This is a genomic window from Paenibacillus sp. sgz302164 (assembly GCF_056120505.1).
The window spans coordinates 128,123-185,793 of the sequence record NZ_JBVYOL010000011.1; the positions used below are offsets into that span (position 1 = coordinate 128,123).

Annotated in this window: 41 protein-coding genes and 1 tRNA gene (1 of these 42 cut by a window edge); 30 read left to right on the plus strand and 12 right to left on the minus strand. The window is 53.0% G+C overall.

Features of this window, described 5'->3' with window-relative positions:
- The 4 genes from AC0LWT_RS19450 to arfA form a co-directional block, all read right to left on the minus strand.
- The coding region (locus tag AC0LWT_RS19450; RefSeq protein WP_474683031.1) for a glutamate--tRNA ligase family protein at positions 1 to 102 on the minus strand (102 nt) is incomplete at its 3' end.
- An 86-nt stretch (positions 103 to 188) separates the two neighbouring features.
- Positions 189 to 265: transfer RNA gene (locus tag AC0LWT_RS19455), tRNA-Asp, on the minus strand.
- Between the two features lie 338 nt (positions 266 to 603).
- Positions 604 to 705 (minus strand): YjcZ family sporulation protein, encoded by a 102-nt coding sequence (locus AC0LWT_RS19460; RefSeq protein ID WP_474682916.1) that lies wholly within the window; start codon positions 703 to 705, stop codon positions 604 to 606.
- A gap of 736 nt (positions 706 to 1,441) precedes the next feature.
- Positions 1,442 to 2,947 carry an arabinosylfuranosidase ArfA gene (arfA, locus tag AC0LWT_RS19465; RefSeq protein ID WP_474682917.1) on the minus strand — a complete coding sequence of 502 codons (1,506 nt, stop codon included), beginning with the start codon at positions 2,945 to 2,947 and terminating at the stop codon, positions 1,442 to 1,444.
- A gap of 160 nt (positions 2,948 to 3,107) precedes the next feature.
- Between arfA and AC0LWT_RS19470 the strand changes: the two genes are divergently transcribed.
- From AC0LWT_RS19470 to AC0LWT_RS19510, 9 genes are all read left to right on the plus strand, one after another.
- Positions 3,108 to 4,010, plus strand: a complete 903-nt coding sequence (locus AC0LWT_RS19470; protein ID WP_474682918.1) for an ArsR/SmtB family transcription factor — start codon at positions 3,108 to 3,110, stop codon at positions 4,008 to 4,010.
- 30 nt (positions 4,011 to 4,040) lie between these two features.
- Entirely contained in the window at positions 4,041 to 7,079 is a 3,039-nt protein-coding gene (gene lacZ, locus AC0LWT_RS19475) for a beta-galactosidase, LacZ type (RefSeq protein WP_474682919.1), read from the plus strand.
- A gap of 294 nt (positions 7,080 to 7,373) precedes the next feature.
- Positions 7,374 to 7,814, plus strand: a complete 441-nt coding sequence (locus tag AC0LWT_RS19480; RefSeq protein WP_474682920.1) for an SRPBCC family protein — start codon at positions 7,374 to 7,376, stop codon at positions 7,812 to 7,814.
- Between the two features lie 822 nt (positions 7,815 to 8,636).
- Positions 8,637 to 8,936, plus strand: coding sequence for an ArsR/SmtB family transcription factor (locus AC0LWT_RS19485; protein WP_474682921.1), 300 nt, complete (start codon positions 8,637 to 8,639; stop codon positions 8,934 to 8,936).
- 89 nt (positions 8,937 to 9,025) lie between these two features.
- Positions 9,026 to 9,850, plus strand: coding sequence for an SDR family oxidoreductase (locus AC0LWT_RS19490; RefSeq protein ID WP_474682922.1), 825 nt, complete (start codon positions 9,026 to 9,028; stop codon positions 9,848 to 9,850).
- Positions 9,851 to 10,616: 766 nt separating this feature from the next.
- Positions 10,617 to 10,796, plus strand: coding sequence for a hypothetical protein (locus AC0LWT_RS19495; RefSeq protein ID WP_474682923.1), 180 nt, complete (start codon positions 10,617 to 10,619; stop codon positions 10,794 to 10,796).
- A gap of 29 nt (positions 10,797 to 10,825) precedes the next feature.
- Complete coding sequence (locus tag AC0LWT_RS19500; protein WP_474682924.1) at positions 10,826 to 13,957, plus strand: sensor histidine kinase; 3,132 nt, start codon at positions 10,826 to 10,828, stop codon at positions 13,955 to 13,957.
- Between the two features lie 42 nt (positions 13,958 to 13,999).
- Positions 14,000 to 15,139, plus strand: coding sequence for a response regulator (locus AC0LWT_RS19505; RefSeq protein WP_474682925.1), 1,140 nt, complete (start codon positions 14,000 to 14,002; stop codon positions 15,137 to 15,139).
- Between the two features lie 170 nt (positions 15,140 to 15,309).
- Positions 15,310 to 19,662 carry an InlB B-repeat-containing protein gene (locus tag AC0LWT_RS19510; RefSeq protein ID WP_474682926.1) on the plus strand — a complete coding sequence of 1,451 codons (4,353 nt, stop codon included), beginning with the start codon at positions 15,310 to 15,312 and terminating at the stop codon, positions 19,660 to 19,662.
- A gap of 131 nt (positions 19,663 to 19,793) precedes the next feature.
- On the opposite strand, the gene AC0LWT_RS19515 is transcribed toward AC0LWT_RS19510, so the two are convergent.
- The 3 genes from AC0LWT_RS19515 to AC0LWT_RS19525 all read right to left on the minus strand — a co-directional run bounded on the left by AC0LWT_RS19515 (position 19,794) and on the right by AC0LWT_RS19525 (position 22,974).
- Positions 19,794 to 20,618, minus strand: coding sequence for a carbohydrate ABC transporter permease (locus tag AC0LWT_RS19515; protein ID WP_474682927.1), 825 nt, complete (start codon positions 20,616 to 20,618; stop codon positions 19,794 to 19,796).
- Between the two features lie 12 nt (positions 20,619 to 20,630).
- Entirely contained in the window at positions 20,631 to 21,521 is an 891-nt protein-coding gene (locus AC0LWT_RS19520; RefSeq protein WP_474682928.1) for a carbohydrate ABC transporter permease, read from the minus strand.
- 88 nt (positions 21,522 to 21,609) lie between these two features.
- Positions 21,610 to 22,974: an ABC transporter substrate-binding protein gene (locus AC0LWT_RS19525; protein ID WP_474682929.1), complete on the minus strand. Its 1,365-nt coding sequence runs from the start codon at positions 22,972 to 22,974 to the stop codon at positions 21,610 to 21,612.
- Between the two features lie 198 nt (positions 22,975 to 23,172).
- Here AC0LWT_RS19525 and AC0LWT_RS19530 point away from each other — a divergent pair, with 198 nt between their 5' ends.
- Positions 23,173 to 24,993, plus strand: a complete 1,821-nt coding sequence (locus tag AC0LWT_RS19530) for a sensor histidine kinase (protein ID WP_474682930.1) — start codon at positions 23,173 to 23,175, stop codon at positions 24,991 to 24,993.
- Between the two features lie 5 nt (positions 24,994 to 24,998).
- The gene (locus AC0LWT_RS19535; RefSeq protein ID WP_474682931.1) at positions 24,999 to 26,600 is read left to right on the plus strand and encodes a response regulator; all 1,602 of its coding nucleotides are present in this window, start codon (positions 24,999 to 25,001) and stop codon (positions 26,598 to 26,600) included.
- Between the two features lie 88 nt (positions 26,601 to 26,688).
- On the opposite strand, the gene AC0LWT_RS19540 is transcribed toward AC0LWT_RS19535, so the two are convergent.
- Positions 26,689 to 27,615 (minus strand): helix-turn-helix domain-containing protein, encoded by a 927-nt coding sequence (locus AC0LWT_RS19540; protein ID WP_474682932.1) that lies wholly within the window; start codon positions 27,613 to 27,615, stop codon positions 26,689 to 26,691.
- A 122-nt stretch (positions 27,616 to 27,737) separates the two neighbouring features.
- Between AC0LWT_RS19540 and AC0LWT_RS19545 the strand changes: the two genes are divergently transcribed.
- The 15 genes from AC0LWT_RS19545 to AC0LWT_RS19615 all read left to right on the plus strand — a co-directional run bounded on the left by AC0LWT_RS19545 (position 27,738) and on the right by AC0LWT_RS19615 (position 49,496).
- Entirely contained in the window at positions 27,738 to 29,078 is a 1,341-nt protein-coding gene (locus AC0LWT_RS19545; protein ID WP_474682933.1) for a glycoside hydrolase family 30 protein, read from the plus strand.
- Between the two features lie 34 nt (positions 29,079 to 29,112).
- A complete protein-coding gene (locus tag AC0LWT_RS19550; RefSeq protein ID WP_474682934.1) occupies positions 29,113 to 31,122 on the plus strand; it encodes a beta-galactosidase in 2,010 nt (669 codons plus the stop codon).
- Between the two features lie 141 nt (positions 31,123 to 31,263).
- Complete coding sequence (locus AC0LWT_RS19555; RefSeq protein WP_474682935.1) at positions 31,264 to 31,443, plus strand: hypothetical protein; 180 nt, start codon at positions 31,264 to 31,266, stop codon at positions 31,441 to 31,443.
- 308 nt (positions 31,444 to 31,751) lie between these two features.
- Complete coding sequence (locus tag AC0LWT_RS19560) at positions 31,752 to 33,539, plus strand: sensor histidine kinase (RefSeq protein ID WP_474682936.1); 1,788 nt, start codon at positions 31,752 to 31,754, stop codon at positions 33,537 to 33,539.
- Entirely contained in the window at positions 33,532 to 34,581 is a 1,050-nt protein-coding gene (locus AC0LWT_RS19565) for a response regulator transcription factor (protein WP_474682937.1), read from the plus strand. The genes AC0LWT_RS19560 and AC0LWT_RS19565 overlap by 8 nt, the downstream gene beginning before the upstream one ends.
- Before the next feature lie 113 nt (positions 34,582 to 34,694).
- On the plus strand, positions 34,695 to 35,996 hold the full coding sequence (locus AC0LWT_RS19570) for an ABC transporter substrate-binding protein (RefSeq protein ID WP_474682938.1): 1,302 nt from the start codon (positions 34,695 to 34,697) through the stop codon (positions 35,994 to 35,996).
- A 90-nt stretch (positions 35,997 to 36,086) separates the two neighbouring features.
- Positions 36,087 to 36,956: a carbohydrate ABC transporter permease gene (locus tag AC0LWT_RS19575; RefSeq protein WP_474683032.1), complete on the plus strand. Its 870-nt coding sequence runs from the start codon at positions 36,087 to 36,089 to the stop codon at positions 36,954 to 36,956.
- A complete protein-coding gene (locus AC0LWT_RS19580; RefSeq protein ID WP_474682939.1) occupies positions 36,953 to 37,780 on the plus strand; it encodes a carbohydrate ABC transporter permease in 828 nt (275 codons plus the stop codon). The genes AC0LWT_RS19575 and AC0LWT_RS19580 overlap by 4 nt, the downstream gene beginning before the upstream one ends.
- Before the next feature lie 162 nt (positions 37,781 to 37,942).
- On the plus strand, positions 37,943 to 39,751 hold the full coding sequence (locus AC0LWT_RS19585) for a sensor histidine kinase (RefSeq protein ID WP_474682940.1): 1,809 nt from the start codon (positions 37,943 to 37,945) through the stop codon (positions 39,749 to 39,751).
- On the plus strand, positions 39,723 to 40,901 hold the full coding sequence (locus tag AC0LWT_RS19590; protein ID WP_474682941.1) for a response regulator: 1,179 nt from the start codon (positions 39,723 to 39,725) through the stop codon (positions 40,899 to 40,901). Before AC0LWT_RS19585 ends, AC0LWT_RS19590 begins: the two co-directional genes overlap by 29 nt.
- 1,431 nt (positions 40,902 to 42,332) lie before the next feature.
- Positions 42,333 to 43,820, plus strand: a complete 1,488-nt coding sequence (locus AC0LWT_RS19595) for a DUF5605 domain-containing protein (RefSeq protein WP_474682942.1) — start codon at positions 42,333 to 42,335, stop codon at positions 43,818 to 43,820.
- 124 nt (positions 43,821 to 43,944) lie between these two features.
- Complete coding sequence (locus AC0LWT_RS19600) at positions 43,945 to 45,246, plus strand: ABC transporter substrate-binding protein (RefSeq protein WP_474682943.1); 1,302 nt, start codon at positions 43,945 to 43,947, stop codon at positions 45,244 to 45,246.
- A gap of 110 nt (positions 45,247 to 45,356) precedes the next feature.
- The gene (locus AC0LWT_RS19605; RefSeq protein WP_474683033.1) at positions 45,357 to 46,217 is read left to right on the plus strand and encodes a carbohydrate ABC transporter permease; all 861 of its coding nucleotides are present in this window, start codon (positions 45,357 to 45,359) and stop codon (positions 46,215 to 46,217) included.
- Positions 46,218 to 46,243: 26 nt separating this feature from the next.
- Complete coding sequence (locus AC0LWT_RS19610; RefSeq protein WP_474682944.1) at positions 46,244 to 47,080, plus strand: carbohydrate ABC transporter permease; 837 nt, start codon at positions 46,244 to 46,246, stop codon at positions 47,078 to 47,080.
- A gap of 271 nt (positions 47,081 to 47,351) precedes the next feature.
- The gene (locus AC0LWT_RS19615) at positions 47,352 to 49,496 is read left to right on the plus strand and encodes a hypothetical protein (protein ID WP_474682945.1); all 2,145 of its coding nucleotides are present in this window, start codon (positions 47,352 to 47,354) and stop codon (positions 49,494 to 49,496) included.
- 86 nt (positions 49,497 to 49,582) lie between these two features.
- On the opposite strand, the gene AC0LWT_RS19620 is transcribed toward AC0LWT_RS19615, so the two are convergent.
- Positions 49,583 to 50,116 carry a helix-turn-helix domain-containing protein gene (locus tag AC0LWT_RS19620; RefSeq protein WP_474682946.1) on the minus strand — a complete coding sequence of 178 codons (534 nt, stop codon included), beginning with the start codon at positions 50,114 to 50,116 and terminating at the stop codon, positions 49,583 to 49,585.
- Positions 50,117 to 50,165: 49 nt separating this feature from the next.
- Positions 50,166 to 50,795, minus strand: a complete 630-nt coding sequence (locus AC0LWT_RS19625; protein ID WP_474682947.1) for a DUF1796 family putative cysteine peptidase — start codon at positions 50,793 to 50,795, stop codon at positions 50,166 to 50,168.
- Between the two features lie 222 nt (positions 50,796 to 51,017).
- Here AC0LWT_RS19625 and AC0LWT_RS19630 point away from each other — a divergent pair, with 222 nt between their 5' ends.
- Entirely contained in the window at positions 51,018 to 52,289 is a 1,272-nt protein-coding gene (locus AC0LWT_RS19630) for an ABC transporter substrate-binding protein (RefSeq protein ID WP_474682948.1), read from the plus strand.
- Positions 52,290 to 52,794: 505 nt separating this feature from the next.
- The gene (locus tag AC0LWT_RS19635; protein WP_474682949.1) at positions 52,795 to 54,675 is read left to right on the plus strand and encodes a rhamnogalacturonan lyase; all 1,881 of its coding nucleotides are present in this window, start codon (positions 52,795 to 52,797) and stop codon (positions 54,673 to 54,675) included.
- On the opposite strand, the gene AC0LWT_RS19640 is transcribed toward AC0LWT_RS19635, so the two are convergent.
- Positions 54,660 to 55,037 carry a hypothetical protein gene (locus tag AC0LWT_RS19640; protein WP_474682950.1) on the minus strand — a complete coding sequence of 126 codons (378 nt, stop codon included), beginning with the start codon at positions 55,035 to 55,037 and terminating at the stop codon, positions 54,660 to 54,662. The genes AC0LWT_RS19635 and AC0LWT_RS19640 overlap by 16 nt on opposite strands.
- A 59-nt stretch (positions 55,038 to 55,096) precedes the next feature.
- Positions 55,097 to 55,570 (minus strand): hypothetical protein, encoded by a 474-nt coding sequence (locus AC0LWT_RS19645; protein ID WP_474682951.1) that lies wholly within the window; start codon positions 55,568 to 55,570, stop codon positions 55,097 to 55,099.
- A gap of 744 nt (positions 55,571 to 56,314) precedes the next feature.
- Between AC0LWT_RS19645 and AC0LWT_RS19650 the strand changes: the two genes are divergently transcribed.
- Both AC0LWT_RS19650 and AC0LWT_RS19655 read left to right on the plus strand, forming a co-directional pair.
- The gene (locus tag AC0LWT_RS19650) at positions 56,315 to 57,319 is read left to right on the plus strand and encodes a Gfo/Idh/MocA family protein (RefSeq protein WP_474682952.1); all 1,005 of its coding nucleotides are present in this window, start codon (positions 56,315 to 56,317) and stop codon (positions 57,317 to 57,319) included.
- A 43-nt stretch (positions 57,320 to 57,362) separates the two neighbouring features.
- Positions 57,363 to 57,671 carry the 5' portion of a helix-turn-helix domain-containing protein gene (locus tag AC0LWT_RS19655; RefSeq protein WP_474683034.1) on the plus strand. It continues 624 nt past the right edge of the window, so only the first 309 of its 933 coding nucleotides appear in the window; it begins with the start codon at positions 57,363 to 57,365; the stop codon falls past the right edge of the window.

A 57,671-nucleotide genomic window follows, 5' to 3' on the forward strand; every position in this document is an offset into this window, starting at 1 on the left:
GCCTGGCGTATTTGCAGCCAGGCCGGCGGCGAGAGCGGTGAAGGCATTGCCGATGTGAAGCAGTCCGGATGGAGTTGGTGCGAACCGTCCTCGACGGGTCATAATCTCACGCTCCTCGACGAATACAAAAAAGAGCAGAGGCGTCACTCTGCTCGGTGTTTTTCAAGTTTAGGTTGAATGTTAAAATCTGGCGGAGCCGACGGGATTCGAACCCGCGGTCTCCTGCGTGACAGGCAGGCATGTTAGGCCTCTACACCACGGCTCCACACAATAGTTTGTCCAGTCTTGTATGCGGATACAAATTACATTTTACATGAATATAACCGATCTGCCAAGCACCTTTGCCGAGCTAATTTTTCACGTGTTTTCGAGTGTGCTGTGATTGGATTGGCGGATGCCGGTGCTGTCACTGATTTGGATGGAACAGCAAGGTTTGTCCGGGGCCGGCGGGGACCTTATGCATTTTGAAGTGTACCCGATGGCGGGCGGGCGATCCTTACGATAACAACCTTGAATTCACGATCATGATCCCTGTTGCGGCGGGGTGAAAAGAAGAAAAAGGCTTGCGGGATCGACCCGAAGCCTTTTTTCCCGGTTAGCGAATTACCATGCAAAAGTTACAGAGATGATAACCAAGAGAATAAACAGAACCAGGATTGCAGCCGTACTCGTACTCATACCATAACCTGCACAACTTGCGCCCATAGCGGTCTCCTCCTTATTAAAGCAAAGTTGTAATTACGCCATATTATACGGGTTCATGTACTATATTGTTTGGACGAATGTCCCGTAGACGTCGGAATGGGCGATTATTTTTGTTGCGGGGCGGGGTAACGGTACGGCGTTTCAACTCCTATTGCTGCTCCCAATCGGGCATCCGGTCTGCCGGATAGCGGAGGCCGGAAGCGATGCCTTGAGGAATCATCTTGCTCGCCAAAATAAGCCGGCAAAAAGTGAGACTATACACTTGCCCGCTTAGAGCTATTGCATCACTGGCACCCCGCAGAAAACCTGCAAAAATACATCTTTTTGCTGCTGGATGCGCTGGTTTTGAATAATTCCTGCAAATCTGCAGGTTTTTCGGCTAAAGTGCAGGGTTTGGGTCCATTTAACCGGAAATTCCTGCACAATTGCAGGCTTTTCCTCAAAACCAGTCGTTTCGTACGAAAAAACCTGCACTTTTGCAGGCTTTTGCCGGCAGTCGAGCCGTTTTGCCTCCCCGGATTGCTTAGGCGTTCGCTATCGTAGCATGGAGCAGAGCCTCCCCGGCGAGCGGTTTCGCCAAGCGGCTCCGCCGCAAGCGCGGCCTCGCTCGCGCCGCCAAGCGGCGCCGCCGCAGCCGTGGCCTCGCTCGCGCCGCCAAGCGGCTCCGCCGCAGCCGTGGCCTCGCTCGTTCCGCCGAGCGGCGCCGCTGCGATCGTGCCCCCGCAGCGGGGGCACGTTATTTGATCCGGAGCCGCAGCACGTTCCAGGAAGCTTGGCCGAGTACGGCTTTTACATGGCCGTTCTCGGTTTTGGCGTTGCCTCTGTTGTGCGGGACGACATGGGCAGGGTTCGTTTTGGTGTTGGCCGCTTTAATATCCGTATGCTCCAGCACGATGTGTTCGAGGATACCGACTTCGCCGAAGCTGCGGACGTCGACGTCAAGCTCGAGCGCTTCGGATAGGTGGCGGTTCACGGCGAAAATCGTCACTTCGCCCTGCTCTTCGTTGAACACGCTGATTGCTTCCAAATACGGAACATCGGTGAAGTCTTTGGAATCGTATTTCGGCGACGAGACGACGGAGTGAAGCACGGTTCCTCTGCCGTACAGCGAAGCGTGAAGATACGGATAGTACGTGGGTTGCAGCCACAGCGGGCCGCCGTTTTCCGTCATAATCGGCGCGATTACGTTGATCAGCTGCGCGATGCACGCCATTTTGACGCGGTCGGCGTGCTTGAGCAGCGTGATAAGGAAGCAGCCGACGGCCAGCGCGTCTTCCAGCGTGTACACGTCTTCGAATTCCGGCGGAGCCACTTGCCAGCGTTCCTCGGCGCGGCTGGAACCGATGGAGTTCCAGACGTTCCACTCGTCCAGGGAAAGCATGAGCTTTTTCTTGCTGCGTTTTTTCGCTTTTACGTAATCGCAAATAGCGGCCACGCTGGAGATGAATTGATCCATATCGAGCGATTTTGCCAGGAAATTGGCGGAATCGTTCTCATTGTTATTGTAGTAAGTATGCAAGGATAAAAAGTCCACTTGATCGTAGGCGAGGTCGAGCACGGTAGCTTCCCATTCGGCGAACGTGCTCATGCCTCTCGATGAGCTGCCGCACGCCACAAGCTCGATGGACGGGTCGACCCAGCGCATCACTTTGGCCGTTTCATTGGCGAGCCGGCCGTATTCTACGGCGGTTTTGGCGCCGATTTGCCAAGGGCCGTCCATTTCATTGCCGAGGCACCATGTTTTGAACTTGTGCGGCTCTTTGTAGCCGTGGGAGATGCGCAGATCGCTCCAGTAAGAGCCGGAGGGATGGTTGCAGTATTCGACAAAATTTCTGGCGGCATCGACGCCGCGCGTGCCGAGATTGACGGCCATCATGACTTCCGAGCCGACCAGCTTGGCCCAGTCCGCGAATTCATTCGTTCCGACTTCGTTCGTTTCCGTCGTCCACCAGGCCAGCTCCAACAGACGCTTCCGCTCTGCCTTCGGGCCGACGCCGTCCTCCCAATTGTAGCCGGATACGAAATTTCCCCCGGGATAGCGGATGATGGGAACGTTCAGGGCACGGATCGCATCCAGCGCATCGCGCCGGAAGCCGTTCTCATCCGCAGCCGGATGGCCGGGCTCATAAATGCCGCCATATACGGCGCGCCCCAAATGCTCGATAAACGATCCGTAAAGCCGGGGATCTACGGCAGAAACGGTGAAATTTTTGTCGATAAGCATCGTCGATTTTATAGGCATTGAATGAATGTCCTCCCATTTTTGAATTAATAAATAAATTAATCCAAAGTTATTGATATTCTATTTCATATTTATCATAATAAAGAAAAGCATTCAATATCATACGGGCAATTGTTCGTTGAATTAACTAAATTGCTTATTGGAGGTGAGATGGGTTATTATGTATTTATCAACGGATGCGGAGTCGCTTCGGGTGTACGAGGCTTTGGCGAGCGAGGTTCGGCTGCAAATTATCGACTTGTTGTATGTAAAAGAGATGCATATCAAGGAGCTGGCGGCCAAGCTGTATCTCAGCAGCGCGATTGTCAGCACGCATGTCAACAAATTACACCAGGCGGGGCTTGTTAGCTGCAAAATGAAAAGGCTTAACGGCGGGACGTACAAATTTTGCTCGCTGTCGACGGAATATTTGCAAATCCGCTTGTCCCGTCCGGCCGTTTCCTCCAGGAAATTCGTTGAAGTTTCCGTGCCTGTCGGGCATTACACGGATTTTGCAGTCTCGCCTACGTGCGGCATCGCAACGACCGCGAACATCATCGGCCACTACGACAATCCAACCTATTTTCTCGATCCCGAACGTGTTCATGCCGGCATTCTATGGTTTGCCAGAGGCTTTGTCGAATACAAAATACCCAACTATTTGTTCAAAGACCAACTCGTACAGGAAATCGAGATTTCGCTGGAAATCGGCTCCGAGGCTCCCATGATCAATGACAATTGGCCATCCGATATTCGTTTTACGATCAATGACCGGCTGCTCGGCGTATGGACGAGTCCCGGCGATTTTGGGCGGATGAGAGGCAGGCTGACACCGGATTGGTGGCAAAGTGACGTCAATCAGTACGGTTTATTGAAAGTGGTTCGCATCAATGCGAACGGCACCTTTATAGACGGCCAGCAAATTTCCGATGTTACGATCAAGGATGTAGAGTGGGAAAACACGCAGTGGACTTTGCGGATTAGCGCCGAGGACGTGGCCCAGGGCCGGGGTGGACTGACTTTATACGGCAAAGGGTTCGGCAATTACGATCAGGACATCGTCGTTCGCAGTTATTATGAGTAATTGAAAATCATCCAATGGGGGAATACGGAAATGAAATTGACCAAGCCAAGCCTGAGCTGGCTCACCGATGTGAGCGTATTCGCGGTGAACCGCCTGCCGGCGCATTCCGATCATCGTTACTACGAAACGCTGGAGGAGGCGGAAGCGTATGCGCCGATGGCGCTGCGGCACGATCTGAACGGCAGCTGGAAGTTCAGCTATTCCGTGAAGCCTGCCGACCGCCCCGAGCGGTTTTACGAGCTCGATTACGATTGCGGGAGCTGGGGCAGCATTGATGTGCCCGGACATATCCAACTGCAGGGCCACGGCAAGCCGCAATATGTAAATACGATGTACCCGTGGGACGGGCACAACGATATCCGCCCGCCGGCGATCCCGGAGGATCATAATCCGGTCGGCAGCTATGTCACCTGTTTTACGGTGCCTGCCAATATGAAAGGAAGGCCTGTCTGCATCTCGTTCCAGGGCGTGGAGTCGGCCTTTTTCGTATGGTTGAACGGCGAATTTGTCGGCTACAGCGAAGATAGCTTTACGCCGGCGGAATTTGACTTGACGCCGTTTCTCCGGGATGGCGAAAACAAACTGGCGGTTGAAGTGTACCAAAGAAGCACCGGCAGCTGGCTGGAAGATCAGGATTTTTGGCGCTTTTCGGGCATTTTCCGCGACGTGTATTTGTATGCCTTGCCGGACATTCACGTATCGGACCTCTTTGTCCATGCCGATCTGGATGCCGCTTATGCGAACGGAAGTCTTCGCGTAGATTTGAAGCTGTCGGGCGCGCAGCAAGCTAGCTTTGCGCTTGAATTGAAGGATGCGCAGGGGCGTTCCGTGGCGGCGGCCAAGTCGGATGTGCGTTCGGCCGATGCCGTATCGCTGTCTGCGGACGCAGGGAAGGTTGTTCCGTGGAGCGCGGAGAACCCGTACTTGTACGATCTGTACATAAGCGCCTACGATCAGGCCGGCAAGCTTGTCGAGGCGGTAGTGCAAAAGGTCGGCTTCCGCAAATTCGAAATGATCGAAAAAATTATGCATCTGAACGGCAAACGCATCGTTTTCAAAGGCGTGAACCGTCACGAGTTCAACCCGCGCAGAGGACGGGCGATTACGAAGGAAGACATGCTGTGGGATATCGCCACGCTTAAGCGCAACAATTTGAACGCCGTCCGGACGTCGCATTATCCGAACCAGTCGCTATGGTACGAACTGTGCGACATATATGGCATCTATGTCATTGACGAGATGAACATGGAATCGCACGGCTCATGGCAAAAAATGGGTGCGGTCGAACCGTCATGGAACGTCCCGGGAAATAAGCCGGAATGGCAGGATATCTCGATGGACCGGGCCATATCAATGGTCGAGCGCGACAAAAACCATCCTTCCATTTTGATCTGGTCGGTCGGGAACGAGTCGTATGCAGGGGAAGTGCTGCTGAACGTATCGAACTATTTCCGCGAGACGGACCCCAGCCGGCTTGTTCATTATGAAGGGGTTTTTCATAACCGTGAGTATAACGATACAAGCGATATGGAAAGCCGGATGTACGCGAAGCCTGCGGATATCGAGGCGTATTTGAACGATAACCCGCAAAAGCCTTACATCAGCTGCGAGTATATGCACGCTATGGGCAATTCGCTGGGAGGTATGCATAAATATACGGAGCTGGAGCGGAAATACGCCATGTATCAAGGCGGTTTTATCTGGGATTATATCGATCAGGTCATCGTCAAAAAAGACCGCTACGGCAAAGAGTTTCTCGCTTTCGGCGGCGACTTTGGCGACCGTGCGACCGATTACAATTTTTGCACGAACGGCATCGTCTATGCGGACCGCAAAGAATCGCCGAAAATGCAGGAAGTGAAGTTCCTGTACCAGAACATCAAGCTTGTGCCTGATCGCAAAGGCGTGAAAGTGACGAACGAGAATTTGTTTGAAGGCACGGATGCGTATGAACTGGCCGTTGCGCTTTATCATGAAGGCAAGGAAATATTCCGCGGCAGCAGCAGCGTCCATGTGCCCGCGCAGAGCGAAGGGTACGTGCCGTTCGAACTGCCGTCCGCGGACGAGCCCGGGGAGTATGCCATTCATGCGTCGCTCCATTTGAAGGAGAGTACGCTTTGGGCTGAGGCGGGATACGAGACTTCGTTCGGACAGCACGTATTTCGGGTTGAAAGCCAGGCGGCGCCTGCCCGTCCCGAAGGTTCGATCCGCGTTGTGGAAGGCGATGTGAACATAGGCGTGCACGGCCGCAATTTCAGCATCATGTTCTCGAAGCAGGCGGGAAGCCTGATCTCGCTAAACTACGCGGGCCGGGAAATGATCAGCATCCCTCCGGCGCCGCTGTTCTGGCGGGCGACGACCGATAATGACAAAGGCTTCTCGCTCGGCTACGATTCCGGCGTCTGGTTCGCCGCCAGCTTGACGCGCAAATGCGTCGGGGTCGAACTGACGGAACTGGAGCACGAGGGCAGCGTCACCGTTACGTTTCGCTACAAGTTCAGCATCAGCGCGGACATTCAGGCGACTGTCGCCTATACGGTGTACGCCGACGGCAGCCTGAACGTCAAATCGCGCTACGAAGGGGCGGCGGGCCTGCCGAAGCTGCCGATTTTCGCGCTGTCGTTCAAAGTTCCCGCCGACTACTCCGGTTTGGACTGGTACGCGATGGGGCCGGAAGAGAACTACATCGACCGCGCCTTCGGCGCGAGACTCGGCGTATTCCGCAATAACGCGGCAGACAACGTGTCAGGTTACGTCGTGCCGCAGGAATCGGGCAACCGGACAGGCGTCCGCCGTGTATCGATCACGAACGCCGACGGCCACGGATTGCGGATTACTTCGCCGGCCGCGCAGCCGGTGGAGTGCAATATTTCGCCGTATACCGCTTTCGAGCTGGAAAATGCGTACCATCATTACGAGCTGCCGAACGTGCACTATACCGTCGTCACGGTGGCGGGCAGACAGATGGGCGTTGGCGGCGACGACAGCTGGGGCGCGCCGGTGCACGAGGAGTACCTGATCCAAGCCGATCAGGATTTGGAATTTGAATTCAATATTCATCCGCTGTAAGTGAATGGACTAGAAAGCTGGGATAGCGCCACGTCGGCCTGTTCCGGCTTTTTTGGTGCGTTTAAGCGGCGGCACTGGACAAGCCGCTTTGGGGATGGCCGAACCCCATGTGGTTGACCACCTTCATGCGATGTCGCACCGCGTGCTGGGGGCTGCGTGTGGTTGCTGAATCATACGATCGTGCTTGCGGGGAGACTTCACCCGGTTGGGGAAATGAGTTCTTTCGGTATATCGGTTGCCGTATTACTATAAACTAAACGGGTTCATATTGCAGCGAAAGGAATTGAGAATAGCATGACGCAGCCAATTGCTATGCCTGATCTTTCATCGAGGCCGTTCGGTCTGACGGCGGAACGCCTGATGGAGGCAGCGCCCGACGTGCTGTTTCGGGCGTGGACGGTGCAGATCGACCGCTGGTTTGCGGCGCCCGGGTCGGTGCTGATGGAGGGCGAGGTTAACGCCGTCTTCTTTTTCGAGACCGACCATGGAGGGAACCGGCATCCGCACTATGGGCGGTTCCTCAGACTGGAGCGCGATCGGCTCGTAGAGCTGACGTGGCTGACTTCGGGGACCAAAGGAGCCGAGACGGTAGTCACGGTCGAGCTTGAGCCTCACGGAAGCGGGACAAGGCTTCGCCTCACACATGCCGGATTTCCCGATGAAGCAGCGAAAAACGCGCATGAAGAGGCTTGGCCGCATGTGCTTGCTCAGCTGGATCAGCGGATGACCGGCTAGCGCCGAACGGTGCGGGGGCGTGGTCGAACGGTGTAGTTCGACCGCGCTTGGCCGGCCCGGCGTGTGGTGGCGGACACTCGCCATGGCCCGGTGCGTGGTGGTGCAAACCCGCCATACCCTGCGCGAGGAGGCGCATACTCGCCATGGCCTTGCGGGTGATGACGTACACCCGCTATGGTCCGGTGGCAGCCCGCAATTATTCTGCAGGTGATAAATTCCTGCAAAAATACATCTTTTTCACTGCTCGAACGTCCCAGACTACACTATTCCTGCAAAAATGCAGTTTTTTGAGCGACAAACCCGCATTCCAGCTGAGACTATGACTAAAGCCTGCACATTTGCAGGCTTTTCACTCAGATGAGGGATTCCAGCCTCAAATTCCTGTACTTTTGCAGGTTTTCCTGGCGAAGGGGGGGCGAACCAGGCAAACCTGGGGCGAACCGGGGTCAAGCCGTGGCAGGGGTTGAGGTCGAGCCGAGTCCGAGCCGGGGTTGGGCCGAGTTCAAGCTGAGGTCGACCCGGGGGGCCGGAACCAAGACCGATTCGGGATCGAGCTAAGGCGGGAGTCGGGCCCGGACTGGCGGCGAGCTTGGGCCAAACCAAGGCCCGTGCTCTCTTCCGGCAGAGGACCGACGGGCCAGGAGCGAAGCGGCTGTACCGGAGGCTGTCGATATACCGCGTCTGACCGGCTTGCGGATGTGTCAGGTTCCATCCGGGACCGGGAAGCATCCGCTTTTTTTTGCCAATTGTGCTTGACAATGGCCGGCTGCTTTGTTTTAATACGTTTAAACAGATAAACATTAAAGGGGAGAACAACGGCACATGGGGCAAAAAGCGATGGAAACGTTCCGTTCCTGCATCCCTTTATTTCAGGCCATGATGGACCCGGCCAGGCAGGATATTATTTTGCTGCTTGCTGAACGCGAGCAGTTGACTGTGAATGAAATCGCCGAGAGCTCAGCGCTGTCCCGCCCTGCGATTTCGCATCATTTGAAGGTGCTGCGCGACAACGGCTTCGTTTTCGCAAAACAATCCGGCACACAGAGGTACTACTCCCTGACATTGGGCAACACTTTGGACAAGTTGAAGGAATTGGTTCGCGCCATAGAAACGGAGTGCTGATAATTGCTGCTGCCTTGCGGTGGGAGCGAATTTTTTTGGATAATATGTTTATATGATTAAACAAATCGAAATTTGGGGAGGAATAGGTCATGAGCAAAACCGTGTTCATCACCGGGGCTTCGTCCGGTATCGGGAGATCGATTGCCCAGCTGTTTTTGCGGCAAGGCTGGAATGTGGCGGCGACGATGAGAAGGCCGGAAGAGGAACGGCAATTGACCGGCGGGAATTTGAAGCTTTTTAAGCTGGATGTGACGGATACGGACAGCATACAGGATGCCGTACGCGAGACGGTCGCTCATTTCGGCAAAATCGACGTTGTTGTCAACAACGCGGGCTATGGCTCGGTCGGGATTTTCGAAGCTTTTACATCCGAGCAAATCCGCCGCCAATTTGAAACGAACGTATTCGGGCTGATGAACGTGACTGCGGCCATCCTGCCCCATTTTCGGAGCAATCGCAGTGGCATCATCATCAATATCGCCTCTATCGGAGGGAAAGTCACCTTTCCGCTGTACAGTCTCTATCACAGTTCCAAATGGGCGGTGGAGGGGTTCTCGGAGTCGCTTCATTTTGAGCTGCGGACGCTGGGCATTCGGGTGAAAATCATTGAACCCGGCGTTATCAAGACGGATTTTTACTCCCGCTCCCAGGACATGGCTGGCGCCGAAAAATTGACGGATTACCGGGATTACCTCCAGACGGTATTACACAATACGCAAAGCTTCGGAGCAAAAGGCGAATCGCCGGACGTAGTAGCGAGCACGATATACAAAGCGGCAACCGACGGCTCCGGACGTCTGCGCTATTCTGTAGGCGACCCGGCGCCCTGGCTGCTGCCGCTGCGCAAAATTTTGCCCGAAAGCTGGTTCTTCGCGCTGGTACGGCGCAACCTAGAGAAGGGCCTGAACACGTAAAAAAAAGCAGAGTGCGGCGATTTTGCGGCATTCTGCTTTTTTTGTAGGAATGGGCTTGGTTAGCCTGCAAAACCTGCAATAGTGCAGGAATTTCCCGTGGAAGTGGTCCGTTGTGAGGAAAAGCCTGCGATTGTGCAGGAATTTCCGGCCCAAATGGGCCTTAGCCCGGTGTAGGAGCGAGAAAGCCTGCACAATCGCAGGAATAATGCCGGAGCAAGCGCCAGAAGGAGCAAAAAGATGTATTTATGCAGGTTTTTGCATACTGCCGCAGATGAGGTAACTCCCCTGCCTGGCGACTTTTTTGCAGGCTTGTTGATTAACCAAATTCTGGTGGTTGGTAGGCTATATACCGGGATAAATAAATCGTCCACTCTACGGCTAGAGTCTGTAAGGTAAATAACCGATCAAAATCGGCAAACGTCAGTTTCACACTCGGATGAGCCAAAGCGCCATCTGTCTGTTTTACGCCAGGGTTTATGTTATTTGGACTTTCGATCGGCGCGCTTGTTGGATTTCTCGGCAGCGGCAGGCGGGAGATGTTCGTCCCCGGGCTGTTGGATTGATATGCTAAATCCTGATTAGGAGCAGGGATGTTATCAGGCCTCGTTTTTTGTGAGTATTTTGGGATTACGTTCTTATAGAATGTTGTACAAGGCGACTTTGCAGTTGCCGACTCTTTTCAAAACAGTGAGGATATTAGGAGTATGCTATGGTATGATTCAGCATATAAGCACCACGGAACAATGTTGCAAGGAGATGTCTTGGAATGGAATCTTCCTCTATTGATTTATCGCTTCTTTATTTTCATGGCACGCGCTCTTCGCAGATTAATCTGACGGTAAACGCTATGCATGCTGCAAACGGCGAGCCGGGTGCCCCGCAGTTCCGGGTCTTGATTGCTCCTCCGCGCGACATTCCGGCGTATCTGGCTGAGGGAACATGCTGAAAGCCGAAGACGGGATTGGGAGGGCGGCGATGAGAAGCTTGAGTTTACGGCAGGGAATACGTTTCGGCTATCGGGCGGCGGGGCTTGCGCTCATTCCGCTGATCTCGTTCGTTCTTCTGATCGCGCTGTACCAATATACCGTTCCTGACCGGACGGCACCGGAAGCACGGCAGGGCGTTCTCGATCTGAGCCGGTGGGATTTCGGACAGAAAAGCTTTATTGCGCTCAACGGAGAGTGGAACTTTTACCCGAATGAACTCTTTACGCCGGATGATTTCCGTAATGGGCGAACAACAAACGCGTCTTCCTATTCCGCCCAAATTCCGAATGCATGGTACAGCAGCATTCCTGTCGACAAAGCAAGCCAGACGGCATACGGAACCTATCGGTTAACCGTGAAGCTGCCCGAGACTGGCGGCCAGTACGGGTTCCGGGTGTCAAACGTTCACTCGTCGCACCGCCTTTACGTGAACGGCCTATTGCTTGGCAATGGAGGCAACCCGACCGCTGCTGCCAACCATGATTACAAGGCTGAAAACAAACCTTACAGCACGTTCGCCTGGGTACAAGGGCCGGAGATGGAAATCATCCTGCAGGTGGCCAATTTCACCCTGTCAAATGGCGGCGGCTTCGAGGATTTATACTTCGGTTCGCAGGCCGATATTTTACGGTTAGGCCAAATTTTGTTTGCATTCGAATTTTTCGGCCTGTTCATCCTGCTTCTGTTTGGCGGGTATCACCTCAGCATTTACGTCATGCGCCTGAAAGACAAGGCGTACCTTTACAGCGGGCTGTATTTTCTAACTTTGATGGTGCTCGTCGTGCTGGATGGCGACAAATTTGTGCTGCAGCTCGTGCCGGGCATTTCAAATGAATTTTATCACAAAATGTATAATCTTGGCGGATTCTCGAACATTGCCGTACTCGGCATCTTCCTCCATCATCTGGACGGCAAGCTGCTGACACGCAGGCATCTTGCCTTGCTGCTTTCGCCGATCGCTCTTTATTTGGGAACCGTCCTTGTTCTGCCTTACGAGGCATACTCCAAGGTTGGCAATTTGCCTTGGGATTACGTTACGCTGGTGGTTGCTTTCTACTTGTACCGGGCCGTCAGACTTGGCTTGAAGAAGGACGGACAACTGAAGCACAAGGAATCCTTTTTGGTGGTCGGCATGCTGATCTCCGTCACCATGATCCTGCTTGTCGGAGTCCTCTACTCGCTCGATCTGGTTCAGACGGACATGGGACGACGGATGGCTTTTCTTGCCGTCATTATGTTCATGAATACGCTGCTCGCGCTGCGTCTGACCTCTGCAACAGAGCAGAACGAGAAGTTGACGGGGCAGTTGCTTGCTCGCGACAAGCTGAAGGACGAATTTTTGGCGAATACGTCGCATGAGTTGAAAACGCCGCTTCACGGCATCCAGAACATCGCTTCCTATTTACTCGACGGCAAAGCCGGCACGTTATCCGATAGGCAGCGGACGGAGCTTTTGCTCATTCACGATACGTCGACCAAGCTGTCAGCGCTCGTGAACGACCTGGTCGATGTTGTCCGGTTGAAGCATGGCGATCTGCTGCTGGAGCAGACAGCGGTGGATATTCGCGTCGCCGCCGAGACGGCGTTCCAAGTGCTGGAATTTGAGCTTACCGGCAAGGATGTGCGTTGGGAGAACCGTATTCCGCCCGGCACAATAGCCGCTGCGGATGAGAATCGGGTAAGGCAGGTGCTGTATAACCTGATTCACAATGCCATGAAACATACGAAAAAAGGGCGTATCGAAATCAGCGCCGCATGGGCGGAAGACCGGGTGGTCGTGTCGGTTGAGGATACGGGGGTAGGCATACCGCCGGAAAGCCATGAAGCGATTTTCGGCTACTTCGAGCAGGCGGATCAGGTTTTGCCGAACGACGGCTATACGGGGATGGGACTCGGTCTATATATCAGCCGGCAGCTGATTGAGCGAATGGGCGGCCGTATTTTTGTTGAGCGGTCCGAACCGGGGCAAGGTACACGAATGACCTTTACCCTGCCGATTGCTCAAGGCGTCAATGATCAACCGGCCGCGCCATCGTTGTTATCATCGGTATCCGGAAGCAGGATGGCCTCCATGCTCCAGATGCAACTGGATGTCGTCGATCCGATGCGGGAGAATACGATACTGGTTGTCGACGACGAAGCGTCCAACGTGAGAATTTTACTCAACTTGCTGAGCGACGAGTATAACGTTTTGACGGCTTTTTCCGCCAAGGAGGCGCTTCAAAAGCTGGAGGCCTACCCGCGCGTCGATCTGATGATTGTGGATGTCATGATGCCGGAAATCTCGGGTATCGACTTATGCCAAGCCGTACGGGAAACGCGCTCCGTGCTCGAACTGCCTGTCCTTTTCGCCACGGTGAGGGATTCCTTGTACGATATCGAGCTTTGCTTCAGGGCCGGAGGGAACGATTTTATCGCCAAGCCGTTCGATGCGAAGACGTTAGCCGCGCGGGTTCGGACGTTATTGTCGATGAAAACCTCGATGGATCAAGCCATGCGCAACGAGATCGCTTTTCTTCAAGCGCAGATCAAGCCGCATTTTCTGTACAATGCGATTACCAGCATCGTTTCTTTCTGTTACACGGATGGAAAGAAAGCGGCTTACCTTCTCTCCATGCTGAGCCGCTATTTGCGAACGGTGTTTCAGCGAGATCTTCACGCGCCGTATGTGCCGCTAAACGTAGAACTGGAACTTATTCGGGCTTATGTAGAGATTGAGAAGGCGCGGTTTGGCGATCGCCTATCCTTCAAACTGCAGCAGGATGCCGGGTTGGAATCGGCCGTTATCCCTTCTTTCACAATCCAGCCATTCGTTGAGAATGCGATTCGGCATGGCATTTTTGAAAAGGATGGCGCCGGAACCGTGACGTTATCGATTACGGACGGAAACGGGCATATCCGGTTCGAAATTATCGACGACGGCGTAGGCATGGCAGATGATGTGCTGTATCAGTTGAATGCAGGCGAACGTCCGGATGGTTCCGGCATTGGAATGACCAATGTTCGCAAACGGCTGATGTCCTTGCCGGGTGCGAGCGTATCCATTGATTCAGCCTTGAAAAAAGGAACAAGGGTCGTCGTTTATTTGCCGAAACGAGAGGCGGCGAATGCGGCCGGCTAGCATATGTCGTGTTGCAAATTGTTGCCGTAGGGGGGAGTACACTTGCTTCGTGTCATGATTGTGGAAGATGAGCAACCGATTTTGGATCTAATGGAGAGACTTGTCGGGGAGCATCCATTGCTGCAAGTCGCCGGAGCGTTCACCAGTCCGATTGCCGCGCTGGATGGCCATGCGGAGCTGAAACCCGACGCCGTATTTCTTGATGTCGAGATGCCGAAAATGGGCGGCATACAGCTCGCAGAGAAGCTGAAAGCGCAAAATGAGGAGCTTCAGGTCGTATTCACAACGGCGTATCCGGATTATGCGGTAGATGCTTTCCGCGTCCATGCGGTCGATTATTTGCTGAAGCCAATCACTTCGGAGGATCTGGAGCAGGTAGCGGCAAGATTGCTGAAGCTTCACGTCATGCGTTCGGCGCTTCGCCCCGTTATCGCTGCGGATCAGGAACTGATCACGCGCTGCTTCGGCACATTTGAAACGAGGGGCTCGGACGGAAGCTTGATCAACTGGCCGACCCGCAAGACAGAAGAACTGTTTGCTTATTTGCTGGCGTATCCGAGCCGGCTTGTAGGTCAATGGCAGCTGGCCGACCTGCTCTGGCCGGATTTGGATGAAGATCGTGCGCTCCATAATGTGCACAATTCGGTTTACCGGTTGAAAAAAGCGCTGAAGGATGCCGGCGTGAGCTTGGATTTATTGTACAGCAATGACGGATACCGTCTGCAGCTACCTCCCTATTTCTCGGATTTGGAGCGTTTCCGGGACTTCATGAACCGTACGGCGGAGATCGATGAGCGGAACGCAGCGGAAGCCTCCAAGCTGCTGCGGTCTCATGCCGGTTCCTTGTTCGGCGGCAAGGATTATAGCTGGAGCGCGGGTCTGGCTGCCGAAATGGCGGCGCAGCAAGCAGGTCTTGCCCGCATGTTGACCGCCTATTATCGGCGAATCGGGGAGCGTTCGGCGGTGAAGGAGACGCTGCGCGCCTATTTGCACCATGCCCCGCTGGATGAGGAAATGACCGGCGAGCTTCTTCGCCAGTATGCCGAAGACGGGGAGGTTGGTTCTTTTCACACGCAATACGAGCAGTATGTCAGAAGGCTGGAAGCGGAACTTAACGTAGCGCCTGCGGAGGAGCTCCGTAAGTTAGCGGCAGCTTTTATATATAAAGCGGCGGATGCGTAGCAGATGATTTATCGCATAGTGGCGCAGCAGGATAAACAGAGAGCGACTCTCTGTTTTTTTGTGTTTGATTCTACGGCTCGTATTTTGGGAGCGGTTTGGGAGGACGGTTTGATATGCTGTCGTTGTCTATCAATTTTTGACGAAAAATGCGAGGAGGACGATAGGGCGGTATGAAACGATCTACAGGAACAAACAAAATATGGAAAAATGAGCGATCTTGGCTCGGGGGTGCATTTGCGGCACTCGCGCTTGGGGGAATCAATCGCTGGTTGTCCCGCTCGGGAAAGGGACTTCTGGCGCTGCTGTGCGCCATTATGGTTATCCCCTCTTTGGGTCAAGCGGCGACCGCTTCGGCACCGTCTTACGTCGTCATGTATGATGGCAATGGCAGTACGGGAGGCAATGTGCCGACTGACAGCGCTGCGTATCAACAGGGAGATAGCGTTACCGTATTGGGTAATACAGGTGATCTGACAAAACAAGGCTATGCCTTCACGAGCTGGAATACGCAAGCGGACGGCAGCGGAACAAGCTATGCCGCTGGCGCATCCATCGTAATGGGTGCGGCGAATGCGACGCTGTATGCGCAGTGGCAGGCGGAATTTGCCGGAGGGGACGGCTCGATCGGCTCCCCTTACGAAATTCAAACGGCCGAACAACTGAATCGGGTAAGGAACTATTTGGGCGCTTCTTTTAAGCTGGTAGCGGACATTGACTTAACCGGATATCTGGCAAGCGGAGGGGCTGGATATAACGGCGGCGCAGGCTGGGTGCCGATTGGAACGGTTAATACAATGTTTACCGGGACATTTGATGGGAACGGGAAGGCGATTACGGGTTTTTTCATGAATCGGCCTGCCGAAGATAATCAAGGGTTGTTTGGATATACGTCATCGAGCGCTGTCCTTCAAAATATCGGTTTGAACGGAGTGAACGTAACCGGGAATAATGGCGTCGGCGCTCTTGTCGGCAGCAATGCGGGTTCTATTGCGAATGCCTATGTTTCCGGAACGGTAACAGGCAATTTTTCAGTCGGCGGGCTGGCGGGGTACAACTACGGTTCTATCTCGGCCTCCTATGCGACAAGCGCGTTAACAGGCAACGGTCAAAATGTCGGCGGGCTTGTAGGTGAAAATTCTTCGTCCATTGCAGACTCCTATTCCGAAGGAGCGGTAACGGGCAGCAATGATATTGGCGGGCTGGCAGGCAAAAATAACGGGACTATTCAGCGTTCCCGTGCTACGGGAGCAGTAACAAGCAGCCAATACGGCGCCGGCGGGCTGGTAGGTTACAACAACGGCGGTACGGTTTCGAACTCCTTTGCCACAGGGGCAGTAAAAAGTTTAGGCATCGGCGATAATGTCGGCGGGCTGATTAGCGTGAATACCGCCGGAGGTAAAATCATTCACTCCTATGCCACGGGCAAAGTAGAGGGGAGAGATCATCTAGGCGGGCTTGTCGGGTTTAACGGCGGTTCAATTACGACATCCTTTGCTTCAGGCGATGTGCAGGGAGGCAATGAAGCCGGAGGGTTAGCAGGTTGGAATAGCGTTTCGGGCGGCATTCAATTTTCTTATGCGACAGGTGCAGCAACGGGTAAGGACCATGTCGGCGGACTTGTAGGGATCAACGAGAGTTACATAGGTGATTCCTACGCGACGGGAGCGGTAACAGGGAACGACTATGTCGGCGGTTTAGTGGGATACAATAAGTCCTCCTCAATCGAGATCACCTATGCGACAGGCGCAGTTGCTGCAAACACAACAAATGTCGGCGGACTTGTAGGTGTAAATGATTCCACCGTTAACTATTCCTACTACGATAAGGAAACAACAGGTCAATCGGATGTCAATAGAGGGGAAGGCAAATTATCAAGTGAAATGAGTCAGCAAAATACCTATGTCGGATGGAATTTCTCTTCGACATGGAGTATCGGCGGAGGAAAAAACAACGGGTATCCGTATTTGTCCAGTGTTGTGCCATTCTTTACTGTGGTCTATGACCGCAATGGGAGTTCTTCCGGCACAGTTCCTGCGAGTCATATGTATACTTCAGGAACGACAGTCACGGTGGCAGGCAACAGCGGTAATCTGTCAAAAGCTGGCTCCACATTCGCGGGCTGGAACACGCAGGCGGACGGCAGCGGAACGAGCTACGCGGCGGGAGCAACGTTCCCGATAGGTGCGGCGAATGTGACGCTGTATGCGAAATGGACAGCGAATCCGACTTACACCGTGACGTATAACGGCAACGGGAGTGCGGGCGGTACTGTGCCGATCGACAGCAATGCATATGAGCAAGGCTCGACGGTGACGGTACTCGGCAACACGGGCAATCTGGCAAAAGCGGGCTCCACATTTGCGGGCTGGAATACGCAGGCGGACGGCAGCGGAACGAGCTACGCGGCGGGAGCAACGTTCCCGATGGGTGCGGCGAACGTGACGCTGTATGCGAAGTGGACGGCGAACCCGACTTATACCGTGACGTATAACGGCAACGGGAGTGCGGGCGGAACTGTGCCAAGCGACAGCAATGCGTATGAGCAGGGAACGTCGGTAACAGTGCTTGGCAACAGCGGCAATCTGACAAAGGCTGGCTCCACGTTCGCGGGCTGGAATACGCAGGCGGACGGCAGCGGAACGAGCTACGCGGCGGGAGCAACGTTCCCGATGGGTGCGGCGAATGTGACGCTGTATGCGAAGTGGACGGCGAACCCGACTTATACCGTGACGTATAACGGCAACGGGAGTGCGGGCGGCACTGTACCAAGCGACAGCAATGCGTATGAGCAAGGAGCGCAGGTAACGGTGCAGGGTAACAGCGGCAATCTGGCAAAGGCGGGCTCCACATTCACAGGCTGGAATACGCAAGCAGACGGCAGCGGAACGAGCTACGCGGCGGGAGCAGCGTTCCCGATGGGTGCGGCGAATGTGACGCTGTATGCGAAGTGGATATCGAATCCGACGCTTACCTACACCGTAACGTATAACGGTAACGGCGCTGCATCAGGCAGCGTGCCGGTCGACAGCAATGCGTATGAGCAGGGGGTTACGGTGTCGGTATACGGCAACAGCGGCAATCTGTCAAAGGCGGGCTCCACATTCGCGGGCTGGAACACGCAGGCAGACGGCAGCGGAACGAGCTATGCGGCGGGAGCAACGTTCCCGATGGGCGCGGCGGATGTGACGCTGTATGCGAAGTGGACAACGAACCCAACGCTGACCTACACCGTAACGTATAACGGCAACGGCGCTACATCCGGCAGCGTACCGGTTGACAGCAATGCGTATGAGCAGGGGGTCACGGTGTCGGTATACGGCAACAGCGGCAATCTGTCAAAGGCGGGCTCCACATTCGCGGGCTGGAACACGCAGGCAGACGGCACCGGAACGAGCTACGCGGCGGGAGCAACATTCCCGATGGGCGCGGCGGATGTGACGCTGTATGCGAAGTGGACGGTCAACAATACGGGCGGTTCATCCGGAGGCAGCTCTTCTGGAGGCGGTTCATCCAGCGGTTCATCATCAACGTCCTCGAGTGATACAGTTATTTCGACAAACGGCAAATTAACGCTTCCAGTAGGCAAAAAAGGTGAACTTAGCTTAGGCGATGAGGTCAAGATCGTTATTCCTGCCGATGCTTTCAATAAAGAACTGCAAATAACGATCGACAAAGTGACGGACACGCAAAACCTGATTACGAGCAAAGACGTTCTGGCCAGCCCGGTATTCGAAATTTTGAAGAACGTTCCGGAGAATTTCAGTAAGCTGATTACAATGTCTTTTACTTTTAATCCGAAAAGTTTGAAAGATCATCAAAAACCTTCCGTATTTTATTATGACGAATCGAAGCAGGTTTGGGTTAATATCGGCGGTGAGGTAAACGGCAATACAATCACCGTAAACGTCAACCACTTTACAAAATTTGCGGTATTTGCAGTAGGCCAAGGGACAGACCCGGATGGAGACACGAAGCAGCCGGTCAGCTTCAAAGATATTTCGGGACACTGGGCGGAGGCAAATATCAAGCAATCCGTCAGCATGGGCTTCGTCAGCGGCTATCCGGACGGCACTTTCAATCCGAACGGACCGGTCACCCGCGCCGAGTTTACCGTGATGCTTGCGGGTACCTTGAAATTGGAAGGATCCGGCGAGGCGCCTGTATTCACGGACAACGGCCAGATTGGCTCATGGGCGAAGCAAGCGGTCGCCCGGGCAGTGAAGGCGGGCATTGTCAGCGGGTACGAGGACGGCAGCTTCCGGCCAAATGAGCGGATCACCCGCGCGGAGATGTCGGTCATGATTGCCAGAGTGCTGAAGTTCTCGCTTGACGAGAATGCAACAACCGGCTTTGCGGACGACAGAGAGATTCCGAAGTGGGCGAAAGCCACGGTGGAGCTGATTCGCAAACAGGGCATCGTTAGCGGCCGCAGCGGCAACAAGTTCGTTCCGAACGATACGGCGACGAGGGCGGAAGCGGTAGTGATGGTGCTCAGAATGTTGGAAGTTCGAGATCAACAATAATAAAATTAGGGGCCAACCTGACAAGATCTTCTCAGTCAGGTTGGCCCTTTTTCATCTATAGGCAACGTTTCTATTAAACTGGGCTCCGGAACCGGCCGGGCGGATCGCCGGGAGTCACGGACTCCGCTGAATCAGCCTTTTACTGCGCCGGCTGTAACGCCTTTTGTAATTTGCTCGTTGAACAGCGCGTAGATAATGATCGCGGGTATCGAGGTCAGCACCATGACGGCGAATTGCGAGCCGTAGTCGGACGAGTATTGGCCGGCGAAGTTCATGACGGAGAACGGCAGCGTTTTGAGCGAGTCTTTGCTCAGGAAGGTCGATGCCATAATAAATTCGTTCCAGCACGTCAGGAACGTCGTTACCGCCAAGGTGACCAGCGCGGGCATCGTCAGCGGCATGATGATCTGGAACACGATGCGGTAAATGCTGCATCCGTCCATGACGGCCGATTCCTCGATGGCTCCGGGGATGCTGCGCAAAAACCCGGATAAGATGAAGGTTCCGAGCGGAACCGAGACGGCCGTGTAAGGAAGAATCAAGCCCAGATACGAATCCGTCAGGCCCAGGCTTTTGAAAATGGCGAAATTGGGCAGCAGTGTTGCGTGAATAGGAATCATGATGCCGAGCAAAATGACGCTAAAAAAGAACGAGCGCATTTTCCATTTCATCCGGGTGAACGCATAGGCCAAAGACAAGGACAGGAACACGGTCAAAAGGATGGTGACGGCGGATACGAACACGCTGTTAAACAAATATTTCGGAAATTTGCCGTCGACCCAGGCGTTTACGTAGTTTTGCCACTGCGGGTCGCTGGGCCATTTTAAAATGCTGGAAGAGAAAAAGTCGTTGCTGCTGTTGAACGAAAAGTCGACAAGCCATATTAACGGAAACAATTGGCCGAAGGCTACGACGACGAACAGAATCCAAAGAGTTGTTCTGTATTTTTTCTTCATCACTATCACCGCCTAGTATTCTGCCGCATCGCTGCGTATCAATTTGTTGCTGATAAACGTGGCGATCAGACATACGAGAATAAAGAGAATGGATATCGCATTGGCGTATCCGTATTGGCTTGCCGCGAACGCTTTGTTGTACAGGTAGACGGCCAAAAATTGGGTCGAATCCCCCGGCCCGCCGTTCGTCGTAAGAAACACGGTTTCCATTTGCTTCAAAGCCGTAACGATCGCGAGCGTCACTTGAACGGCGATAACCGGCGACAGCAGCGGGAGCGTAATTTTCCAGTGAAGCTTCAGCCCGGACGCTCCGTCCAGATGCGCGGCTTCGTACAGCTCCTCGGGAATTCCTTTGATGCCTGCGTAATAGAACAGCAGCGCCCAGCCGAATCCCGACCAAATGAGCACGAACAGCAGCGCGCCCAGCGCCGTATGCGTGTCGCCCAGCCAAGCGTGCTTGAGTGCGCCGAGCCCGGTTATGTCCAAAATTTTATTGAGAATGCCGAAATCGGGGTCCAAAATGGACAGCCACATTCTGGAAATAACGACGACCGAAATGACGCAGGGAATGAAGAAAATCGTTCTGAACACTTTCTCGGCTCTGCCGCCGATCCGATCCAGCATAATCGCAAAAAATATGCTGATAGGGTGCTGCAGGAAAATACAGCCGAGCCCCAGAAGCAGCGCATTGAGCAGCGATTTCCAAAACCGCGGGTCGTTAAAAAGCAGGTCTTTATAGTTTTGCAGCCCGACCATGTGAATCGTCGTTCCGGGCGCCAGCGTATCGGTGAGCGAATAAAACGCGCTCAAAACGATCGGCGCAAGAAAAGTAAGTGAAAACAATAAAATGCCGGGAAACACGAACACAAAAATCGCCAGCTTATTGCCAAGCACTTTTTGCACGGCCTCTTCAACTCCTTCCGCTATATAAGGAAAGGACAGGAGACTCCGCCTGTCCTTAACTTGTTCTCTCTATATAACTGTAGATCCGTTATTTCTTTTGTTTGGAGGCTGCCGTCTGCAAATCGCCGACCAACTGCTCCGGTGTGGAAGTTCCGGCGAAAAACTTGCCGAATGCGTTTTGCACGTCATCCTTGAAAGCAGGGGTGCCGTAGTCGATGAACGATACGCCGGCCGTCGAGGTTGCGTTCACCAGGATGTCGGTCAGTTTCTTTTGCACGTCGCTTTCCTTGCCTGTAAGCGTATATTTTTGCGCCGGCACGGCTGCTCCGGTGTCCCAGGCGTTTTTCGGCCATTGGTTAGCGCTCATGAGATAGTCGAAAAATTTCTTGGCTTCGTCCGGATGCTTGGAGGAAGTCGTCAGTGCATACCCGCCGCCGTTCCAGGCCAGCAGGTCGGTCTCTTTGCCTTTGCCGCCGTCAACGACAGGGAATTTGATGACGTCCAGGTTGTTGCGGAACGATTGGGACAATTTCTCGTTGGTCGCCATGCCCGCTTCCCAGGAGCCCATGTACCACATAGCGGCTTTCTCTTGCGTGAACAGGTTTTGCGATGCGCCGTAATCGGCCGTCATGAAGGAGTCCTGGAACATCTTCACATCGCTCAGCTGTTTCATCAGCTTGGCTGCCTGAATGAGGCTGTCTTCTTTGTCAAAAGCTTTCTTTCCGTCGACGGCGTCAAGAATGATGTTTTGGTCGCCGCTAACGCGCTGTGCGATGTTTTGATACAGTTCCCCGAAGCTCCACAGGTCTTTGCCGTTGATGGACATCGGCGTAATGCCTTTTGCGCGGAAAGCTTTGGCTGCGTCGAGCAGTTCGGCGTACGTTGTCGGCACTTTCACGCCGTTGTCGGCGAACAGTTTTTTGTTGTAGTAAATGACTTCGTAGTCGCTGTTGCGCGGCAATCCGTAAATTTTACCGTCAAACGTGAACGATTTGAAAACCCCAGTAAGGAAGTTGTATTTGTCCCCTTCGTACTGCTTGGGATCGAGCTCTTTCACGAATTTGGCCTGGACGAGCGTGCTTAATTCGGCTCCGCCGTGCACCATCGTAAGGTCGATCGGCTCGTTGGAAGCCATGTACGCTTTCAGTTTATTTTTGAAAGGCTCTTCGGCGAGCGCTTCGACTTCGATTTTCACATTCGGATTTTCTTTCATGTAGCTGTCGATCGCCATTTGTTCGGCGAGTCCTTGCCCGGATTTGCGGTCAGGCAGGTTGGAGAAGAAACGAAGCGTTACGGCTTGCCCGCTTTTATTGTCGCTTGCCGTTGCGTTCGGAGAAGCTGTGCCTTGCGTGCCGCCGGATTGCGTGTTCGCTCCGCATGCGGTCAATGTGCCGATCGCGGCGATTGCTGCCGTCAGAACGGTTGTCTGAACGAATTTGCCCTTTTTAATCATGTCAGTGCCCCCTAATCCTAATTGGAAATGATCGATCTTTAATGGAATCATAACAAAGCGCCAATGCTCAGGTCAGTAGAAAAAAAGCGTCAAAGGTTTAAAATCGTCGAATGTTTTACCTCCGCTCATTGTTAAAACCGTCCTGCGGGGATACAATACTTACGAATAAAAAGCCTTATTAATCAAGAAGCAAGGCAGATGATGACGATGGGGAAACTGTATTTGAATTTGAGCATCAAGTACAAAATTTTCATTCTTTTTTACTCGCTGGTTGTAGTTATTACTCTAACGCTTGGTTATTATTCATATCAGACTTCGAGCAGGCAGATCGTAAACAAGGTGAGCGCCACGAACCTGGGAATTGTTAAGGAAGTGGACAACAGCATCACGGGGCTGCAAAAAAATATTGCCGACTGGGTCACCGTGTTCAGCCTCGCGTCGGTCGTGCAAGCCGGGCTGCAGAGCAATGTCAGCGAATCCAAAGAGCTGGAAAGCATGCTCTATTCGGGTCCGACGGCGTCGATTATGAATCAGATGCTCGTCACCAGAAATTTTGACTACCTGGCGCTGTACGGGAACAGCCCGCCGCCCTTGTATCAGGAGGCGAGCGACGACAGCAGCGGCCCCACCAGCTTGCCGACGATACAAAAGAGCGGTATTTACACGAAAACGGCGGAGCTCAACGGAGCATCCTACTGGTTTCCGCTGCGGGACGAGAAGAACGTTTTTATCCAAAATAACAGGAACGCGAAAATCGGCATGAGCCGGATTATCCGCAGCGTGGCGGACGGCAGGGCGATCGGCTTCATTTTCGTCGGAGTTAACGAAGATACGATTCGCAACAAATATTTGAAAAATTTGTACGATCAGGATCACGGCATTCTGATCCTTGATGAGCACGGCTCGCCGTTATTAACAGCCGGCAAACCGTTTTACAATACGGACGGCACCCTGCTCCCGCTCGCGAGCATTCCCAAAACGACCGAGCCCGGCTCGATGATTGAGAAAGTGAACGGAGAGGAGCTGCTCGTCTCTTACAGCGGAACGAACGAGAACGGCTGGCGGACGCTCTATGCGGTGCCGCTCGCCCTGCTGACCAAAGAGCTGAGCTCGATCAAGGTGTTCGTCGCCGTCCTGATTTTGCTCTGCCTGCTGCTGAGCATTCCTTTCATGATGCTGCTGACGTCGTTCCTGACCGCGCCGCTCCGCCAACTGCTGCTTTCGATGAAACGGTTCCAGAGCGGCCGCTTCGACGAGCGGATCGACATCAAGTACAGGGACGAGATCGGCGAGTTAAGCCGCGGCTACAACAGCATGGTCGCCAATATTAAAACGCTGGTGGACGACGTGTACGTGCTCCAGATTAAAGAAAAGGAAGCGGAGCTCAAGGCGCTTCAATCGCAGATCAATCCGCACTTTTTGTACAACATGCTGGATACGATTTTTTGGGAGGCCGAGGCTGCGGGTCAAAGCCGGATCAGCGATATGATCATCAATTTATCCCGGCTGTTCCGCTTAAGCCTGAACCGGGGCAAGAGCTTTACGAGCGTCAGGAAAGAAAAAGAACTGATCGGGCTGTATTTGTCTTTGCAAAAAATGCGGTTTAAAGATTTGCTGCATTATGAGGTCGATATTCCGGAAGAGCTTGACCGGTATGTCATTTTGAAGCTGATTTTGCAGCCGTTTATCGAGAACGCTCTTGTTCACGGGATCGAGCGGAAGCGGGGCGGTGGCATTTTGCGCGTCTCGGGCGTTTTGGAAGGCGATGCGCTGCGTTTTGTCATCGAAGACAACGGGCCGGGCATGGATGAGGATACGATTCGGAGCCTATTGGAGCCCAGGCAGGCAAGCGATGTGTATACCGGCCAGGAAACGGGCGGCTACGCGATCCAGAATGTGAACGAACGGCTCAGGCATTATTACAAAGACGGCTATCGTTTGAACTATAACAGCGAACCCGGGCAAGGGACGAGGGTGGAAATCGCGATCCCTGCCGTAATCGACGTTCAGGAGGAGTAAAGAAGATGATCAACCTGATGATCGTTGACGATGAAGAAAGAGCCCGCACCGGCATCCGCACGCTCATTGACTGGACGAAGCACGGCGTCGCGATTGCGGCCGAAGCGAGAGACGGGGCCGAGGCGCTGGAGCGGCTGGCGGAACATCATGTCGACATCCTGCTCACGGACATACGGATGCCGGAAATGGACGGGCTGACGCTGATTGAAAAGGTGGCAGCCCAATACCCGCATATCAAAAGCGTCATTATGAGCGGATATGACGAATTCGCCTACGCCAAAAAAGCGCTGGCGATCGGGGCCAGCGATTATCTTTTGAAGCCGAGCAGGAGGCAGGAAATTTTGGACACGGTGCTCAAGCTGAAAGGCGAGATCGAAGAGGAGCAGAGGCAGACTCAAACGCTGGAGCACTTGAAAACGAGCTTCCGCGAAAGCTTGCCGCTGTTGACGGAGAAGACGCTCGCCCAGCTTGCGCTTGCGGATCACGCGCCTTATGAGCGGCTGCTGGACAATTTGCGGATCAACGGCCTCGAGTTCCCGCATCTGTTTTTCGGCGTTGCCGTCCTGCAGATCGATAACATCCATCTGCTGCGGCGCCAGTATGGGAACGCGGACACCGAACTGTTCAAATACGGCTTGAAAAACATCGCCGAAGAAACGTTTTCCACGGTATTCCTGTGCGCCGCTTTCGAACATCACGATAATATCGCCGTCATTTTCAACACGGAAGAATGGATCGGCACGGAGGGGCTGCTCACGCATGTGGAAAAGATGCAGGGCAACATCCGCAAGTACCTCAAATTTTCCGTCTCGGCCGGCATCGGCAGCTTTGATAAGGGCATCGGCCATCTGCGGATTTCTTACCAGGAAGCGGTCAAGGCTTTGGACTTGAAATATGTGATCGGCACGGAAAAGATCGTCGATTACAAGGAAACGGTGGAGGCGGACCCGGATTCCACATCTTATCCGCTGCCGCAAGAGCGGACGATTCTTCGTGCCGTTGCGGCCGGCGACCGCGAAGCCATTCTGGTCAGCCTGAAAGAGTTTAACGAAGCGCTGAAGCCGGAAAGCACCTCCAAAGAGCACGTGCAAAAATCGACCTTGGCGCTGGTCTTCGCGTTATTCCGGTTTTGCATCGAGAAAAACATCGACACCGACGAGGTGTTCGGTCAAAATCTGGTCGAGCTGACGCACATCGTCGAGCATTCGAGCATGGATTACATCATGCAGGCGCTTTCGGAGGCGCTGCTGCGGGTCAGCGAGCAAGTCAGCGCGAAAAAGAACAGCAACAAAATGTTTCAAGCGGCGCTCGATTACATCCGGCTTAACTACCGCAAGGACATCAGCCGCGAAACCGTCGCGCGGGAAGTGTTCATCACGCCGGGCTATTTAAGCCTTCTGTTCAAGCAGGAGCTCAAGACGAGCTTTCTCGATTATTTGCACAAAATCCGTATCGATCAGGCATGCGTACTGCTGCACAACCGCGGCATGAAAATAAGCGATATCGCCCACGATGTCGGCTACAATGACGAGAAATATTTTTTTCAGGTGTTTAAAAAATACGTCGGGATGACGCCCAGCCAGTACCGGAACAATCTGGAAGGCTGAGCGGATTGTAACGAACCGCCCGCCGCCCTGGCGGCCCAGCGGCACGCGCGCCCCCGCCGCTTAGCGGCAGCGCCCGCCCCCCGCTCGCCTAGCGTCGTGCGGGATTGTCGTGCAGGGGGCTGTTCGCTTTGCGGTACTGCAGGGGGCTCATGCCGGTCCAGCGCTTGAACTGCCTGCTGAAGTGGGACAGATGCGAATAGCCCAGCATTGCGGCGATTTCACTCAGCGACAGGTCGGGCTGCTGGATCAGCACTTTGGCTTCATGCAGCTTGAGCTCCGACAAGTACTGCCGCGGAGACATGCCGAACACTTTGCGGAATACTTCCAGCCCGTAACCGGGACTGATCCCGAGCATTGAAACGATATCCTCGATGCGGAACGCTTTGTCAGCCGCTTCTTCGCTAAACGGCTTATGCGAATTGATCGTCGCCTTGATCGCTTCCGCGATCGCCTTGGCGTACTGCACGGACGCGGGAGGGATGGTCTCGCGGCTCTCCTCCGCCGGAAGGACGAGCTGGGCGAGCGTTCCGAACAGCTCGAACAGCGTCGATTGCAGCCGGAAGCGGTCGGCGGTCGTATATTCGCGCTGCTGCTGCACCATTTCGACCCAACGGTCGAGCACGTTGCGCAGCTTGCCGTTTTCCTCGGCCGAGGAAGGGTACAGGATCCTGGAGTTTTTGATCATCTCCTGGCGGAAGAGCGGATCGTCCACATTGAAATGAGCCGTAAAATACGTCATTCCTTCTTCCGAAACGCAGCGGTTTACATGCTTGAACCCCGGCGGGATCAAAATAATATCGCCTGCTTCAAGCAGGTAGCGGTTATTCCCGATGACCGTCTCCTGGCATCCCTCAAGAATGAGATTGATTTCGAAGCCAATGTGGGAATCCTTCGGCACTTCCCAGTTTTTTTGCACCTTTTGCAGGTGGGCCCCGAAAAATTTGACGTTCCAATCGATCACGGGCAGCCAGCGGGCATTGTGAAGCCAGTTCAAAACGTATTTTTGCTGATCCATATCGGCTCACCTTGGTTTTGGGTAAATTTAACCTTGTTTGGACAATCTGCTGTTGTGCTACTCTCAATCTATAATAAACAATAAGCAGGATCAAGTTCTCAGAAACGGAGATGGAGGATACTATGGAAAACGCTAACATTCGCTGGGTTTCGAGCACGAAACAGGCTCTTTGGACAGACAAGCCCGCCCCTGGCGCGGCCGCAGGCGACGCGAATCTCACCATAACAGGCGACACATTTCAAGAAGTGGAAGGCTTCGGCGGTTGTTTTAACGAGCTTGGCTTTGCCGCTTTAAGCCATTTGCCGGACGAAGAAAGAGCCCGCGTCATGCATGCGCTGTTTCATCCGGAGGGAGAGCACAGATTCAGCATCTGCCGTCTGCCGATCGGCGCCAGCGATTATGCGCTGGAGTGGTACAGCTTGAACGAAACGGACGGGGACCTCGAAATGAAGCATTTTTCCATCGAGCGGGACCGTCAATATTTGATTCCTTACATCAAGGAAGCTTTGACTTACAATCCGGATTTGAAATTTTTCGCCTCTCCCTGGAGTCCGCCGACCTGGATGAAATTCCCGCGAGCGTACAACTACGGAACTTTGCGCTGGGAAAAAGAAATACTCGAAGCTTACGCGCTGTATTTCGTCAAGTTTGTGGAAGCTTACCGCAGCGAAGGCATCACGATTCATCAGATTCATGTGCAAAATGAAGTGGTTGCCGATCAGAAGTTCCCATCCTGCCTGTGGACGGGCGAACAGCTGCGCGATTTCATCCGCGATTATTTGGGGCCGGCTTTCGAGAAGCACCGGATCGATGCGGAAATTTGGCTCGGGACGATCAATGCGCCGGAACCTTGGCAGGAATGGCTGAAGAAAACGACATCAGACTTCAATGCCTACGCGTTTACCGTGCTGAGCGATCCGGAAGCGTACAAGTATGTCAAAGGCGTCGGCTACCAATGGGCGGGCAAATACGGCATTCAGCGAACCGTGCAAAGCTACCCGGAGCTGCGCTACATGCAGACGGAAAACGAATGCGGCGACGGCACGAATACGTGGGACTACGCTAAATACGTATACAATTTGTATCAGCATTATTTTACAAACGGCGTGAACGCTTATATTTACTGGAACATGGTTTTGGAGCCGAAAGGGCGCAGCACGTGGGGCTGGGAGCAAAACTCGATGATTACGGTCGATCCGGCGGCCCGCCAGGCCACGATGAACCCGGAATATTATGTGATGAAACATTTCTCGCACTTTGTTTCGCCGGGCTCCGTACGCCTCGGCTTACAAGGCCCGTGGACGGGAAATGCGCTTGCTTTTGCAAGACCGGATGGGGACAAAGTGGTCGTGATCGCCAATCCGTTCGCGGAAACGAGAGTTGTGCGGCTATCGGATGGCGCGCAAGTGCGCGATTTTGCGCTGGAGCCCGAGTCGTTCAATACGATTGTATTCGCCAAATAAGCTAATAACGACCGATTAACCGGAGGTGCTTGTCATGAACGAATTATTATACGGCGCAGCGTATTACATTGAATATTTGCCTTACGACAGATTGGATCAGGACATTCGGATGATGAAGGAAGCCGGCATCACTCTGGTGAGGATCGCCGAGTCAACTTGGAGCACGCACGAGCCGCAGAACGGAGTGTTCGAGTTCGCGCATGTCGACAGAGTGCTGGACGCGATGCACGAAGCCGGTATCAAAGTTATCGTGGGAACTCCCACGTATGCGGTTCCGACCTGGATGGTCAAGGAGCATCCGGACATTTTGGCGGAAACGGTCAAAGGTCCGGGACGCTACGGGGCCCGGCAAATTATGGACATTACCAATCCGAAATATTTGTTTTACTCGGAAAGAATCATCCGCAAGCTGATCGGGCGCGTCTGCGGCCACCCTGCCGTTATCGGCTATCAGGTCGACAATGAGACGAAGCATTACCATACGGCCGGCCCGAACGTCCAGTTCATGTTCGTGAAATACATGAAGGACAAGTTCCAGACAATTGAACGCCTCAACCATGAATTCGGGCTCGATTACTGGAGCAACCGCATCAACGGCTGGGAAGACTTCCCGTCCGTCGTGGGCACGATCAACGGCAGTCTGGGGGCGGAATTCGCCCGGTTCCAGCGGAAGCTTGTGACCGATTTTCTGGCGTGGCAGACGGCGATCGTGAACGAGTACAAGCGTCCGGGGCAGTTTGTAACGCATAACTTCGATTTCGCATGGAGAGGCTATTCGTTCGGCGTCCAGCCGGATGTGGATCATTTTGCCGCGTCCGCAGCTTTGGATATCGCGGGGGTGGACATTTACCATCCTTCCCAGGACAATCTGACCGGAGCCGAAATTTCGTTCGGCGGGGATGTGACCCGTTCCCTGAAAGCGGCGAACTACCTGGTGCTGGAGACGCAGGCGCAAGCTTTTCCGGACTGGACTCCTTATCCCGGACAATTGCGGCTGCAGGCGTTCAGCCATCTCGCTTCCGGGGCGAACATGGTCTCGTACTGGCATTGGCATTCCATCCACAACTCTTTCGAGACGTACTGGAAAGGTTTGCTAAGCCATGATTTTGCGCCGAATCCCGTTTATAATGAGGCTAAGACGATCGGCCGCGATTTCGCCCGATTGTCATCGCAGCTCGTGAATCTGCGGAAGACGAACCGGGCGGCGCTGCTCGTCAGCAACGAAGCGCTGACGGCGATCGAATGGTTCCCGCTGCCCGGCCGCCAGGTCAACTACAACGATGTCGTAAGACTGATGTACGATGCGCTTTATAAAATGAATATCGGCTGCGATATCGTCCATCCGGGCAGCGCCAATTTGGCGGACTACGACTTGCTGCTCGTGCCTGCTCTGTACGCGGCGTCCGATGAGCTGCTCGAACGTCTGAACGCTTTTGTCCGGAACGGCGGCCATATCGTGTATACGTTCAAAAGCGGGTTTGCCGACGAGCACATCAAAGTCCGCAGCACGGTTCAACCGGGCGTGATCGTCGAAGCTTGCGGCATCGGCTACAGCATGTTCGTCGAGCCGAAGTCGGTCGCGTTCAAAGGCGATCCGTTCGAAGTCGGAGCGGACGACAACCGCGTGGAGACGTGGATGGAACTGCTGACTCCGACGACGGCGGAGGTGCTGGCCTCCTACGACCATCCGCATTGGGGAGCGTACGCGGCGATTACCAGGAACGCGTACGGAAAAGGAACGGCAACCTACATCGGTTGTCTGCCAAGCGCCGCCGTCATGAGCAAAGTGCTCGAGTCCGCGGCGAAAGAATCCGGCCTTTGGGGCGCCGACCAAGCTGTTCGTTTCCCGCTGATCGTGAAATCCGGCGTGAACGGCCAGGGCCGAACCGTCCGCTATTATTTCAACTACTCCGACAGCGCCGAATCGTTGGATTACCCGCATGCGGACGGGACGGAGCTGCTGAGCGGCGAGTCCGTGAAGCGGGGACAGGCGCTGCAGCTTGAGCGCTGGGGATTTGCGATTATCGAGGAAACGGAAGCATAATCAGGCTGCCCGAGAAAGTCGCGACACTTAGTTAGGGCTATGGGAAACAGTGAGCCCCTAATTGGAGGGACAGCCGCTTTTTCTGGGTGCGCACCTCTCCTGGTGAGGTCGCGAAACTGAACAAAATGGGCAGGAGGCATCGTGGTAGGGAAAAAACCTGCGAAAGTACAGGTTTTTCCTGCCGAAATGGTTCATTTTGGCGAAAAGCCTGCGATTGTGCAGGAATTTTCGCTGAAAGTGAACCTGAGCTCGTGTCTACTGCGAAAAGCCTGCACTATTGCAGGAATTTTTCGCGACAAGCGTGTCCAGGGCGCAAATTGATGTTTTTTTGCAGGTTTTTTTCGCGTCGTTAGCTAGCTAAGAGTCTGTCCGATGAACCACGTAGAAGGTATATGCAAAATGACAGTCATTATGCAGCGTGAGCGGCAATATATGCAGTCATTATTCACCCGGTATGCGCAAACGTAACTCCGTCGGACAGACTCCCAGGCAAATTGTGGCTATCGACTCTGGCGCAGGGGGGTTTCAATAGCCGTATAATCGAAAACAATCATGTGTTCAGGACCAGATTGCCTTGACGGGCAGTCTGGTCATTTGATCATTCAGAGCCAAACAGAGGGGGGAGATGCATGATTGTTCTGATCCGCTTTTGCCGCAAATTGCTGGAGCCGCTCCAGCGCAGCATTCGGAATAAACTGATTGTCACGATGATTTTGCTGACTTCGATTCCCGTTGCTTTCGTCACGCTGCTGGCGGCGGAAAACACGAGAAAATCCGTGGAAAGCGAAGTCATCGAATCCAATTTGACGCGGATTACCTGGACGGGGGGATATTTGGGAGACCGGCTGGATCAATTAAACAATGTGGTTTATTCGATGCTCATCAATGAGACTTTTACCGATAACTTGCGAAAAATAGACGATCCGAACCCGGCCGCCGCCTTCCTCGCGCAAAAAGGGCTGACGAATACGATTCTGTCGATTTTTTATTCGAACGTAGGCACGTTAAACGGTATCCAGCTGTATGCCAAGGATGCGAACAAATATTTTACCGTCAGCAACATGAGCGGCACAATTGTCGAAACGCCCAGCGGGACTCCGCGCCAATTTGACGCTATTTTTGGGCAAAATAATGACTTCGCCATCGAGCAAGGCGATAACGGAAATACTTTTTTCCTGACGCGCAGCGTGAACCGGTTCGAAGACCATGCCAGACTGGCCGGAATTTCGCTGGAAGTGAAGTGGGACATGATGGAAAATACGCTCAATTTAATGAATCCGGACCACGATCATGCCGTATTCATTACGGATCAGCAGGGGGACGTTTTGTATCATCCCGCCAGCAAAATGGCTCCGGTGCCTTCCATCTCCGAACTGCTGCAAAAGACGGATGCAGGGCCCGGTTATGTTCGTACCAAAGACTACTACGTTTTTTATAACACGCTGAACCCGTGGGGGTTGAAGCTGTTCAAAGTCATTCCCATCGGTTTTATCAATCATAGCGCGGTAATTACGCTGCAATACGGTATCGTGGTCGGCGGAATTTCCATTATCGTCTCTATCCTCATAGCGGCGGTCGTTGCCTGGAAAACGTCCAAGCCGATCGTTCATTTGGCCAGATCGATGCAAGGGCTCATTCCGCTCAAGGAGAGCGAAGCGCCCGTTATTTCGCGGATCGATGAAATCGGCCTGCTCGAGTCGCGCTTTTACAACATGTCCTACCGGCTGAAAGAGTATATTAAAACCGAGTACAGCATGAATTTGGAAAAACGGACCGCTCAATTGAAAGCGCTGCAATCGCAGGTAAACCCTCATTTTTTGCAAAACACGCTGCAGTTGATCGGCAGTATGGCTTTCTCGAAAAGTCCGGATGAAATTTACAGTGTCATTCGTTCGCTAAGCGATATGTTCCGCTATGTGATTCGCGACCCTGTCGAACTGACGTCGATCGAAAAAGAAATGGCGCATCTGAACAACTATTTGTTCATCCAGAAGCAGCGGTTTGCATCCCGCATTTCCGTGCATGTTTTCGTAGAGCCCGGTTTGGCAAGCTGTCCGATTCCCAAATTAACGCTGCAGCCGATCGTGGAGAACGCGTTTATTCACGGGCTGGACAAAAAGACGGGAGCCTGGGACATTCGAATCGAGGCGAGCCGAAGTCCGGCCGGCATTCAGATTGCGGTGGAGGATAACGGGCTGGGAATGAGCGGGGACATTTTGGAGCGGCTGCGGGAGCGGCTTGCTTTTACATCGGAGCCTATGTGGGATACCGGCGAAAGCATCGGGATCGTCAATGTGGCGGCAAGAATCCGCATGCACTTCGGGGAACCGTACGGTATTACCGTTGACAGTCAGCCGGGTACAGGAACTTCGATTAAGCTTCATCTGCCTATGAGAGGGGGAAACGACCATGATTAAAGCCCTTATTGTCGATGACGAACAGTGGAACCGCGATCTGATAAAAAGGTTCGGGGAGTGGGAAGCTAACGCCATGGAGGTCGTAGGCGAAGCCGAAGACGGGCTGGAGGCTATCCGTTCGATAGAGAGTCTGTCGCCCGATCTGGTCATTACGGATATGAGAATGCCGGGAATGGACGGCAGCGAATTTATCCGGCTCGTTCACAGCCGCTATCCGGACATCAAAATTATAGTCGTCAGCGGTTACGACGATTTTATGTACACCAAGCAAGCGATCCTTTCCCAGGCCAAAGATTACTTGCTGAAGCCGATCGATCCCGTCGAGCTGAACGCCGTGCTGGCCAAATGCAGAGCCGAAATCGAAGCTTCGGCCGCCCCGCGCCAATCTCAGGCGATGGATATGGAGCTGCTGCAAACGGTCAAAAACGTGATGCCCCATGTGTCGCTGCAGGTGGCCGAACTGAATGCGGAGCGGGTTGAACGTATTTTCCGCGATTTGCATGACCGGCTGCAGGCGCATAAAAGCTTTGAAGCGTTCGAACTGGAACGCATTTACCAGGAATTCGCCCTGCTGCTGAGCGAGCTTATCGTCAAAAATATGCTGGACGCCGCTTCCGTGCTGCCGGACGAACCAGTGCATTTCTCCTCCTGCGGCGAAATGATCGAGCGGTTGGTCGATATGTATACTGCGGTCATCGAATCGTCGGTGCGGCAGCGGAAATACAAAAACAAGCTGAATCTGGACGACATCAAAACGTACATCGATCTCAACTGCGCCGACTCAATAACGGTGGAGAAGATCGCCCAAGTTTTTTTTGTCAGCAACGTATATCTCAGCAGAGCGTTCAAGAGCGAGTTCGGGCTGACGGTCACTGATTATATGCAGCAGATACGGATGGAGCGGGCGAAAGAGTGGCTGCTTGAAAGCCAGATTCCGATTAAAAACGTTGCGGAAATGTGCGGTTACGAAGACGTCGCCTATTTTTACCGGGTGTTCAAAAAGCATTTCGGCATAGCCCCGGGGGAGATGCGCAAAGGTTAGGGCAGGTTAAAATTATACAATGAAAGCGGTTAATTTCATCCAATTAAACGCTTTCATTTTTCGTTTACAATGACAAATGTAAGCGCAACTACAAATAGGGAGGTCGCACAAGTATGAGAAAAAGTTGGAAAGTAGCGTTCAGTTCCGCGCTGGTTGTTTCGCTGTTGGCCGGATGCGGGGCAAAGGGAGATAGCGGCGCAGCACCATCCGATACGAAAGCTGCCGGGAGTGCGCCGGCCAAAACCGTTACTCTAAAAGTGTTCCTGGCGCAGCCCCGGTTCAAGGAGCAGTACGATAAATTCAACGCCGAATTTGCCGCCAAGGAGAAAGCCGAAAAAAATATCGACGTAAAAATTCAGATGGAGATGCCGCCGAGCGATCAAGCGAGCCAAATCCTGAAAACGAGACTGGCTTCCAACGACGTGCCGGACGTCTTTTCGCTTCATGCGGTTAACGACATTCCGACGTACTACAAAGCCGGCTATATGGAAGATCTGTCGAGCCAGCCTTTTGCCGGCAAGCTTCTCGACAGCGTGAAGCCGTCGGTTACCATCGACAACAAAGTCGTAGCGGTCCCGCTTGAAACACTGTATTGGGGATACTTGTACAATAAGAAAATGTTTTCGGATCTCGGCTTAAAACCGCCGACAACCGTGAGTGAAATGAAAGCGGTTATCGAGACGCTGAAGAAAAATAAAATTACACCGTTCGAGCTTTCTTACAAAGAACAGCAGTGGGGCCAGCTCTTCCTTCCTCTGACGGTGGGTGCTATGGCCAACACCGACAACAAGGATTTCGTCCAGCGGATGAACAGCGACAAAGGGTCTTTCGCCGAAATCAAAAGCCAACTGTTCGACAACTATGATCTGGTCAACGCCAACGGCACGGAGCGGGCGCTCGAAGTGGCGGCCACCGACGGGGCTGCGGCGTTCGCGCAAGGGAAAGCGGCCATGTGGGTGAACGGCCCCTGGTTCGCGGATTCCATTCTCAAGTCGAATCCGGATATGCAGATCGGCGTAGCGCCGCTTCCGATCAACGACAATCCGAAAGCGACGATGATCAACATGAGTGTTTCAACGTCTCTGGCGGTCGCTTCGGCGAGCAAAAACAAAGAGGTGGCGAAGGATTATGTGAACTTCGTGCTTGACGATAAAGTGACCAACGAGCTGTACAGCAGCCTGAAATTCAACCCGCTCGCCAAAAACCATACGTTCAACAGCTACCCGTGGGTGGCCGACGCGCTCGCTTATGTCAAAGAGGGCAAATCTTACAACGACCCCGTGATGCCGCCGGCCGTCAAAGACGAAGTAGGCAAGCTGCTCCAGTCCTATTTTGCCAAACAGACATCGCAGGACGATGTGATCAGCGGACTGGACAAAGCATGGAAAAGCGCCAACAAAATCAATAACAAATAATTCCGGTTGCCATTATGCAGAAAGACAGCAGGCTCTGCTGTCTTTCGCTATTTTCGATCAAGTGAGGTGATCAGCGTGCTCCAGAAAAGCATGAACAAGTATGTGTCTTTGTTCGCATTTGTCGCCCCGGCGTTTATCGTGTATGTTGCCCTGCTGCTGGTTCCTACGGTCGGAGGCTTTTTTTACAGCTTTACCGATTGGAACGGATTGAACAAAGATTACAGCTTTGTCGGCTTTGCCAATTTCGTCGAAGCTTTTAAGGAAGACCCTGATTTTATCCATGCGCTGTGGTTTACTTTCAAATACGTTATTGTCGTTGTTATATTGCAAAATGTGATTGCACTGTCGCTGGCTGTGCTGATCGAATCGCGGAAAAGAACGAAAGGGTTTTTTCGCACCGTATTTTTCATGCCGAACATGGTCAGCACGATTATTAGCGCTTTCATGTGGACCTTTATGTTCACTCAGGTGCTGCCTCAGCTTGCGGCCAAAACCGGCCTGCTGTTTCTGAATCAGGAGTGGATCGGCAACCCGAACGTGTCTTTCTTCTCGATCGTCATCGTCTCTTTGTGGCACGGCGTCGGCTATATGATGATCATTTATTTGGCCGGCCTTCAAGGGGTGCCGCAGTCGCTGCGGGAAGCGGCGATCATCGACGGAGCGAATCCTTTTCAAAATTTCATTCATATTACGCTTCCGATGATTACGCATGCGCTGACGATCTGCTTTTTCCTCACGCTCAACGGCGCTTTCAAGGTGTACGAGATCGTCTTCGGATTAACCGGCGGCGGGCCGGGAAGAAGCACGCAGGTCATCACGATGAACATATATGAGGAAGCTTTTTCAAACAATTTCCTGTACGGCTACGCCAGCGCCAAATCCGTGATCCTGTTCGTCATTATTTTAATATTTACGTTCGCTCAGGTGTTCGTCATGAAGAAGAGAGAGGTGGAAGCATGAGAATGATGCGGGCGGGTTCTTACTTCATCGTTGTGTTACTGTCGCTGTTTGCTGTCGTTTCTTTCTTCCCGCTCTATATGACGCTCATCAATTCCCTGAAGACGGAAGGGGAAATGTTCAGCTCCATTTTGGCTCTGCCGCAAATGTTTCATTTTGAGAACTTTTCCAGCGCCTACGAAAAAACGCAAATGCTCGGCAGCCTGCTGAACACGGTCCTTCTGTCGGTTCTGGGGATCGGCGGCATACTGCTGCTTTCCTCGCTGGCCGGCTACAAGCTTTCGCGGACGCCTGGCAAGGTGAGCGGCTTCATCTTCTTTTTGTTCATTTCCTCGATGCTGGTGCCGTTCCACTCCATTATGATTCCGCTGGTCAAGACGGCAAAAGCGCTGTCGCTGCAAGGAAGCGTATACGGGCTGGCGGTCATTTACGTAGGGCTTGGGGTCAATATGGCGATCTTCCTGTATCACGGCTTCGTCAAATCGATCCCGCGGGAGCTGGAGGAATCGGCTTACATGGACGGCTGCGGACAGTTCAGAACGTTCGGCACGATTATTTTGCCCCTGCTGCTGCCCATTACCGTCACGATCGGTATTCTTAACTTTTTGTGGATTTGGAACGATTTCCTGCTGCCTTTGCTGATGCTGTCCGACGTTAACGATTACACGCTCATTCTTTCCACGAATAAATTGTTCGGCGAGTATACGAAAGATTGGTCGCTTATTTTGGCCGCTTTAGTGCTGACCGCGATTCCGGTCATTATCATTTATGCCATTTTCCAGAAATTCATCGTATCGGGAATAGCGGAAGGCGCGGTAAAAGGCTGACGCGGATGCAGCTTGAAAAAGACGATTGCAGGCGCATAAAAATGAACAAGCCTGTTGACAATAAACGAATTGTGATGCTATTTTATATCGGAAGTCCCTTTTATTGAATTATTCAAAAAAGGGGCTTTTTTTCTTGAATCCGCTTCAATTAGGGGGATGAACATGTCGAGATGGAAAAATAGCCGCTACCAGACGAAGCTGTTTGTCTTGTTTATTTTGCTGAGCAGCATTCCGTCACTGCTGATCGGGACGACGGCGTACCAGAAATCATCCGAAATGCTTCACAATCAGACGGAACAGGATTTGAGCGTCATCCTCGCGCAGTTGAACACTTCGATTGAGCGCCAGATCAGCGACTTCGACCGGTTTTCGATGCTTCCTTATTTTTTGCCGGACATTTTCAATTTTTTGAACAAGCCTTTTGTTTCGCCTGAGCATTGGGGGACCGGGGAAATCAACGCGCAAAAAACGATGGTCCGGTTGATGAGCGCCTACCCGTCGATCAATTCCTCGATCAAGGGGCTGATGGTTTACGGCATTAACGGCACGCAAAACGGCTATCTCGTTAGCGGCAACTCCGCCATCAACCCGGAAGACGATGTGAAGAAGTCGGATTGGTACAAGCAGGTGATGGCCCAGGAGGGGGGCTTCGTCATTACCGGAGTCGAGGAAATCCGCCAGTTCACGGGGACGCCGTTCAATGCGATTATCGGCTCGCGGTTGATTATGGATGACGATCACCATCCGCTGGCCGTTATTGCGATTTTCATCTCGCCCGATTTTATCCCGAAAATCGTCAACTCGCTGCAGCTTCGCAATATGCAGGTTACCGTGCTGGACAAGGAGCGGAATTTGATCTACGCTTCGGACGAAAAGCTGGCCGAACAGCTCCAATCGAGCGGACTGGAGCAAAAAAAGGGAACGTGGGAATCCTCCGTTTCCGAGGACTCGAACGGAAGATCGTTCAACGGCGTGTTTTTGCAGAGCGATTACTTGGGCTGGAAAGTGTACATGGGCGTGAACCGCGATGAAATGCTGCAGGGCAGCCGGACGATCCGCAATTACACGATCGCCATTGTCATTGCAATGGGCTTTGCGGCCGCTGCCGTTTCGTTCCTGCTGGCGCGCGGGCTGTCGAAGCCGATATCGAAGCTGATTCGCTCCATGCGCGAGGTGGAGCGGGGCAAGTTCTCGGTGCCCGCATCGCTGGCCCGCGAGGATGAGATCGGCCAGCTTCAGCACAGCTATGCGCGCATGGTGCAGCGGCTGGACGAGCTGATCCAGTCGATTGAAGACAAAGAGCGGCAGAAGCGGCATGCGGAGCTGTATGCGCTCCGGGCGCGAATTCAGCCGCATTTTTTGTACAATACGCTGAATTCCATCCGTATGCTGGCGATTCTTCAGCAATCGACGCAGATTGCCAAGCTTATTCAGTCGCTGAACAAGCTGCTTCATGCCAATATGAAGCTGGACACCGAGCTCGTCTCGCTGGAGGATGAGATCCGGCTGCTGAAGGATTACGCCCTTTTGATGGATTTGCGGTATACGAACGTGTTTGAGCTGGAATGGTCCGTTCCGGAGCGGATTTTGAATGCGGCCGTGCCCCCTATGCTGCTTCAGCCTTTGCTGGAAAATGCGATTTTTCACGGAGCGAAGGGGCTGGAGCGCAAACTGCACATCGCCGTTACGGCTGCTCTGGCGGACGAAAACCGCACGCTGCGGATTGAAATCAGAGACGACGGGAGCGGTTTCGAGGAAGGCCCGCTGCTTTTGCCGGATGAAAGCGGCGCCGATTCCTCCCATATCGGCCTGCGCAACGTCCGCGATCGCATCCGTCTGCGCTTCGGCGACGAGTACGGGCTGACTGTAGAACGGATCGAGGGGTACACGCAGGTCGTTCTTAAAATGCCGTATAAAACGATGGAAATGGAGAGAGACGATCATGTGGAATCTGCTGGTAGTGGAAGATGAATCCATCGTACGGGTCGGGCTGCGCTATATGGTCAACTGGGAAAGCTTGGGGGTCTTTTGGAAAGCGGAAGCTTCCAACGGGGAAGAAGCTTTGCGCATTATGGATGCGGAGCCGATTCATATCGTGATGACGGATATCCGGATGCCGGGAATGGACGGCCTTGAGCTGGCCAAACAGATCAAGCGGCGGCATCCGGGCGTGCAAATCATTTTCGTCAGCAGCTACGATAATTTCTCCTACGCCAAGGAAGCGCTGCGCATCGGGGCTGTCGATTATTTGCACAAGCCGACTATGGATGAGGAGGAGATTACTGCCATCCTCCGCAAGGCCGTGGCGATTTTGGAGGAGACCCAGACGGCGAAGCAGCATCTGACGGAGGACGAAAGGAACAACTATTTGCTATCCTTGCTGGACAAGTACACGCTACCCGACAATCCGGCGCTTCCCGAGCTGCAGACGGAGGAATACCGGCAGGGGTATTGGCTGACGGTTATACGCAGACGAGAAGACGCGATTTCGGACGATGACGATTCCGAGCACTTGCGCTTCCTTTCGGTGCAATATTTGATCGAAGAATTTGTGTCCAAGGACTGGGGCGGAGTCGTGTTTCACCGCCAGTACCGGGAAATCATTTGGATCGCGCCGGCGGTGGAAAAGTCCAGGGACGTGAAGCCGCTGGAGCGCGGCAAATATTTGGAAAGCTTGCGGCAGAAAGTGCTGGAGCTGCTGAACGTTGCGGTCATTTTCTCGGCGAGCTCCACGTACGCCCACTTGCACGAATTGCCCAAAGCGTACATGGAGTCGCTGCTCCGCCTTCCCGTCAATGAACAAACCGATAATCTGATCGTCCGCAAGTCCAAAGAACTGGTCGACAGGCATCTGCTGGAGGACATTACGCTGGCCAAGATCGCAGCGGAAATTCATGTGAGCACAGGACATTTGAGCCGGGTGTTTCTGAAGGAAGTCGGCGAAAATTTCAGCGAATACGTCATCCGCAACAAGCTGGAATACGCCCAAAAGCTGCTGCGCGAATCCAACAAAAAAGTGTACGAAATTGCTGCCGATCTCGGATACACGAACCCGCATTATTTCAGTAAGCTGTTCAAAGAGCGCATCGGAGTAACACCGCTCGAATACCGGAACCAGTAGAAGAAAATCCTTCATGCTCCGCGCTGCAAGACAGCGGCGGGCATGAAGGATTTTTTGTTGTTGGCGCGCGCGGGGGCGTGCAGCGCGGCCGTGCCGGGAGAGCCCGGGGCAGGCCCCGAGGGCGAGGCAGGTCCGAGCTGCGCGGCCGTGCCGGGAGAGCCTGGGGCAGGCCCCAGCGGGCGAGGCAGGTCCGAGCTGCGCGGCCGTGCCGGGAGAGCCCCGCGTGCCGCCAAGTCGCAGCGCTTGCTCCAGCGGGCGAGTTTACGGCAAAGCCTGCAAAAGTGCAGGCATTTTCGAAGGAACCGTCCCGTTTTGGGGAAAAGCCTGCGAAAGTGCAGGAATTTAGCTCGTGAAGGGGCGTAACCCCCAATTTGAGTGGAAAAACCTGCACATTTGCAGGAATTATGCCGAGGCGGGAGCGTGATGTAGCAAAAAGATGTACTTTTGCAGGCTTTCCGCGTGCCGCCAAGCCGCAGCGCTTGCTCCAGCGGGCGAGTTTACGGCAAAGCCTGCAAAAGTGCAGGCATTTTCGAAGGAACCGTCCCGTTTTTGGGAAAAGCCTGCAAAAGTGCAGGAATTTAGCTCGTGAAGGGGCGGAACCCCCAATTTGAGTGGAAAAACCTGCACATTTGCAGGAATTATGCCAAGGCGGGAGCGTGAAGTAGCAAAAAGATGTACTTTTGCAGGCTTTCCGCGCGCCGCCAAGTCGCAGCGCTTGCTCCAGCGGGCGAGTTTACGGCAAAGCCTGCAAAAGTGCAGGCATTTTCGAAGGAACTGTCCCGTTTTTGGGAAAAACCTGCGAAAGTGCAGGAATTTAGCTCGTGAAGGGACGGAACCCCCAATTTGAGTGGAAAAACCTGCACATTTGCAGGAATTATGCCGAGGCGGGAGCGTGAAGTAGCAAAAAGATGTACTTTTGCAGGCTTTCCGCGCGCCGCCAAGTCGCTACGTTCGCTCTAGCGGGCGAGTTTGCGGCGCCAAGCCACGGCGCTTGCTCCGGCGGGCGAATTTACGGCAAAGCCTGCAAAAGTGAAAAGTGCAGGCTTTCCGCGCGCCACCAAGCCGCTGCGCTCGCCCCAGCAGGCGAATTTTTCTCAAAGCCTGTGCAAAAGTGCAGGCTCCCTGCGCACCGCCAAATCGCTACACTCGCTCCAGCAGGCGAGTTTTCGAAAAGCATCGAGATGCAAAAAGATGCACTTTCGGCGCATCTTTTCCACGCGCAGCCGGCACTGTGTTAGCGAGCGACCCGGCACGGTAAGCATAAAAACATAGGAAATGTCAAAAATCATCTATTTGCAAGAAGATTTTTCGTATTTTCAGAAAATAAGCGGTCATATTTGAACACAAAAACGCAGTTCAGGTTACTACCGGGTGTGAGCCGACTTTTTTACAATAAGTATAAAGTTGTACCAGGAAAGGATATAAACCGACATGAACAAACAAATCGGAAACGCTTTCGAAACGGAACGCTGGGGGATGTTCGAGCTTCGCCTTCAGGGTCCTCGCGCCGGCAATCCATTTACGGACGTGCAATTTTCGGCACGGTTCAGCTATAAGCACCGCACCGTAGAAGCGGATGGTTTCTATGACGGCGATGGGCAGTACTGTGTTCGTTTTATGCCGGATACGCCGGGCGAGTGGTTGTTTGAGACGATAAGCAGCGAGCCGGAATTGAACGGCGTCAAAGGAACGCTGCTTTGTGTGGAGCCGGGGCCGGGTAACCGCGGGCCTGTGCGGGTCGATCAGATTTATCATTTTGCTTATGCGGACGGTACGCCGTTTTACCCGGTTGGGACGACCAGTTACGCATGGAACCATCAAGGGGAGGCGTTGGAAGAACAGACGCTGGCCAGCCTCGCGCGGGCTCCTTTTAATAAAATTCGCATGTGCGTGTTTCCGAAGCATTACGATTACAACTTGAACGAACCGGAGCTATATCCGTTTGAAGGATCGGTGGAGCAGGGCTGGGATTTTACCCGGTTTGATCCGGCTTACTGGAGGCACCTGGAACGGCGCATTTTGGATTTGCAAAATTTGGGCATTGAAGCCGATCTCATCTTGTTCCATCCGTACGACCGGTGGGGTTTTGCCCGGATGCGTCCGGAAACGGACGACCTGTACTTGCGCTATGCGATGGCAAGGCTGTCTTCGATTCGCAATATTTGGTGGTCGCTGGCGAACGAGTACGACTTGATGTTCGACAAATCGATGCAGGATTGGGACCGGTTCTTCCATGTCATTCAGCAGCACGATCCTTTTCAGCATCTTCGCTCTATCCATAACTGGCACAATCCGGAGATTCATTACAGGAACGATCAGCATTGGTACGATCATGGCAAACCATGGGTAACGCATGTCAGCATCCAGCATCACGACCTTTATTTTGTGCCGGAATGGCGCGCTCAATACAAAAAGCCGGTCGTCATCGACGAATGCCGGTATGAGGGGAACTTAAATCACGGCTGGGGCAACATTACGGCGGAAAAAATGCTCGAATGCTTCTGGCAGGGCATGGCCCAGGGCGGCTATGTGACACACGGGGAAACTTTTGTGCATCCGCAAAATATTATTTGGTGGTCCCATGGGGGAACACTACACGGGGAAAGCCCCGACAGAATCGGATTTCTGCGGAAAATCATGGAGGAAAGCCCGCGTCTCGGGCCAACGCCGATCAATTTCAAATGGGACTCGGCCGCCGGCGGAATCGATGCGAACTTTTACCTCATCTATTTCGGGGCAAGCCGTCCGGCGTTCCGCAATCTGGACCTGCCGCAAGGCGTCCGGTTTACGGTTGAGCTGATCGATACATGGGAAATGACCGTTACGCCGTTCTCCGGCGATTTTGAAGGGACATGCCGGGTGGAATTGCCAAGCAAGCCGTATCAAGCTTTAAGGATCAAAAAAGCCGAAGACAGGTGAACCTGCTTTCATCGCAAAGGGTGCGGGCCTGTTGAAAGGGGTGATGGGGGCAAAAGCTTTACAGGGCCCATGCGGCTCGGCGGCAACATGATGAACAAATCGACTAAACAGGGGGAAAAGCAGTATGAAAAAAGTAGCTTCCGTATTGATGAGCACAGTGCTGTTAGGCGGGATTTTGGCAGGATGCGGTTCCGGCAGCGGCACGAACCAGGCGGCAAGCCCGGATAGCACGAGCGCCGGGAAACAGGCTGCGGGCGGTAAAGTCAGCATTTCGCTGTGGACGTTGGATACAGGCTGGGAATGGATCGACAAGGCCGTTGCTGACTTCAAGCAAGAAAATCCGAACATCGATGTGCAGGTGAGCAAATATGGCGTAGACCCCATTAAAGAGAATTTAAAACTGGCCGCCAACTCCAAAACGCTTCCGGATGTATGGTTTACCTGGGGCGGATCGCTGGGTTCGTTCTATCCGGAAAACGGTTTGACGATGGACCTGACGCAAGTCGCCAAGGATCATAAGTGGTCCGAAACTTACAACAAGGCTGCGATTGACATGTCTACTTACAATGGAAAAGTGTCCGGTATCCCGATACATCTGAACGTTCTGGGCATGTGGTATCCGAAGAGCGTATACGACAAGGCCAAGCTTAAACCGCCGGCCACATTCGCCGAGTTTGAATCGCAATTGCAGACACTCAAGGACAACGGCGTTACTCCAATGTCCTTCGGCAGCAAGGGCGGCTGGCACACGATGCGCCTGAGCGAGCAGCTGATCGAGCATTTCGGCGGCGCGGAGCTTCATGACAAATTAAGCAACCTTACCGCATCCTGGAACGATCCGGCGGTCGTGAAAACATTTGAAAAATTAAAGGAATATACGGATAAAGGCTATCTCCCTAAAGGCTATATTTCTCTGGACCCGCAAGAAGCGGAATCGATCTTCTATCAGCAAAAGGCCGGCTTAATCGATGAAGGCACCTGGTTTGACGGCACCATTAACACGAACGGCTTTGACGCCAACAACTTTGACGTATTCAAGTTTCCGAACGACCAGAAGCCGTCCCGGGCCTCGGTATTTGCCGAAATGCTCCAAGTCAACGGCAGCTCGACGAAAGAGAAGCAGGATGCCGCCATTAAATTCGGCGAATATTTGACCAGCGTCAAGGTAGTCAACAAGTATATTGAAGGCTATGGATCGCCGGCAACGCTGAACGTTAAATTGTCGGATAAAACGCCGCATCTGAAGCAATTGCTGGACAGCGCGAACGACGGGGGCTTCCTCATTATGGACCAGGCGCTGCCGCAGCAGGTCATCCAGAAATTTTTTGAAGCGCAGGACAAAGTCGCACTGGGCGAATGGTCGCCGCAGCAGGCCGCACAGGAGATGGACAAAGCGGTTAACGATTATAAAAGCAAAAAGAAATAAGCCAAGCGGTATCTGATCGATCAAGCAACCAGATAACAAAAGGAGCGGGTGAGGCGGCGAGTCGCTTCACCCGCATCCCATAAGGAGGATTTAGAGTGAGGATCGGGGTGATGAAGCCTTGGCTGTTTCTGCTGCCTGCACTGCTGATTTATTTGACGGTCATTTTCGTGCCGTCGCTGTATACGCTGTATCTCAGCTTTTTTAGCTGGAACGGAGTAACTCCGGATAAAGAATTCGTAGGCTTGCACAATTACGTGGACCTGATTGTAAAAGACTCCGTCTTCCCCAGGGCGCTGAAAAACAACTTGCTCTGGATGCTCGGATCGCTCGTTTTGACGATGGGGCTTGGCCTTGGCCTGGCTCTGCTGCTGAACAAAAAAATAAAAGGACGCACCTTGTTCAGGGGAATATTTTATTTTCCGTACGTGCTGTCGGGCATCGTAGTCGCCGCGGTGTGGGCCTGGATGTACAACCCGACGCAAGGTTTTATTAACAAAGTTTTGGAAGCTGTAGGACTGGAGAGCTGGACTCACGCCTGGCTGGCCGAGCCGAAGATTGCGCTTAACGCCGTATTCGTCGCGGCCCTGTGGCAAGGGGTAGGACAGCCGATGGTGCTGTTCCTGGCAGGTCTGTCGACGATTTCGCCGGACCCTTACGAAGCTGCGATCATCGACGGGGCCAAGCCGTACCAATCGTTCTGGTACATTACGATCCCGCTTTTGCAGGAGACGTTCGTCATCGTCATCGCAACGACTATGATCGCATCCATGAAAGTATACGATATCATCTACGGCATGACCGGCGGCGGACCGGCGGAAAGCACGCAGGTGCTGTCATCGTGGATGTATTACCAAACCTTTAAATTTGCCAATATCGGAATAGGATCAGCCATTTCTTGGTATCTCGTCATTATCGTAATGATTGTTCTTGTTCCTTACGTTTATTACACGACTAAAAAATCGCACTTGTAATTTTCGGAAAGATGGTGACTGAAACAATGAACGAACTGCGGGCGCACCCGATTTCCGGCGTGTTGAAGTACGCATTTTTAATATTGCTGTCTGCTCTTTTTTTAATCCCCGTCGTATTTGTCGCATTCACTTCGCTGAAATCGAACGCCGATTTGCTGAGCCACCCGTTCTACACGCTGCCGGAAAAGTATCATTGGGACAACTTTCTGAAAGCGTGGGATCAAGGCAAAATGAGCATGTACATGAAGAACACATTGATCATTTGCCTGATCAAAGTGCCCCTCGGGATTTTGATTGAAGCTTTGGCGGCTTTCGCGCTGACCCGGCTCGATTTCAAGTGGAGCGGCCCGATGTTCACCTTATTTTTGGTGGGCATGATGATTCCGATTCAGGCGACGCTCGTGCCGCTGAACATTTTTCTGAATAAGACGCACCTGGTCAGCACGTATCCGGGGCTTATTCTGATCTACGTCGGATTCGGCATCCCGTTCGGCATTTTGATTTTGCGCGGATTTTTCCGGACGATTCCGAAAGAGCTGGACGAGGCCGCGCTGATCGACGGCTGCGGAGATTTGGGCAAATTTCTCAGAGTCATTATTCCGCTGTCGATGCCGGCCATCGCGACGCTCGTTATTTTTGACTTTTTGGCCACCTGGAACGAATTTCTGCTCGCGCAAATTTTTATTACCAAAGATTCGATGAGATTGATCACTACGGGGCTGATGGCCTTCAAGGGAGAACGTTCGACGGACTACACGCTATTGAGCGCGGCCGTGCTGATATCGATGATCCCGGTGCTGCTCGTCTACTTGACGTTCCAAAAATATTTTGTCAACGGCCTGGCCGGCTCGGTAAAGGGCTAAGGCCGGCCATACCTCCTGCCCGACGCAAGGACAGAACGATGATGGCACCTGCCGCGATATTTCCCCAAGGTCAAGGTGCCTTCTCCCTGCTGGGGAAGTTCTGCTATTCCCCAAATCTTGGCCCGTGAACGGGCACATCTGCCTCTTTTCCTTCCGATTTACTCCTAATTTCTCATTGATTTCAAATAAGACGTAGCTTTGATTTGTCTGTTGAGTTAAAATTTAGTAATGAGTTACCTGAGTCCGCGTCAGCATTTCTCAAGGAGGACAGATGAATTCAAACTATGTAAACCATCCTAAAGTCACTTCGGATAAAGCGAAGGTGAGCGAGCATGGTTCTATGGAAAAGTCCCCTTTACCGGCGAATTACCAAGACTTATCACAGCTGCAAATCATGCGGTTCCAGCAAACGATCGGAAATCGGGCCGTAGCGCAACTGCTGCAATCCAAGTTCACTAAGCCGCAGACAAACGTCAAAGAAACGACTCTGCAAAGATCCGCAAATCAAACCGGAATGTCCGACCCTATCATACAACGGAAAATAAATGCAAATAATTTTAAGGACTTTTTGGAAGAACAAATGGAATTCCAGCAGGATGTGAAGCAAGATCCTGAAATGTATGAGAAAAAATATACAACCGTCGGTTTTGAACACGAATTCGCCCAAATGACGGACGGGAGACTGCAAGGAGCTTCCCACGTCACGATTAGTGAATCTCAAGAACGCATGCCTTATACAGGTATACCGTTCGTATTGGAGACAGATGCGTCCGATGCGCTTGAATTGGTAAGTCCCCCTTTTCTTATTGAAACCGTGGGGGATAAACCGGTCCCCGATGCGGATGATGTGGACAAAGTAGACACCATCATGAAGGACACTTTGACCAGTCATACATCTTCTAATCCAAAAGTGAGTCAGTTAATTTCCGAATTCCAGAATGATCCCGGAATCAATTTCGAATTGAAAGACGTGGAAGTTGCTTCAGGAAACATGACGCCGAATACTAAAGATTCCGTACATAAGAAAGAAGCGAAGGTGTCAAAAGATGAACTGGGGAATATTCCCTTAAAACCAAGTACGAAAATGTCCATTGCGGATAAACCTCATATTAGTACCCAGGTGAATTTTGCTTCGGATGCGGACACTTTTAACATGCTCCAAGAGCTTCATGCAGGAAGCGGGATGGATGGTTACACAGACTTTTATTCCTCTATTCAAACTTCATTGCGAGATATGTTGTATCAGGAGGTCTTTAGTATCGAACTGGCAAGTTCAAAGGATGAAATCGATCGAGCTGTAACAAGTATACAAAAACTAAAATTATTGGTCGCCGGCAACATACATAAAAAAGTTCATCAGGAACTGCATGCGGCTAAATACGGCAAACCCAGCAGATTCAGTCTTTCCAAAAGTGCTGCAGATCAATATATAAGCACAAATGAGAATATCAAACATACCTTTATGGAAACGACAGATGGCGTGTTGAATGAATTGCAGAAAAGCTATATTACACCTCTAGGTTTGGAAAACGCGATCGGTCAATATCGCGAGGCGATTGCAACTCTAAATGAAAGTATCGATAATCTAAATAACGGCATCGGGGATGATCTTGTAGCCGTTCTCATTCAAGATGCTGCAGGGCCGGTAAAGGCCCTTTCTGATGAAGCCGGCGATGCTCTAGAGCAATATCCTGTCATAGCGGAGGATAAAACGAATCTGAAAGTATTTTTGGATGTGCTGGCAAGAAGTTTAAGCGGTCAGATGGCAGTACCGACGATGAAAAAACTGAGGGAAGCGCAAGAACATCGATATAAAAACCCCAGATCCGATAAGATGGGGCTTATCAAACAAGAGCATTCGGATGACATGGAAAGCAAGTTGAAATACGAACAGATGGCTTCGAGCCGCGTTAAAGATGTCAAGCAGGTCTGGATCAAAGATACGGTGATGAACATTGGGCTGGGTATCTTACAGCAAGGGGACTGGAAACGGGTTGAAGACGCACTGAAAAGCAGCGGCTTAAGAAAGCGGGTTAAGGACTTTGAAGCACCTGAATCTGTGGAACCCGAGAAACAAATGAGAAATAAGGATTTTGCGAAAGCCGTTTTGAGCGCATTGGATCAAATTGTTTATGATATCAAGAAAAATAAATTGTCTCAAGTTGATAAAAAGACAGGAAAAGCGAAAACAGACGGATTTAACGTTTTTATCGGCCCGTCAAGTCAACCCGACCTATTTTCTCATAATAAAAAATGGATCGGACCGCGTCAGGATACTTATCTGAACGCACAAAAAGTACAAATGCCGGAAATCTGGAAAGATAAAAGGCTGCATGTTATAGAAGTCAGAAACGATATTCATGAACGGCTGAAAAAATTAAAAGAAATGAACGGGGGCGATAGCCAATCGGAATAAAATGAAGAGCTCCCTTAGAACAATACTTGACTCTCTAGTACTTTACCAGAAGCATGCCTGCAAAGCCTCAGCGGGCATGCTTTCTTTCAGGGCTCCTTGTCCACTGCTATTTCCCTCAACTCATCAAGCAGCGCAAGCCAGATCGACGCATCGCGATCCTCTTGGATCGTCAATTCTGCTTTATTGCCAAGCGTCATTTCGTAAGTTCCGCCGTATTTTCTCATAAATCGGGAAATTTCATCTAGAACTGCATTCCGATGTTCATCAGGATTTAATTCCACTGCCCCATGAGCTTGATACATGGCAGCAACTTCGCGGACTGTAATCACTTCTCCGGTTCTCATTGCATAAGAAATGGTTTCAGGAATTCGATTATGGCGATTTTGCCCTTCCCGCTTATATCCAAGAAAACGCCCTTCATCTATCCATTTATTAATGGCTTGCACCGAAACGCCAAAGATTCGGGCCAACTCGCCTGTAGTATACGCTTTAATCGGTTGGGCATGGTTTACAATCTCCGCCATAAGGTTGATCAACTCTCGAAGATCCTGTCGGTTTATGCCCATGTATTCATTACAGGTCGCTGGTGCCTCTTGCGGATAATCACAGACATCATCCATAAATCAAGCCTCCGTCCCTGTTTTGTGTGGGCTGGAGGCTTTCATTTGGCTAGCGGGACCGCAGCTTTAAGCCCTTCATGCACGTGTCCCAGGCCTGGTCCGATCCCTTCCAATCCGTCCCTCTCGGCACGATAACCGGGAATACTTTATCCAGCTTCCAATCCTCGTAAACGACATCTTCGCGATTGTCCGGGTGGAAATTCACGATTAAAAATCGCGATTTGTCGTGAATGATCGGCTGCAAAACTGTGCGAAGCTGCTGCGCTTCTTTTTTTTTCGTTTGGGTTCTTATAAAAAGGACAGGGGTATTTTTCACAGTTTTCAAAAACCGGTCGACCCGGCGGCTGATTGTTGCTTTGAACCCCGGATAAGCGATCTGCCACTGCTCCGCGGGGAGACTGCGGGGGAAATCGTGGAAAGATTCCACACCATACAGATTATCTCGAATAACGAAACAATCATCGGTGGCGCCAATGGGCTGCAAATGATTCAACTCCATAAATCCTTGAAAACGATTCTCTATTAACCGGACCAATCCGTCTGCAGAGTCGGAGACAAACCAATCCAAAGGACCCGCATACCGGCGCAGTCCCAATCTTTTTAACTGATAAGCGGTTTGACACGTCGTCCCCAAGCTGATGCAGGCTTTATAGCTGCCTCTGGAATTGTTCCATTTCATCCTTTCACCTCCGGCACATGACCGAGTCGAGCCGCCGCGCCCGCAGCCGTTCCAAATCCGCCCCGCGCCGGCGCAAGTCATAACATTAGATTCAAGCCGGACTTATTATGATTGGATTCCTATCCCCGCCCCACTTTCAAACCGATGAATAAAAACGGTAAAATGGATAAATATGAAGACAGAGCTCCGTAGTGGCGTGCACATAATCAAAGGGGGAAAAGTATGAAAAAAGCGATCGCGCTGCTATTGGGCGGCTTATTGATGACGGGTGCCGCAACGGGCTGCACAAAAGGCGGTACGGCAAGCGGCGCCGGAAACAATATCGCCTCTCCGGTCAGCGTTACGCTATGGGTGCTGGATTCGCACATTTGGGTGGACGAGGCTGTGAGCGATTTTAAAAAAGAAAATCCGCATATCGATGTGCAGCTCAGCAAGTACGCCGTCGATCCGATAAAAGAAGCGCTGAAAGTAGCGGCCAATTCCAAGACGCTTCCGGATATGTGGTTTACCTGGGGAGGCTCTTTGGGTTCTTTTTACGCGGAGAACGGCATGACGATGGATTTGACGCAGGCGTCCAAAGACCATAAATGGTCCGAAATTTACGACAAAGCGGCCATCGATTTGTCCACATATAACGGGAAAGTCGCCGGTATCCCTTACCATTTGAACGCCGTCGACATGTGGTATTCGAAGAACGTTTACGGGAAGCTGAATCTCAAGGCGCCTGCAACGTTCGATGAATTTGAAGCGCAGTTAAAGACGATGAAAGAGAGTGGGGTCACGCCGCTGGGGTTAGGCGCCAAAGGGGGCTGGCATCTGATGCGTCTTACGGATCAGCTTTTGGAGCATTTTGCCGGTCCGGAGCTGCATGACAAGCTGAACGACCTCTCGGCGTCCTGGAACAATCCGGCGGTAGTCCGGACGTTCGAGAGGCTCAAAGAGTACACGAGCAAGGGTTACTTCCCCAAAGGCTACGTATCCCTTGACGAATCGGAAGCCTACGACCTGTTCTTAAACGATAAAACCGCCCTGACCGTCGAGGGGAGCTGGCTGGACAGAAACATAAGATCCGACGGGTTCAAGCCGGCCGATTACGGGGTTTTCAAGTTTCCGAGCGACCGGACGCCGGCAAGAACATCGGTTTTTGCGGAAATGTTCCAGATCAACGGCAAAATCGACCAGGCCAAACAGGAGGCCGCTTTGAAACTGGGCGAATACTTGACGAGCCCGCTTGTCGCGAACAAATACATCGACAATTACGGCACTCCGGCCGCGCTGAATGTGACATTCACGGAAACGACGCCGCACATCCGCCCGCTGCTTGCTATGGCGAAAGCCGGCAGCTTTTTGATCACCGACCAGGCTTTGCCGCAGCAAATCACGCAAACGTTGTTCGAAGCGCAGGACAAAGTCACGCTGGGCGAATGGACGCCGCAGCAAGCGGCGGAAGCGATGGACAAGGCGGTTGCCGATTACAAAAGCAAACGAAAATAAAGCGGGCGCCGCGCGCCCTGTGTTCGGGTTCGCCGGGCAAAATGCGTGTTCGCGGAAGTTCGGCCGAGCCGAGCGAACCTTTTGCAACAACTATAGAGGCGTAATAAAGTAAAAGGAAGGCTGCAAGCGTTGTGTGATCGGTGTCCGGGTTTGCCGGACAAAATGGAGTGCGCATGGAAGCCGGTCAGACCCTCTGTCGAAGTCCTGCATGCGTTGAGGTAGGCCGATTTCCACTAAATGTCTGAAATTTAAACAAATATATCGGTTTTTTGGTGTATATTTCCATGAAAAACCAGTTACTATGTAGGTGACTGGCATGGATGCTTGATGCCGATCCATTAGATTGAAAGGAGGGAGACAGTTTCACAGATTGAAAAGTAAGCGCTTACGAAATTGGGATGGGGCAAAAGGAGGGATGTTTTGACAAATGGTTGTACAGGTTCTATAGCGGCGAGCGAATCAGGGCTTGCCGCTGCAAAAACAGTGATAATGGAGGGATGATTGAATGACAAATAAATTGCGTTTCCCGGTGCGGCTGTGCGCCGTACTCATCGCGGCTGTTACCATAGCCGCATCCGGTATTATTCCGCAGCCGTCGGCTTCGGCGGCTTCCCCGCGTCAGGCGGAAAAACTGAATCGCGGCGTTGTGGCGGTTAAGGTGTCAAACGGCGTCTTTGTAAGCTGGAGGCTCCTTGGCACGGAGGACAGCTCGGTTTCGTTTAATTTGTACCGCAACGGGACGAAAGTGAATGCCAGTCCGATCACGAACAGCACCAATTATCAGGACGCCGCGGGCACGGCCTCCGCCAGCTATACGGTGCGGGCGGTAGTGAACGGCACGGAGCAGGCTGTATCCCCGGCGGCAAGCGTGTGGGGAAATCAGTACCTGGACGTGCCTATTCAAAAGCCGACAGGCGGCACGACGCCATCCGGCGAAAGCTATACCTACAGCGCCAATGATGCAAGCGTAGGAGATCTGGACGGCGACGGCGAGTACGAAATCATCCTGAAGTGGGACCCTTCCAATTCCAAAGACAACTCGCAGAGCGGTTATACCGGCAACGTGTATCTGGACGCCTACAAGCTGAACGGCACGCGCCTGTGGAGAATCAACCTCGGCAAAAACATCCGCGCCGGCGCCCACTACACGCAGTTCCTCGTCTATGATTTTGACGGCGACGGCAAAGCCGAGGTGGTATGCAAAACGGCTGACGGCACCGTTGACGGAACGGGCGTCACAATCGGAAGCGCGACTGCGGATTACCGCAACTCCAGCGGCTATATTTTGTCGGGACCCGAATTTCTGACGGTGTTTTCCGGGCAAAGCGGGAAGGCGCTCTCCACGATCGATTACGTGCCGCCGAGAGGAACGGTCTCCAGCTGGGGGGACAACTACGGCAACCGCGTCGACCGGTTTCTCGCTTGTGTCGCTTATTTGGACGGCGTGCGCCCAAGCATTGTAATGGCACGCGGCTACTACACCCGCACGGTAGTCGTCGCTTATGATTGGCGCAACGGCAGCCTGACGAGAAGATGGACGTTCGACAGCAACAGTTCCACGAATGCGGGCACCGCCGGGCAAGGCAACCATAACCTCAGCGTAGCCGATGTGGATGGCGACGGCAAAGATGAAATCGCCTACGGCTCGCTCGGCATCGACGATAACGGAGCGACTTTGTACAATACCGCTCTCGGGCACGGAGACGCGATGCATCTCGGGGATCTGAACCCCGATCGGGCTGGTCTGGAGGTATTTCAGGTACACGAGAATACCAGCGCCCAGTATGGCGCGGAGATCCACGATGCCCGCACCGGCCAGATTTTGTGGGGCCTGCGCACAGGCACAGATACGGGAAGAGGGCTGGCCGCGGATATTGACCCCAGGTACAAGGGCGAAGAGCTCTGGGCATCCGGCATCGGGCTGTACAGCGTTACGGGCACGCAGATCAGCAGCAGCAGCAATCCCGGCTCTACCAATTTTGCGATTTGGTGGGACGGGGATTTATCCCGCGAGCTTCTGGATCACAGTTCCAACGTCGGCAAAATTGACAAATGGGACTACGCCAACAACCGGCTGGTCAACTTGTTAACGGCTTCCGGCACGAACTCGAACAACTCGACCAAAGCGACCCCGTCTCTGCAGGCCGATCTTCTAGGGGACTGGCGGGAAGAAGTAATCTGGAGAAAATCCGACAGCTCCGCCCTGCGGATCTATACGACTACCGACGTCACGACGACAAAAATTCATACCTTGATGCACGATCCCGTCTACCGGCTCGGCATCGCCTGGCAAAATGTCGCGTACAACCAGCCGCCTCATACAAGCTTCTATCTGGGCACCGGCATGAGCACCCCGCCGAAGCCGAACATCTACACGACGCCGTAATCAACCGGCGCTACAAAGGGCTGACCCACAAGCAGCATCAGCTGCCGGTGAGTCAGCCTTTTTTCGGTCGGGCCTCCGTGTGAGTGGAGCCCGCCGGAGGGGCGCCGCGAGCCCGGCCGCATCCAATGAACCTCACGCCATGTCCGGTTATTCCGGTACTCATGTGTAAAGCAGCTGTTGCCGAGCACTGCGACTTCCCGATTCTGATATCCGACTTCCGCCAATCCAAGCACAAAGCTTCCTTTGCGAATTTGCCCGTATAGCTTTCGATTAGCGTCGGTCGGCTTGCAGTAAAGTCCGATCTCACCCACCGGTTCCTGCAATTCCCGTTCGTGCTCAACCAAAGCAGCCATCGCTTCCAACAGCATCCTCCCATTGCGGAATTCGGCCTCCAGATAGAGAAGTTGTACTTCAAGTTACTTTAACGGATGAGACTACTACAGAAACTGAAAGGAAAGCGCTTTATATCAGGTTTCATTGACATTTTCCAAGCTGTAAAGGCATAGCCATGGGAGAGAGGGACAAGCGCGAGCGGGCGCCGTTGTGCGCGGTAGGGGGGCCGCGCCGCCGCGCCGTAGGGCAGCATCGCACGGAGTACGAAGCGAATGCCGCCGGGCGCGGGAGGTGCGCCGCGAGCGCAGCCGCCGCGCCGCAGGACAGCGTCGCACGGAACGCGAAGCGAACGCCGATGGGCGGCCCTGCGCAGAAAGCCTGCAAAAGTACAGTTTTTGCTCGGATGATACTCTGGAAATGGAAAATTCCTGCAAATGTGCAGGCTTTTCACCGCGAACACGGGCTCAGATTCATTTTCATCGAAAATTCCTGCACAATCGCAGGCTTTTCGCCCAAATGAACCATTTTTACGGAAAAAAACTGCACTTTTGCAGGTTTTCACTCTGACAAGCCGCCCTGTAGCCCCTTACTTTAGTGTCATAACCCGTACAGGAGAGTAGTGGGTTGAGGAAGGGCGGCTGCCTCCCCCACTGCTTCCTCTAGCGCGTCACTTTATCGACAATCTGGTTTTTGCAGGTTTTCAACGCTTTAGTGGGGATGCGCCTCTCTAGTGTACGTCCCTCAACAGTTTGCACTTTATACGAAAATAGAACGCAGCAGCCTGATTATTTTCATTCAGTGGTACGACGTACATGGGGGTTATGGGGGGAGCAGCTTACGAAAATAGAACGTTGTAGCCTGCTTATTTTCATTCAGTGGGCGACGTTCACAGCGTCAAGGGAGTTTTTGCAGCTTACGAAGATAAAACGCAGTTGACCTGACTATTTTCATTCTGTGGGGTAACATCCACGGGGTCATGAGACTTGTTGCAGGTTGTCCGGGTTGATTGTTTTGTGAGTTGTCCGGCTTCATGGCTTTCGCAGGTTTCTGCGCTGCGCTGCGCTGTGCTGAGCTTGCTGGAGTCGCGCACCGTTCCCTTCAACTCCCCGCGGAGCCATGCAAATTTTTGCCGCCGCTGAGTTTCCGCGGCAATTTCTTTTATGTTGCTCGGAACGCGAAACGAGCGCCAGTGCATGATGTCGTAAATTTATACGTCAATGTCGTTAAATTGAACTAAAAATAAAGCGAATACTGTGCTACATTTAGCAGAGGATGTCTAAATTTTATACATGGAGGAGCGATTGCGATGACTCTGCGTATTGGCAAAATCAGCTATTGGCACGTACATGCATGGGATTATACGAAGCAAGCCCAGGAGCATCCGGATACGGAAATTACCGGAGTGTGGGACGAAGATCCGGTCCGCGGCAAGGAAGCGGCCGACCGGCAGGGGGTGCCGTTTTTCGCATCGCTCGACGAGCTGTTGTCCAGCGGCATCGACGCGGTCATTGTCGACGCGCCGACAAACCGGCACAGCGAAGTTATGTTGGCGGCGGCGAGAGCGGGCAAGCACATTTTCACGGAAAAGGTGCTGGCGCCCACCCTGCGCGAAGCGAATGAAATTGTAGCCGCGGCTGACAGCAGCGGCGTGAAGCTGACCGTCTCGCTGCCGCGCCTTAACGACGGATATACGCTGGCGATCCGCGATATTTTGGCGCAGGGGCTGCTCGGAGACGTTACGCTCGTGCGTGCGCGGCTGTCGCATAACGGGGCGACGGCCGGCTGGCTGCCGGAACATTTTTTTAATGCAGAACAGTGCTGTGGAGGCGCTTTAATCGATCTCGGCTGCCATCCGATGTACCTGACGCGCCTGTTTCTGGGCGAGGCTCCCGTCGATATTACGGCGCGGTTCGGCTATGTGACCGGCAAGCAGGTGGAGGACAACGCGGTTGCGGTGCTTTCGACCGGGTCCGGCGCGCTGGGGATCGTCGAAGCGGGGTTTGTGAACAGTCAATCGCCTTTTACTATCGAGATTCACGGCACCGAAGGCACTTTGCTGTACGGAACGCCGGAGAACAAGCTGCTGCTGAGAACGGGCGGCACAGGCGGGCAGTTCTCGGATGCGTGGCATGAGGTTCCTCTCCCCGACAGAAGGGCAAGCGCTTTCGAACAATGGGTGGAGCACATCCGCAGCGGTACGTCGGCCGAAGAAAATATTCGTCTGGCCGTGGAGCTGACCAAGCTGATGGAGGCGTCTAACCGGTCGGCACGCGAGAACCGCGCTGTCCGACTGGATGAGCTCCAAGGCTGACAAGGAGGAAGCCGGTTTGCACACTGGAATCTCTTACGAAACGATGCGGGAGCGCCAGGACGCTTTGGAGCGGCTCGATCTTACCGTTCGTTGGGGGCATTACGAGATCAGGGTGCTCCGGTTTCATCTGACCTCCTTTGCTCCCGGGAAGACGGTAGCTTTTCACAAGCATTCCGAGTTCGAGTTCCATTTTATCCCGCGCGGCAAAGGGAAAGTGATCCTCGTCGACCGGTGTTTCGACCTGACGGGCGGGCAGTTTTATTTGACGGGTCCGGGCGTCATGCATTTTCAGGAAGCGGACGCGCAGGAAGCGATGGATGAGCTGTGCTTGCATATCGATATCGTCGACAGG

Excerpts from the sequence above, each read along its gene's own strand:
- AC0LWT_RS19575 (WP_474683032.1), top strand. The coding sequence starts at position 36,087 with ATGAACAAGTATGTGTCTTTGTTCGCATTTGTCGCCCCGGCGTTTATC.
- AC0LWT_RS19490 (WP_474682922.1), top strand. The coding sequence starts at position 9,026 with ATGAGCAAAACCGTGTTCATCACCGGGGCTTCGTCCGGTATCGGGAGA.
- AC0LWT_RS19580 (WP_474682939.1), top strand. The coding sequence starts at position 36,953 with ATGAGAATGATGCGGGCGGGTTCTTACTTCATCGTTGTGTTACTGTCG.
- AC0LWT_RS19605 (WP_474683033.1), top strand. The coding sequence starts at position 45,357 with ATGAAGCCTTGGCTGTTTCTGCTGCCTGCACTGCTGATTTATTTGACG.
- AC0LWT_RS19530 (WP_474682930.1), top strand. The coding sequence starts at position 23,173 with ATGATGACGATGGGGAAACTGTATTTGAATTTGAGCATCAAGTACAAA.
- arfA (WP_474682917.1), bottom strand. The coding sequence starts at position 2,947 with ATGCCTATAAAATCGACGATGCTTATCGACAAAAATTTCACCGTTTCT.
- AC0LWT_RS19525 (WP_474682929.1), bottom strand. The coding sequence starts at position 22,974 with ATGATTAAAAAGGGCAAATTCGTTCAGACAACCGTTCTGACGGCAGCA.
- AC0LWT_RS19585 (WP_474682940.1), top strand. The coding sequence starts at position 37,943 with ATGTCGAGATGGAAAAATAGCCGCTACCAGACGAAGCTGTTTGTCTTG.
- AC0LWT_RS19630 (WP_474682948.1), top strand. The coding sequence starts at position 51,018 with ATGAAAAAAGCGATCGCGCTGCTATTGGGCGGCTTATTGATGACGGGT.
- AC0LWT_RS19620 (WP_474682946.1), bottom strand. The coding sequence starts at position 50,116 with ATGGATGATGTCTGTGATTATCCGCAAGAGGCACCAGCGACCTGTAAT.
- AC0LWT_RS19470 (WP_474682918.1), top strand. The coding sequence starts at position 3,108 with ATGTATTTATCAACGGATGCGGAGTCGCTTCGGGTGTACGAGGCTTTG.
- AC0LWT_RS19590 (WP_474682941.1), top strand. The coding sequence starts at position 39,723 with ATGTGGAATCTGCTGGTAGTGGAAGATGAATCCATCGTACGGGTCGGG.
- AC0LWT_RS19480 (WP_474682920.1), top strand. The coding sequence starts at position 7,374 with ATGACGCAGCCAATTGCTATGCCTGATCTTTCATCGAGGCCGTTCGGT.
- AC0LWT_RS19510 (WP_474682926.1), top strand. The coding sequence starts at position 15,310 with ATGAAACGATCTACAGGAACAAACAAAATATGGAAAAATGAGCGATCT.
- AC0LWT_RS19540 (WP_474682932.1), bottom strand. The coding sequence starts at position 27,615 with ATGGATCAGCAAAAATACGTTTTGAACTGGCTTCACAATGCCCGCTGG.
- AC0LWT_RS19515 (WP_474682927.1), bottom strand. The coding sequence starts at position 20,618 with ATGAAGAAAAAATACAGAACAACTCTTTGGATTCTGTTCGTCGTCGTA.
- AC0LWT_RS19595 (WP_474682942.1), top strand. The coding sequence starts at position 42,333 with ATGAACAAACAAATCGGAAACGCTTTCGAAACGGAACGCTGGGGGATG.
- AC0LWT_RS19570 (WP_474682938.1), top strand. The coding sequence starts at position 34,695 with ATGAGAAAAAGTTGGAAAGTAGCGTTCAGTTCCGCGCTGGTTGTTTCG.
- AC0LWT_RS19565 (WP_474682937.1), top strand. The coding sequence starts at position 33,532 with ATGATTAAAGCCCTTATTGTCGATGACGAACAGTGGAACCGCGATCTG.
- AC0LWT_RS19650 (WP_474682952.1), top strand. The coding sequence starts at position 56,315 with ATGACTCTGCGTATTGGCAAAATCAGCTATTGGCACGTACATGCATGG.
- AC0LWT_RS19560 (WP_474682936.1), top strand. The coding sequence starts at position 31,752 with ATGATTGTTCTGATCCGCTTTTGCCGCAAATTGCTGGAGCCGCTCCAG.
- AC0LWT_RS19550 (WP_474682934.1), top strand. The coding sequence starts at position 29,113 with ATGAACGAATTATTATACGGCGCAGCGTATTACATTGAATATTTGCCT.
- AC0LWT_RS19485 (WP_474682921.1), top strand. The coding sequence starts at position 8,637 with ATGGGGCAAAAAGCGATGGAAACGTTCCGTTCCTGCATCCCTTTATTT.
- AC0LWT_RS19600 (WP_474682943.1), top strand. The coding sequence starts at position 43,945 with ATGAAAAAAGTAGCTTCCGTATTGATGAGCACAGTGCTGTTAGGCGGG.
- AC0LWT_RS19625 (WP_474682947.1), bottom strand. The coding sequence starts at position 50,795 with ATGAAATGGAACAATTCCAGAGGCAGCTATAAAGCCTGCATCAGCTTG.
- AC0LWT_RS19495 (WP_474682923.1), top strand. The coding sequence starts at position 10,617 with ATGGAATCTTCCTCTATTGATTTATCGCTTCTTTATTTTCATGGCACG.
- AC0LWT_RS19615 (WP_474682945.1), top strand. The coding sequence starts at position 47,352 with ATGAATTCAAACTATGTAAACCATCCTAAAGTCACTTCGGATAAAGCG.
- AC0LWT_RS19610 (WP_474682944.1), top strand. The coding sequence starts at position 46,244 with ATGAACGAACTGCGGGCGCACCCGATTTCCGGCGTGTTGAAGTACGCA.
- AC0LWT_RS19460 (WP_474682916.1), bottom strand. The coding sequence starts at position 705 with ATGGGCGCAAGTTGTGCAGGTTATGGTATGAGTACGAGTACGGCTGCA.
- AC0LWT_RS19500 (WP_474682924.1), top strand. The coding sequence starts at position 10,826 with ATGAGAAGCTTGAGTTTACGGCAGGGAATACGTTTCGGCTATCGGGCG.
- AC0LWT_RS19535 (WP_474682931.1), top strand. The coding sequence starts at position 24,999 with ATGATCAACCTGATGATCGTTGACGATGAAGAAAGAGCCCGCACCGGC.
- AC0LWT_RS19635 (WP_474682949.1), top strand. The coding sequence starts at position 52,795 with ATGACAAATAAATTGCGTTTCCCGGTGCGGCTGTGCGCCGTACTCATC.
- lacZ (WP_474682919.1), top strand. The coding sequence starts at position 4,041 with ATGAAATTGACCAAGCCAAGCCTGAGCTGGCTCACCGATGTGAGCGTA.
- AC0LWT_RS19545 (WP_474682933.1), top strand. The coding sequence starts at position 27,738 with ATGGAAAACGCTAACATTCGCTGGGTTTCGAGCACGAAACAGGCTCTT.